Raw genomic sequence first — 57,671 nt, 5'->3', positions numbered from 1 at the left:
CGCGGCAAACAGAGCATCGGCCGGCTCCGCGGGCGCTGAGGGGGAATCCGACGTATCCGCTTTGGGAGGCGCCGAGCCACCCCGGTCGGCGCCTGAGCCACATCGCGCGCGCCGTCCGCTCAAGACCGTGATCCTCTACCGCTCCAAGCACCACGGCAATACCAAGCTCCTCGTCGACGCCATCGCCGCAGCCTACCCCGACGAGGTCGATACCATCGATGTCGCAGCCTTGGGCCGCAACGAGTACCCGGATCTCTCCGAGTACCGCCTCATAGGCGCCGCCTCCGGCATCTACTACGGGGGTTTCGACAAGGACCTGAAGCGCGTCCTCGACCACGCGCTCTCCGCGGGTGACAAGGTGTTCGGCCTCATGACCTACGGCGGTGCCGACAAATGGAACGGCCGTGACCTCGCCGCCGTCGCGCAGGTCAACATGGCCACGGTGCTCACCATGCACGGCTGCCGCGGTTGGGACACCTGGGGCCCGTACCGGCTCATCGGGGGCGTGGGTAAGGGGCATCCGGATGCCGATGACATCCAGGGTGCCGTCGACTTCTTCTCCCGTCTGCGCGACGAGTACGGGGAGATCCTTGAGGACGAATGGCAGAAACGCCGCCGGCGCCTTGAGTTCGAGGCCGCGCATCCCGCCGGAGGGCTCATGGCGAACATCAAGCGCTCGGTCGACAAGATCACAGGCCGTGGGATGAAGGGCTGACATGGGGGTCATCCGCATCTCCGACCTCTCCGACCCCCGCCTCGATGCCTATATGCGCCTGACCGAGCGCGAGCTGCGCTCGGTGCTCGAACCGGAACGCGGCATCTTCATCGCCGAGAGCACGAAGGTGATCGAGCGCGCCCTCGAGGCTGGGCTTATGCCCGAGAGCTTCCTGCTTGGCGAGCGCTGGCTCGAGCCCTTGTCCCCCTTGCTCGCCCGCGTCGCGCCCGAGGTGCCCGTCTTCGTCGCGCCGATGGACCTGATGGCCTCGCTCACCGGCTTCAACGTGACCCGCGGCGCCCTCGCGGCGCTGCGCCGCCCGCGCCTACCGGAGCCCGGCGCCTTCCTCAGCGCCCTCGTCGACCGCGCGCAAGGGGCCCCGGTGCGCGTCTGCGTGCTCGAGGGGATCGTGGACCACACGAACGTCGGCGCGATCTTCCGCTCAGCCGCAGCGCTCAACGTCGATGGGATCCTCGTGAGCCCCACTTGCTGCGACCCGCTTTACCGGCGCGCGGTGCGCGTGAGCATGGGGACGGTCTTCCAGGTGCCGTGGTGTCGTATCGGCGAGGCGGCGCGCACCTGGCCGGCCGATGGCCTCGCGACGCTGCACGGAGCGGGGTTCACCTGCGCGGCCATGGCGCTGACGGATTCATCCGTGGCACTCGACGACCCCGTCCTCGCCCGCACGGAGCGCCTCGCGCTCTTCATGGGGACCGAGGGCACGGGCCTTACGGCGAAAACGATCGAGGGAGCCGACGTCACGGTGCGTATCCCGATGGCAAACGGGGTAGACTCCCTGAACGTGGCGGCAGCGAGCGCCGTGGCATTCTGGCAGCTCTGCCCGCACGTCTCGAACGACTACCACTACCGGCCCGGCCTTTACTCATAGGGCCCGCCTGGAAAGGAGCCCCTATGGGTTTCAAGCTCTCCCACACCGAGGTCCACGTTCTTGACCTAGAGGCGTCGCTCGCGTTTTACGAGCGCGCGCTCGACCTCCATCCCGTGCGTGAGAAGGGGCCGGAGGACGGGTCCTGGAAGCTCGTCTTCCTGTCGAACGACGAGGCCGACCACGAGCTCGAGCTCACCTGGAATCGCGGCCGCGTCGAGCCGTACGACAACGGCGGTGGCGATATCCATCTCGCGGTCGAGGTCGATGACATGGATGCCGCCCATGCCCTGCATGAGGAGATGGGCGTGATCGTGAAGGAGAACCCGAACATGGGGATCTACTTCATCGCCGATCCCGACGGCTTCTGGATCGAGATCATCCCCAGGCGGAAATAGCGCGCCCGTTCAAGGTGAACGGAGGATCCGACCGGGCCGTTGGATGGACGCGTTCGGGTCTTCGACCCGCCTGCCTGGGTGTGGCTGTGAGATGGGAAAGGGAGATGAGGCCGTGCCCCGACGCCTCCGTCAGGGCCGTGCCCCATCTCCCTTTATGCATGGCATCGGATCAGAGCATTCTGGACGCATGGGCACCCGCCGGATTGGAGGGGTGTGAGCGCTCCAACCAGCTCTCAGTACTCGATCCCGCGACGGGCGAGCAGGCCCTCGTCGAAGTAGTGCTTGTGCGGGACCATCTCGGTCACCAGGTCCGCGAGGTCTGAGAGATCGAGCAGGCCCCGTCCGGTGAGCACGAGCTCGGTGGTGGCGGGTTTGATTGCGAGCAGCGCCTCAACGTCCGCGCGGGTGACGAAGCCCCGACGCATGGCCTCACCGAGTTCGTCCAGGATCAGCACGTCGACGGGGCGGCCTGGTTCTGCGGTGCCCGTAGCGCCGGCAAGCGCCTCGCGTGCCATTCCCATGATCTCGTCAGCCCGTGCGGCCGGGGTGGGCCCGGTCGCCTGGACGATGCGCAGCCCCAGCCGCTCCGCCGCCACATGCTCGGCGCAGATCAGCTTTTTGGCGAACTGCAGCATGAGGACGTCGAGGTCATATCCGAGCGCGCGGAGCGCCAGTCCGAGCGCCGCCGTGGTCTTCCCCTTGCCGTCGCCGGTGTAGATCTGCACGCGCCCGCATTCGAGCTGATTCATGTTAGGTGCTCCTTAAGAAAAACCCGGACTATGGCAAATCCCGGCTGGGTATCCTCTCCTTCACATGGTACACGTACAGACTTGGAGCCTTCGGAATGGAAATGGACGACAACAAACGCAGGCGGAGTATGATCATCTACGTGCTCATCGCCTTCGTCATCTACGTGCTGCTCAACACCTTCCTGTTCCCGCAGATGCGGAGTCAGACCCAGGTTGAGCAGGTCTTGTACTCGACCTTCACCACGGCGCTTGAGGACAAGACCGTCAACGCCGTCACGTACACGGCGGATTCGGCCCCTGAGGCGCGCTACACGCTGAAGGGGGAGAGTGACAAGGTCTACACAACCTCGGTGCCCAATAACGACACGGAGATCTGGTCGCTCATCCGCGCGTCCGGCGCCGACACCACGGTGGACATCCCGAACCAGTCCTCGAGCCTCTGGTCGTACTTCCTCGTGACGACCCTCGTGCCCATCCTCATCTTCATGGGCATCGGCTGGTGGCTGAACCGCCGCCTCAAGAAGGCGATGGGCGATGACGGCCCCTCGATGAACTTCGGTAACGGCGGCTTCGGCGGCATGGGCGGTGGCCTCGGCAGGTCGGGCGCCCGCATCGTCGCCAGCAAGGACGTCGGCGTCACCTTCAAGGATGTGGCCGGCCAGGAGGAGGCCAAGGAGTCCATGAAGGAGGTCGTGGACTTTCTCGAGAACCCCAAGCGCTATGAGGAGATCGGCGCCAAACTGCCGCGCGGCGCCCTGCTCGTGGGCCCTCCGGGCACCGGTAAGACCCTCATGGCCAAGGCCGTGGCCGGCGAGGCCGGCGTGCCCTTCTTCAGCATCTCCGGCTCCGAGTTCGTCGAGATGTTCGTCGGCCGCGGCGCCGCCAAGGTGCGCGACCTCTTCAAGCAGGCGAACGAGAAGGCCCCCTGCATCGTGTTCATCGACGAGATCGACACCATCGGCAAGAAGCGCGACGGCGGCGGATTCTCCGGCAACGACGAGCGCGAGCAGACCCTGAACCAGCTCCTCACCGAGATGGACGGCTTCGACAACCACAAGGGCATCGTGGTGCTCGCCGCCACAAACCGTCCCGACTCGCTCGACCCCGCCCTCACGCGCCCCGGCCGCTTCGACCGGCGCATCCCCGTTGAGCTGCCCGATCTGCGCGGCCGCCAGTCGATCCTCGAGCTCCACGCGCAGGACGTGAAGACCCAGCCCCCGCTCGACCTCACGGCTATCGCGCGCTCCACACCGGGCGCCTCCGGCGCTGACCTGGCGAACATCATCAACGAGGGCGCCCTGCGCGCTGTGCGCATGGGCCGCGCCCGCGCCACCCAGGAGGACTTCGAGGAGTCGGTGGAGGTCGTCATCGCCGGCCAGCAGCGTAAATCAACGGTGCTGTCCGACCATGAGAAGCAGGTCGTCGCCTACCACGAGATCGGCCATGCCCTTGTGGCCGCCTCTCAGACCGAGACGGCCCCGGTCACCAAGATCACCATCGTGCCCCGCACCTCGGGCGCGCTCGGTTACACCATGCAGGTGGAGCAGGATGAGAAGTTCCTGACCACGCGTCAAGAGGCCCTGAACAAGCTCGCCGTCTACTGCGGTGGCCGTGCGGCCGAGGAGCTCATCTTCAACGAGATGACCACCGGCGCCTCGAACGACATCGAGCAGGCCACGCGTCTGGCCCGCAACATGGTCACCCGCTTCGGCATGTCGGACGAGTTCGGTATGGTGGCGCTCGGCACCGTGCAGAACGCCTACCTTAACCAGGACACGACGCTCACCGTGGCCCCCGGCACCGCCGAGCGCGTGGACGAGGCCGTGCGCCAGATGATGGCGGAGGCCCATGCGCGCGCCCTGCAGATCCTGCGCGAGAACAAGTTCAAGCTGCACGAGCTCGCGCACTACCTCTACAAGAAGGAGACCATCACGGGCGATGAGTTCATGACCCTCCTCAAGCGCGAGAACCCTTTGATGGGCAAGGGAGCGGAGGCCGCCGAGTAATCCGCGTTTCCTCGTCGCGAGCCAATCAATCGGTTTAGAAAGGGCCCACGCTCCGTGGGCCCTTTCCATGTCCGTCGGCGCCTCGTTGATCCTTCCCACGCCGCCTTACAGGCGAAGGTTCGATGTTGGCGCGTTTGCCCGTTCTCCCGGAAGCGTCTCTGCCAGGACGAAGAGGTGCGGCAAGGGACTGATGCATCGACTGCGCGAACGCCCGTGAGGTGCTGCGCAGGGAGGGAGGGGTCGTCTCGGGCAGTCCCTCTCCTCATGGCTTTGCGTGTCGCTTCAGTTACCCTAGAGCGTCTTCGCGGAATACACATGCGACCTTGATGTTTTCCTGCGGGAATTCTGCCGTTCACCAGGGATCACCCCGGCTTCGCCACAACTATATTGCATGTCCGTTTCGAGTGCTCAGATTTGCTTTAAGGCGCTTGTCATGGGGCTACCATGCATCTGGAAGTCGCGCGCGGCACGCCCGCGCCGAGACCATAGTCGCAAAGGAGCGCATATATGGGTTACACACAGCGGGTCATCGATGACCTCAAGGAGCGCTACGCCGACCAGCCTGAGTTCATCCAGGCGGCCGACGAGGTCCTGACGAGCATCGCGCCGGCCGTCGACGCCAACCCCGCATATGAGCAGGCCGCCTTGCTCGAGCGTCTGGTCGAGCCGGAGCGCATCATCATGTTCCGTGTGCCGTGGATCGACGATGCCGGGAAGGTTCAGGTGAACCGCGGGTACCGCATTGAGTTCAACAGCGCGCTCGGCCCCTACAAGGGCGGCCTCCGCCTGCATCCGAGCGTGAACCTCTCGATCCTGAAGTTCCTCGGATTCGAGCAGATTTTCAAGAACTCGCTGACAACCCTGCCCATCGGCGGTGGCAAGGGCGGCTCCGACTTCAATCCCAAGGGCCGCTCGGACCGCGAGGTCATGGCGTTCTGCCAGAGCTTCATGACCGAGCTCTGCCGCCACATCGGCCCCGACACCGATGTGCCCGCAGGTGACATCGGCACAGGTGCCCGCGAGATCGGCTACCTCTTCGGTCAGTACAAGCGCATCCGCAACGAGTTCACCGGTGTGCTCACCGGGAAGGGCCTCACCTGGGGAGGCTCGCTCGCGCGCACCGAGGCGACCGGATTCGGCCTGGTGTACTTCGTTGAGGAGCTCCTCTCCGAGCGCGGTGAGAGCTTCGAGGGCAAGCGCGTGAACATCTCCGGTTCGGGCAACGTGGCGATCTACGCCGCCGAGAAGGCCGCGGCCCTCGGGGCGACGGTGCAGACGATGAGCGATTCCACGGGTTGGATCCTCGATCCCGCGGGCATCGACCTTGCTGCGATCCATGAGATCAAGGAAGTTCGTCGCGGGCGCCTTTCCGAGTACGCCGAGACCCATCCGAGCTGCGAGTACCACGAGGGCCGCGGCGTCTGGAGCGTCGCCTGCGATATCGCGCTTCCGTGCGCCACGCAAAACGAGCTCCAGATCGATGACGCCCGTGCGCTCGTCGCGGCGGGCTGCGCGGTCGTGGGGGAGGGCGCCAACATGCCCACCACGCGTGAGGCCACCGATTACCTGATCGATCAGGGCGTGGCCTTCTGCCCGGGCAAGGCGTCCAACGCCGGCGGCGTCGCGGTGTCGGCGCTCGAGATGTCCCAGAACTCCGAGCGCCTCTCCTGGACGTTCGAGGAGGTCGACGCCAAACTCAAGGGCATCATGGTGGGGATCTACCATGCGGCCGCCGACGCAGCCGCCGAGTTCGGCCACCCTGGCAACCTGGTGGTCGGTGCTAACATCGCGGGCTTCAAGAAGGTCGCCGACGCGATGATGGCCCAGGGCATCGTGTAGGAGGCAGGCTTTTGACATGGTTCTGCCGCAACAGGCCCTGCGATAGGGTGGCGTCTCTTCACATTTGACGCGGGGTCGCCGTTGTAAGGCAACCGAGCGAGCAGGGGTGACGAGCCATTCGGCCCGTCACCCCTGCTGTTTCTCTGGGTGCGCTTGATATAGGTAGAGGAACCTGAGAGGAATAGGGAAGGAGGGCGTGAGAACCTGGATAGACGTTGCATAGATGGTATGGTCCGCCGTTCGACGAATCCCTCGCGCGGAGTGCTCTGGCGCACGGAGCCTCGCGACAAAGCCCGGTGCAGATGGCGTGTGACCCCGCCCGCCTGCAAGGTCATCGGCTCGAGGTCCGCGCTATCTGCTATCATATGCAGGCTGTGGCTATGTTGCGGGCGTGGCGGAATTGGTAGACGCGCCAGATTTAGGTTCTGGTGGGATCCCCGTGAAGGTTCGAGTCCTTTCGCCCGCACCAGCAAGCCGCGCGATCCAGTCGTCAACCGGGGTCATCGGCTCCCCCAAAATGCCGAGAGTATGAGGAGGAACGTTGAACATCTCTGCTTCTGACGTCGTCGACGCCAAGCTCACCGCCACGGTCACCATCCCGGCGACCGAGGTCGAGGCTGCCATCAAGTCCGCGTACCGCGCTGCCGCCAAGCAGTACCGCTTTCCGGGCTTCCGCGCCGGCAAGGCCCCCCGCCCCGTCGTGGACAGCATGCTCGGCCGCGAGGCCGTCCTCGCGCAGGCCACCAATGAGCTCATCGGCGCCAACGAGCCCCGCGTCCTGAACGAGCTCGACATCGTTCCCGTCAAGGACGGCGACTACCAGGACATCGACCCGGTCGCCGATCACGAGGATTACACCTACACCGTCGAGTTCACCCTGCGCCCGGCGCCGGCCCTCTCCTCGTACGACCCCGTCGAGATCGAGATGCCGCCCGCCGAGGTTACCGAGGGTGAGATCCAGGCCCAGATCGACCTCCTCATGGGCTACCACGCCACCTTCGAGGACGTCGAGCGTGCCGTCGCGAGCGGGGACTACGTCACCGCCGACATCAAGAACATCCAGAACGCCGAGGCGCTCGCCGGCGAGGGCCGCATGCTCGCCGTCGGTTCGGGCAGCCTGCCCGCGGCCTTCGAGGAGGGCGTGCTCGGCATGAAGGCCGAGGAGACCAAGGAGATCTCCTGGACCCCCGAGGTCGAGGGCGCGCCCGAGGCCTCCGTCGAGGTCAGTGTCAAGACCGTCCGCGAGCGCAAGATCCCCGAGCTCACCGACGAGTTCGTGAAGGAGAACTTCGGCTTCGATGACATCGCCGCCATGCGCGATGCCGTGAAGCTCGAGCTTGAGGCCGATAAGACCTCCAAGCTCCCGCAGCTCAAGGAGAACCGCGCCGTCTCTAAGCTCGCCGAGCGCCTTGAGCTCGACGAGATGGACGAGAACTACGAGCAGTCCGTGTTCCAGGAGCTCGGCCAGAACTTCCTGCAGAGCCTCTCCGCCCAGGGCATGACCCTCGACACCTGGCTCGCCGCCAACCGCCTTTCCTCCGAGCAGTTCATCCACGACCTGCATCACCAGGCCGAGGACGTCGCTCGCGAGTCCCTGGCGCTCGATGCGCTCGCCCGCGAGCTCAAGGTCGAGGTCACCGACGAGGACGTCGATGCCGAGTTCGAGCGCGCCGGCGTGTCCGACGTCTCGGTCAGCCGTGCCCAGTTCGAGGCCGAGGGACGCATCCCGGCCGTGCGCGATTCCATCCGCCGCTCCAAAGCGGTTGACTGGCTCGTCGAGAATGCCAAGGTCACCGAGGTCGACGAGTACGCCGACCACGCCGACTCCACAGAGGACGCGGACGCGGAGTAACCGCCCTCGCTTTGGGTACATAAGTTCCGGACCAACCGGACGTATCGTTACGGCGCCCCTGCTCACGCTCATGCGCGGCAGGGCGCCGTTCGCCCATCGGGGCGAGACAAGAGAAAGGGAAACCCATGGTATCGAGGATCGACTCAGCGCTGGTGCCCTACGTGATCGAGCAGACCCCCCGGGGCGAGCGCAGCTTCGACATCTACTCCCGTCTGCTGAACGACCGCATCGTCTTCCTGGGCGAGGAGATCAACTCCGTGACGGCGAACCTCGTCATCGCGCAGCTGCTGCACCTTGAGAGCCAGGACGCCGAGAAGGACATCTCCATCTACATCAACTCCCCCGGCGGCGAGGTCACCTCGGGCCTGGCCATCCTGGACACGATGAATTACATCAAGCCGGCCGTCTCCACCATCTGCGTGGGCATGGCGGCCTCCATGGCGGCGGTGCTGCTCGCCGCTGGCGAGAAGGGCAAGCGCTTCTGCCTGCCCAACTCCTCGGTGATGATTCACCAGCCGAGCGGCGGCGCCCGGGGGCAGCAGACCGAGATCGAGATCGTGGCCGCCGAGATCAGGGAGACCCGTCGGCGCCTGAACAAGATCCTCGCCGACGCTACCGGGCAGTCGGTCGAGACCATCCAAGCCGACACCGAGCGCGATAACTTCATGACCGCCGAGCAGGCCCTGTCCTACGGCTTGGTCGACCGCATCGTGACGTCGCGCGACGAGGCCGCGAAGGGCGGCGAGTAATGGCAACTGACAAGACCAGCAACGGTGGAGGGGACGCGCGCGTCTCCGGACAGCCCACCGAGCCGGTGCACTGCTCGTTCTGCGGTAAGACGCAGGACCAGGTGCGCAAGCTCGTCAAAGGTCCGAGCAACACTTTCATCTGTGACGAGTGCGTGGCGGCTTGCTCTGAGATCCTCGAGGAGTCGCTTGCCCAGGACTTCATGGCGGCCGCGCAATACGGCATGCCGGTCCCGCACGACCATCCGATGATCGAGGCTGAGACGGATCCGGCTGAGCGCACGGTCGAGGAAGTCGCCGACGAGCTCATCCGCCGCGTTCCGACGCCGCACGAGATCTATGACGAGCTCTCGCAGTATGTGATGGGCCAGGAGGACGCCAAGCGCGCCATGTCCGTGGCCGTCTACAACCACTACCGCCGCGTGCTCGAGGGCGGTTCGGCCGACCTCGATGCGAGCGACGGCGAACCGGAGGAGCTCGCGGAGGGCGACGGCCTCGCGGACGTCGAGCTCGCGAAGTCGAACATCCTGCTCCTCGGTCCCACAGGTACGGGCAAGACCCTGCTCGCCCAGACCCTCGCGCGCATCCTCGAGGTCCCCTTCGCGATCGCCGACGCCACGGCGCTCACCGAGGCCGGCTACGTGGGCGAGGACGTGGAGAACATCCTTCTCAAGCTTATCAACGCCGCCGACGGCGACATCGAGCGCGCGCAGATCGGCATCGTGTACGTGGACGAGATCGATAAGATCGCCCGCAAGGCCGAGAACCTCTCGATCACGCGCGACGTCTCGGGCGAGGGCGTCCAGCAGGCCCTTCTGAAGATCCTCGAGGGAACCGTGGCCTCCGTGCCGCCCACCGGGGGGCGCAAGCACCCCCAGCAGGAGCTTCTGCAGATCGACACGACGAACATCCTGTTCATCTGCGGTGGCGCCTTCGTGGGCCTGGACAAGATCGTCGCCGACCGCGTGGGCAACAAGGGCGTGGGCTTCAACTCCGAGATCGCCGGCCCCACGAGCGCCGATGAGAACGTGCTGCTGCGCCAGGTTCTCCCGCAGGACCTGAACGCCTTCGGTATGATCCCCGAATTCGTGGGCCGCACGCCAGTCGTCACCCAGACGTCCGCCCTCGACGAGGACGACCTCGTGCGCATCCTGACGGAGCCCAAGAACGCGATCGTCAAGCAGTACCAGCGTATGTTCCAGCTTGAGGACTGCGAGCTCGAGTTCGAGGACGAGGCCTTGCATGAGATCGCCGCAAAGGCCCTCGAGCGCAAGACGGGTGCCCGCGGCCTGCGCTCCATCTGCGAGGAGCTGCTGCAGCAGACGATGTTCGACCTCCCTTCAGAGGAGGGCGTCGCCAAGGTCGTCGTGACGGCTGCAGCCGCCCGCGGCGAGGAGCAGCCGGTGCGTGTAGGCAGGGCCGCCTAGGTTCCGATGCGGCAGAGGCGGTCACGCATGCAGGCGGGGCCGGGTGGTTTCGGCCACCCGGCCCCGCCGCCGTCGATAGGGATTAAAACAGCCTCTGAACTGCAANCCCGCATGCAGGCGGGGCCGGGTGTTTTCGGCCACCCGGCCCCGCCGCCGTCGATAGGGATTAAAACAGCCTCTGAACTGCAAGGACGATAGCTGTAATCAGCTTGCCCCGGGCTGTGCCACGGGTGGGGAACCCTGGCATCTATGCTATTCTGTAGCAGATTTGTGTACAAAAACGAACGAGGTGCGATCAATGACTGAAAGCCCCAAGATCTACGATCCGGCGACTGCGGAGCCGGCCATCCTCAAGAAGTGGCTCGACGGCGGTTATTATCGGCGGCGTCCCGGTGTGGGCGACTGCACGGTGACCATCCCGCCGCCCAACGTCACCGGTAAGCTGCACATGGGGCACGCCACCGACGACTCCATCCAGGACGCCATCGTGCGCATGGCCCGCATGCGCGGCCGGAGCACGCGCTGGATCCTCGGCACCGACCACGCGGGCATCGCCACGCAGACCAAGGTCGACAAGAAGCTCAAGGACGAGGGCATCAGCCGGCTCGAGATCGGGCGCGAGAAGTTCATCGAGGCCTGCTGGGATTGGACGCACGAGTACGGCGGCGTCATCGTCGAGCAGATCAAGCGCATGGGCTGCTCCATCGATTTCGAGCACGAGCGCTTCACCATGGATGACGCCTACGCCGAGGCCGTGCGCCGCGTGTTCGTCGACTGGTACCACGACAACCGCATCTACCGTGGCGAGCGCATCGTCAACTGGTGCCCGAGCTGCAACACGGCCATCTCGGACGACGAGGCCGAGTACAAGACCGAGGCCGGCCACCTCTGGCACCTGCGCTACCCGCTGACCGAGCCCGTGGACGGCCAGGATTACATCGTCATCGCAACCACGCGCCCTGAGACCATGCTCGGCGACACCGGTGTGGCCGTCTCCCCGAAGGACCCCACGAAGGCGCCCTTCGTCGGTAAGACGGTCCGTCTGCCGATCGTCGATCGTGAGATCCCGATCTTCTCCGATTGGCACGTCGACGCCAACTTCGGCTCCGGCTTCGTGAAGGTCACCCCGGCGCACGACCCCAATGACTTCGCGATGGGGGAGGCCCACGACCTCGAGAAGATCAACATCTTCGACGAGCACGCCGTCGTCGTCCCCGGTTACGGCGAGTTCTCCGGCATGACGCGCGAGGAGTGCCGCGAGGCCATCGTCGCCTGGTTCGACGAGCACGGCCTGCTCGACCATGTGGAGGACCACGAGCACTCCGTCATGCATTGCTACCGCTGTGACAGCGTGCTCGAGCCCTGGCTCTCCGAGCAGTGGTTCGTCGCGGTGGAGCGTCTGAAGGAGCCCGCGCTCGAGGCCGTCCAAGACGGGCGCGTGACCTTCACGCCCGCGCGCTGGACCCAGACCTACACCACCTGGATGGAGAACCTGAAGGACTGGTGCATCTCGCGCCAGCTCTGGTGGGGACACCGGATCCCGGTCTTCTACTGCGATGACTGCGGTTGGGAAGACGCTGTGATGGAGGACGTCCACACCTGCCCGTCCTGCGGCGGCACGCACGTGCGCCAGGATGAGGACGTGCTCGACACCTGGTTCTCCTCGCAGCTGTGGACCTTCGCGACGCAGGGCTGGCCCCAGGACGCGCGTGAGCTCGCCGAGCACCATCCCACGACGACCTTGGTCACAGCGCGCGACATCATCGCGCTCTGGGTGGCCCGTATGGTCATGAGCTCGCTGTACTTCCTCGACGAGGTCCCGTTCCATGACGTGATGATCTACCCCACGATCCTCGCCAAGGACGGCAGCCGCATGTCCAAGTCGAAGGGCAACGGCGTTGACCCGATGGAGCTCATCGAGCGCTACGGCGCCGATGCCATGCGCTTCAACCTGCTCACCCTCTGCACCACGAACCAGGACGTCAAGTTCGACGCGGAGTTCGATCCCAAGACGAAGGCGTTCTTGGGCTCGCCGCGCACCGAGCAGGCCCGCGCCTTCGTGAACAAGATCTGGAACGCCAGCCGCTTCCTGCTCATGAACATGGAGGGCTACACGCCCGGTGAGCCGGTGGCCGAGACGGAGGCCGACGCCTGGATCTTCTCCCGCCTCGCCCGCGCGGCGCAGATGGTGACCGACGGCATCGAGCACTACACCTTCGGCGAGATGGCCCGCAACGTGCAGACCTTCTTCTGGAACGAGGTCTGCGACTGGTACATCGAGGTCTCCAAGGCCCGCCTCTCGGACCCGGCGGCCGCGACCCAGGCGCAGCGGAACCTCATCTTCGTGCTCGACGCGTCCCTGCGCCTCATGCACCCGCTCATGCCGTTCGTCACCGAGGCCATCTGGGACATGATGCCCGAGAGCTGGCTCGATGCGGATCCTGAGACCGGTGAGATCACCCGCGCCGCGTCCCTGATGATCGCCGCCTGGCCCGAGCCCGAGCGCCTCGCCCGCTTCATCGACGAGGAGGCCGAGCGCTCCTTCGACCTCATGTGCCGCGTGGTCTCGGCGGCCCGCTCCACGCGCGCCCGCTGCCATGTGAGCCCGCGGGAGACCCTCACGCTCGTGGCCCGCATGGACGCGGACGACGCCGCACGCTTCACCACGCTGACCGCACTCGCCGCCTCGCTTGCCAACATCGAGGTCACGGTGGGACCGGACGTCGAGAAGCCCGCTGGCAGCATCGCCGTGGTCGATGGCAGCGTCGAGGTGTATGTGTCGCTTGAGGGCAAGGTTGATTTCGAGGCGGAGCGCAGCCGTCTTGAGCGCGAGATCGCCAAGGCCGAGAAGGAGCTCACGGCGACGGAGCGCACCCTCGCGAATGAGGGCTTCATCGCCAAGGCGGCCCCCGAGATCATCGCGAAGAAGCGCGACCGGTCCGCCGAGCTGACGGCGACGCTCACGGCCCTGCGCGAGCAGCTCGCCGATTTCACCCTGTAAGCACCCAAGCGGCGCCGGCCCGAAAGCCCCGGACCGGCGCCGTTCTCTTGTCCGCGCACGCGTATCCGCAACCCCCGTACGAAAGAGGAGTCTATGATCCGGATCAACCATGTCAGCAAGAGCTACGACGGGGGCGCCACCCTCGCGGTCAAGGACATCAGCCTTGACGTGCGCTCCGGTGAGATCTTCGGCCTGCTCGGCCACAACGGGGCGGGCAAGTCGACCCTGCTCAACATGATCGTCGGCGTGCTCGTGCCCACCGAGGGCAGCGTTGAGATCGACGGCGAGGACATGGCGGCCGCCCCGCTCGCGGCGAAGCGGCGCCTGAGCTTCGTCGGCGATTCCCCCGATCATCTGCTTCGCCTGAAGGGCCATGAGTTCCTCCGCTTCATCGGCGACCTCTACGAGGTTCCCACCGAGGTGCGCGCCGAGCGCATCGAGCGGCTCGCGGCGACCTTCGGGATGGCGGGCGAGCTCGACAACCAGCTCCAGTCCTATTCGCACGGCATGCGGCAGAAGATGATGGTCATGGGCGCCCTACTGCCCAATCCCGACAACTGGATCCTCGACGAGCCCATGACGGGCCTCGACCCCACGGCGGCCTGGCAACTCAAGCAGAGCATGCGCGAACACGCCGACGCCGGTAAGACCGTGTTGTTCTCAACCCACGTGCTCGACGTGGCTGAGAAGGTCGTGGACCGCGTGGGCGTGATCTCCCACGGCGAGCTCCTGTTCGTCGGCACCATCGACGAGATGCGCGAGCACTTCCATTCCGACGGCTCGCTTGAGGAGATGTTCCTCGAGCTCACCGGCGACGCCTCGCCCCTCGCGGACCTCGATGGCGCCGAGGAGGTGCGCTAGGATGGCGCGTCCCGCAGCTGACGGGTTCAGCTGGACGCAGTTCCGCGTCCTCTTCCGCGCCATGTTCAAGGGTGAGAACATGGTGGACAGCCTCGGCATAAACTCGTTCGGGGGCGGGGCCACGGCAAAGCGCCGCCGCCGGTTGACCCTGACGCCGTGGCTCTCCAAGGCGTTCCAGGCCCTCCTGTTCGCCGGACTCGCGGTCCTCCTCTTCTTCCTCGGCGAGCAGCTTGCCGGGCAGGGTCCGGCACCCCTGTTGCGCGCCCTTTCGGTCATGCTCGTGCTGATCACCCTCATGACGGGCGTCTACTCCGCGGTGAACCTGCTCTACTATGCGAAGGACAACAGCTACTACCTCACGCTGCCCGTCTCACCTACGGCGCTGATGTGGGCGAAGCTCGTCAACTACCTGGTCCATGCGATGCTCGGCGGCCTCATCCTGCTGCCCATAGGGCTCGGTGCCCTCTGGTTCCAGGGTGCTCCCGCCGTTGACTGGGTCCGCATGGCTGCCGCTTTCCTGATCGGCTCGCTGACCGTCAACCTGGCGATCGCGGCCCTCTGCATCGTGTTGATGCGCTTCTCGCGCCTCGCACGCGACAAGGATCGCTTCTCCCAGGCGTTCGGGGTCATCATGATGGTCGTCGCGATCGGCCTCGGCATCGGGATCCAGTTCGTCGTGCAGGGAGACGATGCCGCAGCAGGCGCCCTCGACGCGCTCTCCCGCACCTTCGCCGAGGGCCCGGCGGCCTGGGCTCTGGCCGTCGTCTGCATGCCGGCGCTCGTCGCGGAGCAGATCTTCTCGACCAGCCCGCTGGGCGTGCTCGCGGGCTTCGCGGCCTCCGTGCTCTCCCTTCTCGTCTGGGTGCTCCTGCTTTCGGTGCTGGCCGGCAGGTGGTACCTCGATGGCATGCGTAGCTTCCAGGGCGCGGGTGGCCGGCGCAGCACGCGTCGATTCGAGGCCGATGAGCTGGCGTCGCTCGTGGGCGCTCGGGGTCCGATCGCCACGGCGTTCGACCGCGATTGGAAGACGATGCTCCGCACGCCGGTCTTCTTCAACCAGTTCGTCCTCTCGCCTCTGCTCATGCCCGTCTACTTCATCGCGATCTTCGCGGTGGTCGGCTTCATCACGGCAACGCGCGACGGTGCCGACCTCACGGGTATCTTCGAGATGATCGGCGCGATCTCAGCTGAGATAACCTTCGGCAGCTTCCCCTTGCTCGTGGCCGCCTTTGGGCTTCTGGCCTTCAGGGTGTTCATGGGGATGAGCGGATACGGAACCGCGCTTGCCGTGAGCCGCGATGGCGAGGACTTCTTCTTCCTTCGCGCCCTGCCCGTCAACTGGCGCGCTTACCTCGCCTCGAAGCTGCTCACGTCGATACACGGCGACGCGCTGGTCCTCCTGGTCATCGCCATCCTGCTCCTCGTGGTGCACGTCCCCCTCGCGTCCACGGGCTACCTGCTCCTGCTCCTCCTTGCGGCATCCCTGTCTCTCAGCCTCTTCGCCCTCGCCCAGGGCGCGTTCTTCCCCCGGCTCCACTGGGAGAACGAGGCGCAGGTCGTCAAGGGCGGTTCGGCGTTCATCCAGGTGTACCTCACGATGATCCTCGGTGCCGTCGCCTGCGCGCTGCCGGGCCTCATCCTCGCCTGCCCGCTGTTCTTCGAGATCGACATCCCCCTCGATGCCGCGCTCGTGGGCGCCCTTATCGCGCAGGTCCTGGTGGCGCTCGTGCTCGCCTGGGTGGTCTTCGTGCCCGCGGCGCGCTCGCTCTCCCGCCGGGAGCCGTGAGGCCCTGCTGCGGGGCGTGGCCGGCATCGGTCGCTTTGTAGTGAGCTCATCAATGACGGGGCTTGCACGAGGATGATGCCGTGCGGGCCCCGTGCATAGGGGAGAGGAGCTCCCGGGGCACCGCTGCGGCTCCCGATGACGGACCCGCGCCGTTCACCGAGGTGTGCTGCCGCCCTCCAGTTCGTGGGCCTCGTGCCCTGCGGGTGCCGCTACCATGAGGGCAACTGGTGGCGAGTGTCGCGTCGGGGAGGGAGCGGTATGCCAACGCGACACGGATGGGAGCGGCTCCACGCATTCCTGTCTCGCTGCGGGCAGGTCCATGTGCCTCACGACTTCGTCTGCACGGCGCTCTCGTCCATCGACGCGCTTGTTCCCTATGATCAGGCGCGGGCGTATTTTCTCGACGACGACTTCACGGTGTACGACGAGTTCCTCATGGGTGTGAGCAAGAAGATCACGCGGGACTACCATGAGACGTATGCCGATGTCGATGAGAGCGCGTACTCCACGACGCGCATCGCGCGCGAGTGGTCCTACCTCTTCGCCAAGGGGTCGCGCCCGCTCTATGAGCCGGTCATCATGGATTGGGAGCGCGAGCCCCATGGCACGCGCTTCTACCGCGAGCACCTCGCCAAGCAGCGCCTGCGCTTCTGCATGGGTTTCTGCCTCTTTGACCTTGAGGGCCGCATCCGCGTCCTGTGCACCCTCGACCGCCTCGAGCGCAGCGGCCGGTACACCGCGAGCGAGTGCGAGCTCATGGGGCTCGCGAACCGTGCGCTCGATGCCATGTACCGGAATTTCTATGTGCAGCCGCCCATCGACCATGTGAACGCCATCGCCCTTGGTACGAGCGGGCTTTCGCTCACGCCGCGCGAGGTGGAGGTCTCAAAGCTCATGCTGCGGGGGCTTTCGGCGAAAGGCATCGCGGGGGCCCTCGGCATCAGCACGCCCACGGTGCGCAAGCACATCGCCAACATGCACAAGAAACTCGGGGTGAGCGGCCAAGCCGGGCTCATCCGCAAGCTCAACAGCGCCCTGCTTTCCAAGGGTGTCTAACGTTCGCAGGGCTTTTTCGACCGTTCGCAGGATGCCGAACCGTCTGACGTGCGCATAGATGTGGCTCTCATCATCACAGGTCAAGGGCGGTAAATCTCAAAAAAACGTCCTCCAACGTCAAAAGATACTCATTTGTGTGTAGAGTCCTGCCGTTCCCCGCTGCGTAGATTGCAGGTACGGATTGACGTTTGCGCAGGCACCTGCCAGCGCAGGAGACGGGGGAAATCATGGACGAGAACAAGCAAGCCACCCCACAGATGCCGGATCCAGAAACACTCGCGCATCAGACGATCGCGCAGGTGCCGCCGCTCACTGAGGTGTTCGGCACCTGTCTTGAGGGGAAGGTCGCCCTCGTGACCGGCGGCGCCACGGGTCTTGGCTTCAACGTCGCGAACCGCCTCGCGGAGGCGGGGGCGCACGTCGTGATCGCATCGCGCAGCGCTGCGCGCGGGGAGGCCGCCGTCGAGGTGCTCACCGGCCGAGGCTACAGTGCGAGCTTCGTCGCCACCGACGTGTCGAAGGTGACGGATTGCTATGCCGCCGTCGAGGCCGCCGTTCGGCTGTACGGCGGCCTCGATGTGCTCGTCACGTGCGCGGCGGGATGGGACGAGTGCGCCTACCTCGATGTCGACGAGGCCACCTACGATCGCGTGCTCGACATCGATCTCAAGGGGTCGTACTTCATGGGTCAAGCGGCAGCGCGCCATATGGTCGCGAACAAGGTGCGGGGCCGCATCGTCTTCATCTCCTCGGCAGCCTATCTCGGAGAGGGCCCACGCGGGGTCGGCATGAACAGCTACTACCAGGTGGCGAAGGCGGGTGTCGTGGCCCTCACGACGGCGGCCGCCGGCGAGCTCAAGCAGTATGGCATCCACGTGAACTGCGTGGCGCCCGGTGGCATGCTGAGCCACGGCGTGTTCTTCGAGGGCCGTGAAAGCGCCTCGAAATACGGTCCGGAGTACGCGGCGCTCAAGAGCGAGAAGCAGAAGGCCGACCCCGTGTCACTCGCCATGAACCCCGACCAGGTGGCGCTCGTGGTCTTTGCGCTCTGCACGCCCATGAGCGACTTCATGGACGGCACGACCATCGACGTGAACGGCGGCGCCCTCCTGAACGCCCAAGAGAGGCCCTTCAGCTTCACCGTGCCCGGCTGCATCCCTGGGCCTAAGGCGTAGGGCCGCACCCGTCAAACTCTCCTCTCTTTCGCGGGGCGGCCCCGGGCACCCTGGTCCGCCCCGCCAGGAGCGTCCGGTTTTGAGGCGCAATGAATCCGTATCAGTCACTTCCAACATCAAAACGCATGATGACGCTCGTCGGCATCTACCTCGCCATCGTCGGCAACCTCATGGTTTCAAACACGAACGCGACTCTGCTGCCCACGGCGGCAGCAGAGATCGGAGGCCAGGACATCTACGGTCTCGCGCAGTCCATCTCTGGTGTTCTGTCCGTGTGCCTCATGCCCATCTTCGGGTTTGTCGCCGCGAAGAGCCCGCACATGAAACCCATGCTCACGGGCGGCGGTCTGCTCGTGGGCGCAGGCGTGCTCCTCGTGCGCGCCCTCGCACCCTCCATGGTCGTCATCATTTTCGCAAACGTCTTTTGGGGTTTTGTCTCCGCGGCGGTGTTCGTCGTCGGGTTTACCACGATTCGCGATATGTTCGAGCCCGAGCAGGCCGGTGTCTACCTCGGCCTCGTGAGCTCGATGATGTCGCTCGGCATGCTCGCGGGGCCCTTCCTCGGCGGTATGGTGATCGATCGCCTCGGCTGGCGCGTGCTCTGCTTCATGCTCGTTGCGATCCTGCTGCTCGCAGCTGCCCTCAATCTGCTCGGGGCGCGTATCTCCAAAGAGGAGGGGGCCGCGATCTCCGCGACGGGCGCCCCGTTCGACTGGACGGGCGGCATCTCCATCACGATCTTCCTCGCCTGCCTGATCGTCGTGCTCTCGCTGGGGACGAGCTATCTCCCGTTCGGCGGCATGGTGAGCAACGTGCTCATCGTCGTGGCGGTGATCGCTGTGGCGGTCGTGGCGTTTGATGTGCGTCGGAAGGGCGATGCCGCCATCGTGCCGGCGAGCGCCCTCAAAGACCGCAACGTCCTCGTGCTCGCTGCATGCAACCTGCTCCATAACTTCGGGTCCATGACGGTCACGTTCTTCATCCCGAGCTTCATCATGGTCGCACTCGCCGCCGACCCGCTCGTCGTCTCGCTGGGCGCGGCGACCTCCGCTGGAATCGCCACCAGCCTCGTGGCCGTGCTCGGCATCTTCCTGGGGCCGGTCTTCGGCAAGCTCATCGCCAAGCGCGGGGACTGCAAGCAGATCATGGTCGTCGGTAACGTCGTCCGTCTCATCGTGACCGCGGGCTTCGTGTTCCTCCTTGTGCCCACGACGCCCGTGTGGGTCATCTACCTCCTCATGTTCGCCGTGGGGTTCTACAACAGCCAGATCTCGACCACGATGTCCGTGGCCCCGCAGATACAGCTCGCCCCCCACCTGCGTGTCACCGGTAACTCCGTCGTGCAGCTCGGTCAGAACTTCGGTGCGAGCATCGGTGTGGCGCTCTTCACGCTCGTCATCGCGGCGAACCCCGCGGGCGGCATGATCACCTGCATGGTCATCGCGCTCGTGGCGTATGCGGTCATGTTCGTGCTCACGCTGCTCCTGAAGAGCCCGGAGCACGCGAGCGCCTAGCGCATCATGCGCGCGGCATCGGGCCGGGTGGGATGCGCGCGTCCCAGATCCCATCTGGACCATTCGGGACGCACCCTCAGTGATCCGTGCGGGCACAGGGCCCGCGCAAAGGAAAGGAGACCGTCATGGCCGAAGAGAAGACGCAGAAGGTCGAGACCTCGCTGATGCACAAGGGGCGTAAGACCGTCTGGCATCTCCAGAAGATGAAGGAGAAGGGCGAGAAGATTGTCATGGTGGGTCCGGGCAACCTCGACCCGCTGTTCACCGCATGGGCGGACGCCGCCGGATGCGACATGGCGCGCTTCGTCGCCCCTGGTGAGGCCGCCCGCGACCGCTCCGACAACCTGTTCAGCTGGGCACGTCAGATCCGCAAGATGGCGCCGAACATCCATCTGAACGCCGTGCTCGAGACGTTCCAGGTCGCCGATCCCGTCAAAGCGCTCGAGAACGCTTCCATGCTCCTTGCCGACCAGGTCGATTCCGTGCTCATCATGGGCATCACGAACGACAAGCTGCAGTTCCTGGCAGACAACAACATCCCCGTGTTCGGCCACGTGGGCGCGCTCTCAGGCTGGCAGACCACGAACATCGGCGGATACAAGCGCATCGGCAAGACAGCCGAGGAGGCTTTTGGCATCTACCGCCGCGCCTTCGAATATCAGGAGTGCGGGATGAAGGGGATGACCGTCGAGCTCGTGCCGCGCCAGGTCGCTCAGAAGATCGCCGAGAAGCTGACCATTCCCGTGGTCGGCATCGCCGCCGGGGCGCCCTGCGACGGTTCCGAGATGGTCGTCTGGGATCTTCTGGGCATCGTGCCTGCTGCGAGCGTTCATGCCGTGCAGTACGCGAACATCCCGCAGGTTGCCATCGAGGGGTACGGCAAGTTCTGCACGGAGGTCCGCGACGGCGCGTATCCGCAGCCGGTTCACGGCTTCGATATGGATGAGGCGGAGTACGAGAAGTTCTGCAACATGGTGGATTCGGACGTGCACTAGGGCGAGGCGGGATGTCGGCGGCGCACCGCATGCGGCTCACCGCCGACATCCATCTTGTCAGCTTGTGTAAGCTTGGTGCGTTCCCGTCGGTGGCGCGCAGATGCAATGGATGTGGGGGATCAGCGGTGGTCTCGATACCGTGGGACAAGGGGATCGCATGTATTGCCCAGCGACTGAGCGGCTTTCATGATCAGCCGTGTGAGCTTGATTCCCTCGTCAGGGAGGTGCTCAGGCTGGCGAACAGCCCGCGATCTGATAGTGAGCCGCGCGTCCTTGACCCCTTTCATGCACTTGCGGCGCTCATGGAGACTGTGCATCGAGATGAGGCGTTCATGCATGCGGCGAGCCTGCTTGGCATGAATGTGCGCCTTGCCGGCCTCGATGAGCTCGACCCGTGTGCGGCCTACGGCGCTCATTCCGTTCAAGATGGCGCTCCCTCACAGACGCTGTGGGACGTGTTCGATGCATGGTTCGAAGCGGGCGAGCGCAACGCATTCGCCGGTTTCCCCACCGGTCGTGAACGGACGACCCTGCTTCGCTTGCTTGAGCGGCTTGAGGACCGCGATGGGGGAGCGGCTTTTCTGAAACCCCTCTCCGTCATCATGTGGTGGTGTCATCCACGCGCATGGCTGCCGCTTGCGGGGCCTGTGATGCAGATGCTCCGCGCATCGGATGGGTTTGGCATGACGGAGAGAGACGTCCCGGCCACCGCCAGAGACTACCTCGCCCTTGTAGAATTCCTTCACGCTGAGATGGACGGGGCACGCATCCCATACCGTGATTTCCTCGAGTGGTGGCAGGCGGCGCATGCTGGTCTCACCCTTTCCGAGGGTCTTGCCGAGCCGGCGCGGTCGGAGCTCATCGAAGCAGAGCTCATCCCCGTGCTTCACCGTCTGTTTCCTGACGGCACGTCCCAAAAGGCTTGGAACGTGTTGGTTGGGAGAGCCCGGGAAGGGTGGGATGTGCAGATTCGAACGTGAGTGAGTGCGCGGAGGCAAAACATATCAGGAAGGTTGGGACTTGATCCATCTATCTGATAGGTTTGGTACGAAGTTGCGGCACTTTTATGTATTGCAGGCATACTGGAGTTAGCGCTAGGTGGCACCGTACGATAGATTCGCCACATAGACCAACGAGGGGAGCGCATATGGCAGCGTATAAGACGGACATCGAGATCGCCCAGGAAGCGGAGATGCTTCCGATCTCCGAGGTCGCCGCGAAGGTCGGTCTCGCAGAGGAGCAGCTTGAGCACTACGGCACCTACAAGGCCAAGGTCGACATCCACTCGCTGCGCGACACGCCCCGCAAGGCGAAGCTCGTGCTCGTGACGGCCATCAACCCCACGCCTGCGGGCGAGGGCAAGACCACCACGTCCGTCGGTCTCGCAGATGCGCTCAACCGCTTGGGCAAGAAGACCGTGCTCGCCCTTCGAGAGCCCTCGCTCGGCCCCGTCTTCGGCATCAAGGGAGGCGCGGCAGGGGGAGGCTACGCGCAGGTCGTCCCCATGGAGGATATCAACCTGCACTTCACCGGTGACTTCCATGCCATCGGAGCCGCGAACAACCTGCTCGCCGCCCTGCTCGACAACCATATCCAGCAGGGGAACGCCCTCGGCATCGATCCCAAGCAGATCGTGTGGAAGCGCGCCGTCGATATGAACGACCGCCAGCTCCGCCACATCGTGGACGGCCTGGGTGGCAAGGCTCAGGGTGTGCCGCGCGAGGACGGATTCGACATCACCGTCGCGTCCGAGGTCATGGCCGCGTTCTGCCTGGCGGCCGACCTCATGGACCTGAAGGAGCGCCTGGGCCGCATGGTCGTGGCCTACACCTACGGTGGCGAGCCCGTCACCGCATCTGACCTGCATGCGCAGGGTGCCATGGCGGCTCTGCTGAAAGACGCCATCAAGCCGAACCTCGTGCAGACGCTCGAGCACACGCCTGCCTTCGTGCACGGCGGCCCCTTCGCGAACATCGCCCACGGCTGCAACTCCGTGCAGGCGACCGACTGCGCGCTCAAGCTCGGCGAGTACGTCGTGACCGAGGCCGGCTTCGGCGCCGACCTGGGCGCGGAGAAGTTCCTCGACATCAAATGCCGCATGGCGGGATTCGAGCCGGACGCCGTGGTCATCGTCGCCACCGTCCGCGCGCTCAAGTACAACGGCGGCGTGCCCAAGGCGGAGCTCACGGCTGAGAACCTCGAGGCGCTCGAAGCCGGCCTGCCCAACCTGCTGCGCCACGTCTCCAACATCCGCGACGTCTACGGGCTGCCCTGCGTCGTCGCCATCAACGCGTTCCCGACGGACACCGAGGCCGAGCTCAAGCTCGTCGAGCGGAAGTGCCAGGAGCTTGGCGTGAACGTCGCCCTCTCCGAGGTGTGGGCGAAGGGCGGCGCGGGCGGTGAGGCACTCGCCTCCGAGGTCATGCGCCTTTGCGAGCAGCCGCATGAGTTCCACCTCGCCTATGAGAGCGGCGCATCCATCAGCGCGGCCCTCGAGGCTATCGCCACGAGGATCTACCACGCGGACGGCGTTGACTACACGCCCGCGGCGAAGCGCCAGATGAAGCAGCTGGAGGATAACGGGTTCGGCACCCTGCCCGTGTGCGTGGCGAAGACCCAGTACTCGTTCACGGACGATCAGCACAAGCTCGGCGCCCCCGAGCAGTTCCGCATCACGGTGCGCAACCTCAAGGTCTCGGCCGGCGCGGGCTTCGTGGTGGCGCTCACGGGCGACATCATGACGATGCCCGGCCTGCCGAAAGCGCCTGCGGCGGAGCGGATCGACGTTGACGAGAACGGCGTGATCACCGGGCTGTTCTAAGAGCATCCCGGACATGCCTCCGGTACCCGGGTGATGCCGCCGGCACTGCTCCAGGCTCGTATCTGCATGTTTTTGACCCGCCGACGCGCGGGGCGGGTCGGCCCGTATCAAAATTCACGGCCCCGATGCGCCCATGGGGCGGTAGGGGAGATGAGGTGGTTGCCATGACCGAGATGCAGGTGGAGACGAGATCGCTCGCCGATCTATCCTGCCGCGAGTTCGCAGCGGAGCTCGCGGCGAAGAGATCCGTGCCGGGAGGCGGCGGGGCTGCCGCGCTCGCGGGCGCGCTCGGCGTCGCGCTCTGCTCCATGGCAGGTGCGTTCACAACGGGCAAGGCGCGCTACGCGGACGTCGAGGATGACATCAAGCGCATGATGGGTGAGGCGGAGGAGCTGCGCCGCACGCTCGTCGGGCTCATTGAGGCGGATGCCGCCGCGTTCGAGCCGCTGTCGCGCGCCTACGGCATCCCGAAGAAGGACCCCGCCCGCGCCCGGGTGCTCGAAGCCGCAACCAAGACGGCGTGCTCCGCGCCGGTTGAGATGATGCGCGCCTGCGCCCGATCCGTGGAGCTGCTCGAGGAGATGGGCGAGAAGGGCAGCCGCATGCTCATCTCCGACATCGGGTGCGGGGCCGCACTCTGCTCGGCGGCGCTCAAGGCGGCGAGCTTGAATGTCTACGTGAACACGAGGACGCTCGCGGACCGCGCATACGCCGAGGACCTCGAGCATGAGGTCGATCAACTTCTTGACACGTACGTGCCGCGCTCCGAGGCGCTCGCCGCGCGTGTTTCCGACCATATCCGCGGTGGGGAGTAGCCATGGCGAGGATCTTGCGCGGCGCCCCCGTAGCGTCGGCCATCACCGAGGAGCTCGCGGAGCGCGTCGGGGTGCTTCGTGAGCGCGGTATCGTCCCCACCCTCGCCATCGTGCGCGTCGGGGAGCGGGCGGACGACCTGTCCTATGAGTGCGGCGCCATGAAGCGCGCGGAGAAGGTGGGCTTGGAGGTCAAGCGGTTCGTGCTCCCGAAAGACTGCACGCAGGAGGACCTGCTCGGTGTCATCGCGGAGGTGAATCGCTACCCCGCGATCCACGGATGCCTGATGTTCCGCCCGCTGCCGCAATCTCTTGATGAGGGCGCGGCATGCGAGGCGCTCGACCCCGCAAAGGATGTCGACGGCATCANGCCTGATGCTGCGGTCGACACGGCGGCGCTTGCCAAGCGGACGATGCGTGCGCATCTGAAATCGCTTCGCGCGGCCCTCCCGCGTGCCGAACGCGCCGCCGCGGATGCCGCCATCGCCGCGCGCCTGTTCGGGTCGCCCGAGTTCCGCGATGCCGATCTAATCGCGTCGTATCTGTCAATTGGCGAGGAGGTCGACACGCACGGCATCATCGGGCGGGCGTGGCAGGAGGGCAAGACCGTCGCGCTCCCGCGCTGCGCCAAAGGCTCGCGCATCATGCGCTGGTATTCAGTCACATCCCTCGAAGGCCTTGAGCGAAGCCCGTTCGGCGTCCTCGAGCCTGTTGCAGACCCTGATCGCGAGGTCGACCTGAAGCGATCCCCATCCTCGCTCGCGCTCGTCCCCGGTCTCGCCTTCGACATGCAGGGGTTCCGCCTGGGCTGCGGCGGCGGTTTCTACGACACATTCCTCGCCGACTTCCCCGGTGTGTCGTTGGGGCTTTGCCGCGAGGCGCAGCTCATCGAGAGCCTGGATGCGCGTGGGGTTGTGTCCGCCCATGATCTGCCCGTTGACGCGGTCGTGACCGACCGGCGCATGATCGCGCCGACGATCGCATAGCCGGCTGCGTTCCGCTGCGATGTAACGTCCCGATGAAGGAAAGCCCGATCGATATGAAGCAGTCCCCGATATACACCGTCCCCTTCGATGTGCCCGAGCTCCCGTTCGAGGAGGCGGTGTCGATCGCCGCAGACACGGGTGTGATCTCGGGGGATGCCGGGCCCCTGCTCGAGACCGTCGTTGAGATGCTCGACGAGCTCGAGCGGCCGGACGCCCACATGGACTGCATCCAGGTGGCCGGCACCAACGGGAAGAGCTCGACGACGCGCTTCGCCGCCGCCATCCTCGCCGGGGAGGGAAGGCGCTGTGCGCTCTACACCTCACCGCAGCTCGTGCGCTACCCCGAGCGCATGGAGGTCGGCGGGCACCCGGTCTCGGACGCCGCCTTCGCGCACGGGGTCTCGGCGGCGAGCGAGGCCGGTCGGCGCGTGAACGAGCGCCGGGCTGCGGCGGGGGAGACGGCGTATGCGATCACCCCCTTCGACCTCCTGACCGTCGCCGCCCTCGTGATCTTCGCCGAGGCGGCGGTCGACGTGGCCGTCCTCGAGGTGGGGCTCGGCGGGCGCTGGGACGCCACGAGCGCTACGAACCCGGTCGCCGTCGCCATCACGGGCATCGGCCTCGACCACATGCGCATCCTCGGGGACACGCTTGCCGAGATCGCCGGCGAGAAGGCGGCCGTCATCAAGCCGGGGCGCGCCGTCGTGCTCGGCGAGGGCACGCATGAGCCGAGCGTCGCCGCCGTCATGGAGGAGCGCTGCCGCGCCGCCGGGGTCACCCCGATCACGGCGGCCCATGAGGTTCTGCGGCTGCCGCACCATCTCGGCGACGAGCTCCGTGTGCGGGTGCGTGGCGTTCATGCGGATTACGAGGTCGGGATCGCGAAACCCGCCTACCAGGGGCAGAACCTCGCCTGCGCGATCCTGCTCGCCGAGGCGTATCTGGGACGCGCCCTTTCGGCGGACCGCCTGCAGGCGAGCCTCGCCGCCTGCCCCACACCCGGCCGCTTCGATGTGCTCCGCCGCGAGCCCCTGCTGCTTGTGGACGCCTGCCACAACCCGCAGAGCTGTGAGAACTTCGTGGCCTCGCTCGATGAGATCGCGCCCGATCGCGCTCGGCGCCCGACCCTCCTCATCGCGGCCCTCACCGACAAGGACGTGGCGGGCATCGTCCGCGTCCTCGCACCGGCTTTCCCGGCCTTCGCCGTCACCCAGACGGCTTCCGCCCGCGCGCTCCCGGCCGACGATCTGGCGCGCCTGTTGCGGGACGAGCTTGCTGCCGAAGGCCGGGCTGATGCCGAGGTCACGGTCTTCGACTCGGTTGCCGCCGCCCTTGACGCCTCCGCTGAATCGGGAAGCCCGCTCGTGGCCGCGGGCACCATCACGCTCGCCGGCGAGGTCGCGGGGCTTGTGCGCCGGAGCGAGGGCACCGACGCTAAGAAGTAGGGTCCGACGCCTTGGTGGACGGCGGACCGCATCCTGAGCGCTGCGACCTCTTACGAAGCCACAGGATCCTAGGTTCCCCAGCGCACGGCGGAACGGCAGGCTCCGCGCCTCGATCAGAAAAGAGCAGGGCCGACGGGACATCAAGCCCCGTCGGCCCTGCTTCGGTCTAAACGTCAATGCGTCGTCAGCGCTCGTCCGCATGGACATCGAAAGCGCTGAGCAGCATCTCGCGCACGCCGGGGCGGTCGGGGTTGTGTGAGCCCGCGCCGCGGTCGAGCCTGCGGATCGCGTCCATCTCCTCATCGGTCAGGGTGAAGTCGAAGATCTCCATGTTCGATTTGATGCGTTCGGGCTTCGTGGAGCGCGGGAAGACGATCACGCCCTACTCTTGGCCCCGTGCGGCCTCAGCCTCACGCTGCTCGCGGCGGATGTCTGCGCCGCGGCGGTTGTCACCCTCGAGCTCGTGGATCGTCGTGATGTCCTGCGTCGTCTCGAGTGCGCCGAGATAGTTCCCCTGCTCATCGCGGACGGCGAAGTAGCGGATGTAGAGGAAGGCCTCGCCCTTGTGGATCCAGAACTCGAAGGAGTCGCTCTCGCCGCTCTTGAAGCTCTCGAAGACGTGCCGGACCATCTCCTGGCTCTTGGGCGGGTGGCAGGCGTAGACATCGCGGCCGAGGCAGCTTTTCGGGCGCGGGAAGGCGCGGGTGTCCCCGTGGGAGAAGTAGCGGGTCTTGTCCTCGGCGTCAACAAAGGTGATGTCGAGGGGGATCGTGTTGAGCACGGCCTCGAGCTCGGACACGGTGAAGGAGCCGGTGGAGAGCTCGACCTTGCCCTCGGCGTTCAGCGCGGAGGGCTTCTCCTCGGTGCCGTCTTCCTTCTCGGAGGCGAGCTTCGCGCGGATGCGATCGTTCGCGAGTTCGAGGGCATCGGCGCGCCAGAGTGCCGGCGGCTCGATGAAGGCGAATCCGAACTCATCGCTCTCCGCCGCGATCTGGGTCCACTCGGTGGCGCTCAGGGTCTCCAGGGCGAGCGGGATGAGGACGTTCTCCTCCTTGTCGATCATCGAGGCCGCCTGCGCGACCGCCTCGGTGAGCTCGGCGATCGCAACGGCCAGGGCCTCATCGGCGAATGAACGCCCAAGCTGCTCACGGGCGCGTGAGACGGCCTCGCGCACCTCGTCGTCCTTGCCCCACATCACGTTCGAGGGGCCGGTGATGTCATGGTTCTCGAGATGGGAGAAGAGGAGCTCCTCCTTGCGCTTGTAGTGGGTGAAGACGGCGGAAAAGGCCTCGATGTCCCGGCCGAGGACCGCTGCCGCCTCATCGATCTCACGCTCGCCCGAGATGCCCCGTGCATCGGCGAGATGGCCTTTGACCTCCTCCAGGAAGGCGCCGATTCGCTCGTTCTCCTCGCGCATGACGCGAACCGGGTGGCCGGGTTGCGTCTCAGCGGCGCCCGCGGGGGTGGCGCAGGACACGCTGCCCTCAAACAGGGTCGCATGCACGTCGCAGAGGCGCTGGACCTCCTCGACGGGCACACCGCCGCGGATGAGGGCCTGCTCGGCCGCGGCGATCTCGCCACCGGAGACGGATTCGAAGTTACGGCGGAAGTCCTCGCGCACGTCGTCGACGCTCTCACCCGCGCCCAGGCGCTCAAGCAGGCTCTTGATCAAGGCCTGGCGCTCCTCGGGGGTCTTTGCGACTGGGGGCTCGGGCTCCGCCTGATCTGGCTCGGCGGGCGCGTCTTTGCCGGTGACGGTGAATCCCGCACCGCGCAGGGCGGCTACGACTTCGCCGAGGTCGATGCCCTTGTGCTCGCAGCCCTTGGGAATCGTCATGAACCGGCCCATGGTCTGCAGCCGGCCCGGTTTTGTGATCTCGTCGAAGCCGACGCGGGCCATGATGTCCTTGATCTCGGGATGGGTGGAGCAGATCTCATATACCGATGCGTCGAGGTCGATGGTCTTGTCAGGCATGGCACATCCTTTCTGCGGCGCCGGGAGGCGCGTTTGCGGTCTGCTGAGAGCATATCGAAGTATGATTCTGTTAACTGTTGTCACAACAACATATGACTGTTTTATTTGAGGACTCACGAAAACGAATTATCAGATGAGGAGGGGAGGTCTGCAGAGCCAAGCGCCATGTAGAGGAGCGGAGTCGTATCGATGATGGCTAGGTTCATGGGCTCCCCCTGTCGGTCGTGGAAGGTTGAGCGGCGCTCTGGGGATACATACCCTGTTCGTTGCGGCTCTCGCGGCGCGGGGTTTCGGGCGGCGAAGTTCGATGCTCGCCGGGCTGCAGGACATTTGAGGTGAGCCAGGGATGCGGTGTCCCGTCCCTCCTCAGCGTGAGGTCTCTTGAGGTCTCTTGGCGTGGCACGACGTCCATCGGTCTGCGAGATGCTCGGAACGGGCTTACACACCCTTCACACGCTGCGGCGTATACTGGGCGCCGGCAAGCGACGTCGGGGGCAGCTCGTGTCAATCTCTTTCGTACTCATGCTCATCGTGACCTTCCTCGCGACCCTTCTGGGTCCCATCTGCGGCATCGGCGGCGGCGTCATCATCAAGCCGGTTGTCGACGCGCTCGGGATCATGCCGGTGGCGGAGGTGTCCTTCCTGTCCGGGATCGCCGTGCTGGTCATGGCGGTCGTGACCCTGGTGCAGGATGCGCTGGCGGGGGAGCGTGGAGGGGAGAGCACCTGCCCATCGCCCTTGGCGCGGCTGCAGGCGGCGTAGCGGGGAAATTCGTGTTCGCCCAATTGATGCAGGTCTTTCCGCATGCCGATCGCATCGGCGGCGTCCAAGCCCTGCTCCTCACCGGATGCGCGCTTGTTGCCCTCGTGTACATGGCTCGACGGGGCCGTATCGGCTCGCTTGAGCTTTCCGGCCCGGCGCCGCAGCTGATCGTCGGCCTTCTCGCCGGATCCTGCTGGTCGTTTTTAGGCATCGGTGGCGGGCCGTTCAACGTCGCCCTGCTCGTGTTCTTCTTCGCGATGGAGAGCAAGCCCGCCGCCCGGGCCTCGCTCCTCATCATCGCCTGCTCCCAGACGGCGAGCATCATCTTCGCCTTCGTCGCGGGGGCGGTGCCGGCGACCTCGCCCGAGGACCTCATCGGCATGGCATCGATGGCGGTGGCCGGATCGTTCGTGGGCAGGCGCCTGCAGAGGCGTTTCGACTCCCGGGCCGTCGACCGGCTCTACATTGCCTCACTCGCACTGATCATCATGCTCTGCCTATACAACGCGGTGCGGTTCCTGCAGATGTAGGCCTCTTTTTCAGGCAGAGGGCCGTGCGTAAACGGAGCTCGAAAGTACGTTTCCCAAGGGCGCAGAAGGCGGATCTGCATGAGAACGGGCTCCAAAGTAGGTTTTACCAGGATCCCTGGAATCCCCTTGCGAAAACGGGCTCCAAAGTACGTTTCCCAAGGGCGCAGAAGGCGAATCTGCGCGAAAGCGGGCCCGAAAGTACGTCTTGCTGCCCCCGCCAGCAGGTAAACTAAAATCGAGTGACCCCACCCATAGAAAACCGGCATGGAGCTACCCCAGCGGGCCCTTATAGGAACCGGTACGAGACCGTCCCGACGCCGACGCTCAAAAAGCCGAGGGCGCGGGCCACGGCGGGCTGCATGTCGATCACGCGGCCCGCCGTGTACGGTCCGCGGTCGTTCACGTAGGCGATCACGCTGCGACCGCCGTAGGAGATCTCGACCTTCGTGCCGAAGGGCACGTTCAGCATGGCGATGCCCATGGAGGTCTCGGTGACGGTCTCGCCGCTGGCCGTGGTGCCGCCCATGAACCCGTCGCCGATGCCGTAATAGGAGGCGGTTCCCGTCAGCCAACCACTTGAGCTCGTGCTTCCCGAGGAGGAGCTGGTGCCGCTTGAGGAAGAGCCGCTGCTCGAGGACGAGGAGGAACTGCTCGTNCGCGCGCGCACCGTGGGGGCGGACGCCGTCAGGCCGGGGCAGACGGTTATCGATGTCGGGATCAACTGGGACGACGCGGCGGGAAAACTCGTCGGCGACGTCGACTTCGATGCTGTGGAACCGCTCGTGGATTCGATCACACCGGTTCCGGGCGGCGTCGGCTCCGTGACGACCGCGATCTTGGCCAAGCACGTTGTCGAGGCCGCCGAGCGCGCGGGGCGATGAGGCGGAGCCGCGTCCAGCCTGCATCGCCCTAGCGTTATCGCGGGGTCATGTCGATGCGGCGGCCCCCGCTTCCTGAGCGGGAGTGGACCGACGCCGCTCCCGGCCCATATATGCCAAATCAATAATCCAAGTCAGAGAGGCGAAGCGCATGGCTGTCGATGAAACCCGTGCCAAGGAGGCGGTTCGCGCGTTCCTCGTCGCGATAGGAGAGGACCCCGATCGTCCCGGTCTGGTGGAGACGCCGAATCGTGTTGCCCGCGCAGCCAGGGAGATCCTCGGCGGTTATGATGAGAACCCTGCGGAGCATCTGCGCAAGCAGTTTCAGGAATCGGATAACGAGGAGATGGTGATCGTCCGGGATCCCGTTCTCCTCGTTCTGCGAGCACCATATCCTGCCGTTCACCGGGCATGCGCACGTCGCCTATATCTCGCGGGGTGGTCGGATCACCGGTCTGTCGAAGATCGCACGATGCGTGAACGGCTATGCCCGCCGCCTGCAGCTGCAGGAGCGTCTGACCGCAGAGATCGCCGATGCCCTGATGGGCGAGCTCGACCCCCGGGGCGTGCTCGTTGTGTTGGAGGCGGAGCATATGTGCATGACGATGCGGGGCGTTCGAAGCGCCGGTGCGATTACAATGACGTCTGCTGTGCGGGGCACCTTCCGCACGGACATCAAGACGCGCGAGGAGGCGCTCCGCCTGCTCGGCTTGTAGAAGGCGGGCCGGCGGGGGATTGGAAACGATGGGAAACGCGAAGAGTGGGAGGATTCCCATGTGCGATCGCGAGCATGAGCTGAATGATGCCCTCAAGGCGTCGGTTCCCCGGCCGGTCGACGAAACCGGATCGCAGCCTGATGCTGCGGTCGACACGGCGGCGCTTGCCAAGCGGACGATGCGTGCGCATCTGAAATCGNGCTCGTGTTCTTCTTCGCGATGGAGAGCAAGCCCGCCGCCCGGGCCTCGCTCCTCATCATCGCCTGCTCCCAGACGGCGAGCATCATCTTCGCCTTCGTCGCGGGGGCGGTGCCGGCGACCTCGCCCGAGGACCTCATCGGCATGGCATCGATGGCGGTGGCCGGATCGTTCGTGGGCAGGCGCCTGCAGAGGCGTTTCGACTCCCGGGCCGTCGACCGGCTCTACATTGCCTCACTCGCACTGATCATCATGCTCTGCCTATACAACGCGGTGCGGTTCCTGCAGATGTAGGCCTCTTTTTCAGGCAGAGGGCCGTGCGTAAACGGAGCTCGAAAGTACGTTTCCCAAGGGCGCAGAAGGCGGATCTGCATGAGAACGGGCTCCAAAGTAGGTTTTACCAGGATCCCTGGAATCCCCTTGCGAAAACGGGCTCCAAAGTACGTTTCCCAAGGGCGCAGAAGGCGAATCTGCGCGAAAGCGGGCCCGAAAGTACGTCTTGCTGCCCCCGCCAGCAGGTAAACTAAAATCGAGTGACCCCACCCATAGAAAACCGGCATGGAGCTACCCCAGCGGGCCCTTATAGGAACCGGTACGAGACCGTCCCGACGCCGACGCTCAAAAAGCCGAGGGCGCGGGCCACGGCGGGCTGCATGTCGATCACGCGGCCCGCCGTGTACGGTCCGCGGTCGTTCACGTAGGCGATCACGCTGCGACCGCCGTAGGAGATCTCGACCTTCGTGCCGAAGGGCACGTTCAGCATGGCGATGCCCATGGAGGTCTCGGTGACGGTCTCGCCGCTGGCCGTGGTGCCGCCCATGAACCCGTCGCCGATGCCGTAATAGGAGGCGGTTCCCGTCAGCCAACCACTTGAGCTCGTGCTTCCCGAGGAGGAGCTGGTGCCGCTTGAGGAAGAGCCGCTGCTCGAGGACGAGGAGGAACTGCTCGTGGAGCCCGAGCCCGCAGAGCCTGACGTCGTGCTAGACCCGCTCGTCGCCGCACTCGAAGTGCCACTTATAGCGGTCGAGGTGCCCGCGCTCGCGTTCTGCGCGTGGGTGGCCTCGACGGCGGCAACCGTGGCCGCGGCCTCCTCAGCCGCCTTCTGCGCCGCAGCGGCCTCCGCGGCATCCTCGGAGGCAGCCTGCTCCCGCATTTTCTGCTGGGCCGCCTTGGCCTGCGCGAGTGAGGCGGCGGCGCTCGCCTCCGCGCTCTCCGCCTCGTCCTTCGCGGCCGAGACCGCGGCGAGCTTGTCGTTTAGCTGATCGCGCACCTCTTTCAGGGATTCCAGGTCGGAGAGGTAGGTGTCCTTGATGACGCCCAGATACTTCGCGAAGTCGAGGAGGTCGGCGAAGGAATCGGTTGTGAGCAGAGCGGCGAGGATGTTCGCCGATCCGTTGTTCATCTTGTACATGGTGGTGACGGCCGCGCTCGCTCGCTCACGTGTCGCGGGCAGGGTCTCCTGCTCGAGGGCGAGGATCTCATCAGCGAGGGCGTTGACCTGATCCTCAAGGTCCCGGACGCGCGACATGGAGTCCGCGTAGGCGCTCGTCGCCGAGGAGACCTCGCTCGTCAAGCTCGCCAGCTGCGCTGCGGTCTCAGCCGTCTCGCCGAGGGCCGCGGCGGGAGCCCCGCCGAGGACGAGGGCGCAGGCGAGGCCCGCGGTGCAGGCGAGGCGTGCGCCTCGGCCAAGCCGGTGTCGTCGTACGTGCTGGGATCGTTTTGTTGCGTCCATGGAAAACCTCGCAGGTCGGGTGCGTTTCAGTGTCGTGTTTCTCCGACCATGGTAGAGGTCTTGATTCTCAACCTCAAGTTGAACTTAAAGGTTTCATAAGGTCGCCATCGTGATGGCGGCGAGGGGGTCTATAGGGGGCGCCGCCCGTGGTCGTTCGGTCGATCCGCAGCTCAAGGCCGTGATCTTCTATGTGCATCGCGTGTCAGGGGACAGATCGGCCCTCCACAGGCTATACTTCACAAAGTTGCCACTATCGGAAAGGTGCGAAACCCTATGTCGAGACTCATCCAAGAGCTCATGTCGCCCCAGCTCATGTTCGCCATGGGCCTCTTCATCGCCTTCGTCATCGCGCTCTACGTGCTCTCCATCGTCTACGTGATCATCGATGCCCGCCGGCGCGGCGCCCAGATGTGGGGCCTCTGGGGCGTCATCGCTCTGATTCCGTTCGTGGGCCTCATTGCCTACCTTGTGCTTCGTCCCAACTCCTACCTCGCCGACCGCGAGGAGCAGGAGCTCGATATGGCGCTTCGCGAGCGCGAGCTCGCCCAGTACGGGTCCTGCCCCTCCTGCGGCACCGCGATCGAGAAGGACTTCGTCGTCTGCCCGGTCTGCAACACCCAGGTGCGCAACGTCTGCCCGAGCTGCCATAAGCCGCTCGACGCGCACTGGAAGGTCTGCCCGTACTGCCGAACGCACATTCAATAGGCATGCCGACCGGCCCCGCGCCGGCTCCCGCGCATGCCTCTTCCGTACCCGCCTGCCCCAGCCGGTAGGCGGGTACGTGTTTGCCGGGCCCACCCGGCACCGGCCCATCCCGTCCCCAATCTGAAAGGCTCACCATGAAGGCACTGTACAACGATGGAACCGTAGCCGAGGTCCCCGAGGACGAGGTCACCAACGTCATCCGCCATTCGGCGGCGCACATCCTCGCCCAGGCGGTCAAGCGCCTCTACCCTGAGGCGACCTTCGCCTACGGTCCCGCCAACGAGAACGGGTTCTACTACGACGTCGACCCCGGCGACGCCAAGATCTCCGATGACGACCTGCCGGTCATCGAGGCCGAGATGCGCAAGATCGCCAAGGAGAACCTCAAGTTCGAGACCTTTGAGCTTCCCCGCCCCGAGGCCATCAAGCTCATGGAGGAGCGCGGCGAAAAGTACAAGGTCGAGCATATCGACGACCTGCCCGAGGACGCGCGCATCACCTTCTTCAAGCAGGGCGACTACATCGATATGTGCGTGGGGCCGCACCTCACCTACACCAAGGGCCTCAAGGCCTTCAAGCTCACGGGCGTATCGGGCGCCTATTGGAAGGCGGACGCCGCGAACAAGATGCTCACGCGCATCTCAGGTACGGCCTTCGCGACCAAGGAGGAGCTCGCCGAGCACGAGCGCATGCTCGAGGAGGCCGAGAAGCGCGACCACCGCAAGATCGGCCGCGAGATGGAGCTCTTCATGATGTCCGAGGCCGGCCCCGGCTTCCCGTTCTGGCTGCCCAACGGCATGCGCGTGCGCAACGCGCTCATGCAGTACTGGCAGGAGATGCAGGAGGCTTACGGCTACGAGCAGGTGCAGACGCCCATCATCCTGTCGCGCTCGCTCTGGGAGACCTCCGGCCACTGGGACCACTACAAGGACAACATGTACACGACGGAGATCGATGAGGAGGATTACGCCGTCAAGCCGATGAACTGCCCGGGCGCCTGCCTCATCTACAAGAGCAAGCCGCGCTCTTACCGCGATCTGCCGCTCAAGCTCGCCGAGGCCGGTCTCGACCATCGCCATGAGCTCAAGGGCGCCCTGCACGGCCTGTTCCGCGTGCGCGAGTTCACCCAGGACGACGCCCATCTCTTCATCCGCCCCGATCAGATCACCGAGCAGGTCACGGACACCGCGCACCTGATCACGGCCTACTACGCGCAGTTCGGCTTCCCCTACCGCGTCGAGCTCTCCACGCGCCCTGACGACTCCATGGGCTCCGATGAGGATTGGGAGCGCGCCGAGCAGGGCCTCAAGGACGCGCTCGACTCCATGGGGCTCGAGTACACGGTGAACTTCGGCGACGGCGCCTTCTACGGCCCCAAGATCGACTTCCATCTGAAGGACACCCTGGGACGCACCTGGCAGTGCGGCACCATCCAGCTCGACTTCCAGCTGCCGCATAACTTCGAGCTCGAGTACGTGGACTCCGACGGCACCAAGAAGCAGCCGATCATGATCCACCGCGCGGGCTTCGGATCCTTCGAGCGCTTCATCGGCATGCTGACCGAGCAGTACGCTGGCAAGTTCCCCACCTGGCTCTCACCCTGCCAGGTCAAGGTCCTGCCGGTGTCTGAGAAGACCCGCGACTACGCGCGCTCCATCACCGACGAGCTCCGCGCCGCCGGGGTCCGCGTCAAGCTCGACGAGCGCGACGAGAAGATCGGCTACAAGATCCGCGAGGCCCGCGGTATCGACCGCGTACCCTATATGCTCATCATCGGCGAGAAGGAGGTCGAGGCGAACAACATCTCCGTGCGCGACCGCACGAACGAGACGCACCAGCGCGACCTCGGCGAGTTCATCGCCGACATCTCACGCGAGATCGCCGAGCGCCGGTAGGGGAGCGCCCAGAGAGAGCGGTCGACGGCGGATCCGGGGCACCGGGCCCGCCGTTTTTTCGGGCGGGTTGTGTGATTGCGAGCCTGCTCGGCAAGCTCAATTCGCCGGCCTACTGAAGCTCGTGCCGGTGGAAGCGGATCGTGCGGATCTCTCCGCTCTCCCGCAGGTTGTGGACGATCGAGTACTCGAACGTGGTGCCGTCGCTCAGATACGCCGTCTGCTCGACCTCGAGGAGCGGCTCCTCCTTGGTGATGTTGAGCCACGCGCATTCCGTCCCGGTGGGCTGGACGGCCCGGATGATGGAGTGCGCGCTGTCGATGGTGAGACCGAGGGGCCCCTCGATGTACTCATAGATCGAGTCGTTCAAGACCTCGAGGGTGACGCCGGGTATGACGTCGATCGGCATGTAGGTCTGCTCGACGTTGATGGGCTTCCCGTCGAGGATGCGCACACGGCGAATGTCGTAGACGAATCCGTCTGCGATGCCCAGTGCACGGGCGACCTGGGGGCTCGCCGGCTCGATGGAGAAATGCTTCACATCGGCCGAGACGATGCGCCCCTCGATGGCGAACTGGGATTTCGTCCCGCGCACGCGGGTCGCCTGCGACCACAGATGCCGTCTGGAGGGTGCCGGGCCGGGTCCTTTCACGAAGGTCCCGGAGCCCCGCCTCCGCACCACGACCCCGAGGCGCTCGAGCTCGTCCATCGCCCGTTTGATGGTGATCTTGCTGACTTGGTACTGGTCGCAGAGCTCGGATGAGATGGGGAGCCGCTCGTTCGGGGCGTATGCCCCCGACTCGATCTTCCCCAGCAGATCCTCGACGATGCCCTCGTATTTCAACATGTGTGTCCCTCCGTGCGTAGGATCCATTGTAGTGGAGCCCCGATGTCCCCCTTATCCGTTCAGGCGCGGATTTGCCCCGTTTGCGGAATACTGACCTGTTTTGAAAACGTCTACCTCTACTATAGCTCTGTCCTAATAAGACATGTCTTATTAGATTTTAAGACATGACTAGAGAGGAGACCTGATGACATCGAGGCTACCGGACGACTTCTTCTTCGGCGCGGCGCTCTCGGGCCCGCAGACCGAGGGGTGCTGGAAGAAGACGGGGAAACTCGAAAGCGTGTGGGATCACTGGTCGCAGCAGGATATCGACGCCTTCTACAACAAGGTCGGCTCATACGTGGGCAACGATATGGGAAACCAGTACCGTGGCGATTACAAGATCTTCCACGACCTGGGGCTCACCTCCGCGCGGACGTCGATGCAGTGGACCCGCCTGATCGATCAGACGGGCGCGCTCAACCGCGAGGGCGCCGATTTCTACCATGAGATGCTCGCCGCCGCCAAGGAGGAGGGCGTCGACCTGTTCATGAACCTCTACCACTTCGACATGCCGTATTACATGCTCGAACGCGGTGGGTGGGAGAAGCGCGAGACCGTGGAGGCCTTCGCAGGCTACGCACGCACAGCCTTCCGGGAGTTCGGCCAGGAGGTCCGGTGCTGGTTTACCTTCAACGAGCCCATCGTCGAGCCCGAGAACTCCTACACCGAGGGCAACTGGATCCCGTTCGTCCACGATTTCAAGCGTGCGGTCACCGTGCAGTACCACATCGCCCTCGCCCACGCGCTCGCCGTCCGCGAGTTCAGGCTCGCCCAAAAGGAGGGCTTGGTGCGGAGCGATGCGAAGATCGGCCTCATCAACTGTTTCGCGCCGCCCTACACCAAAGAAGACCCCAGCGCGGCGGACCTCGAGGCCGTCCGCATGACCGACGGGCTGCACAACCGCTGGTGGCTCGACCTCGCCGCGGACGGAACGCTGCCGCAGGACGTCATCGACACGCTCGCCGCGCGCGACGCGGCGGTGCCCGCGCGTCCGGGCGACGACGAGCTGCTCTCCTTCGGCAAGGTCGATTGGCTCGGTTTCAACTACTACCAGCCCGTGCGGGTGCAGGCGCCGGAGGCTGATGCGGACGAATGGGGCAACCCGGTGTTCGCGCGGCCGTACATCTGGCCGGAGCGCCGCATGAACGAGAGCCGCGGCTGGGAGATCTACCCGCAGGGGATCTACGACTTCGGCATGAAGATCAAGCGCGAGCACCCCGATCTCGAGTTCTTCATCTCGGAGAACGGCATGGGCGTCGAGGGCGAGGACGCGTTCCGCGATGAGAGCGGGGTCATCCAGGACGACTACCGGATCGATTTCGTCCGCGACCACCTCGCCTGGGTCGCGAAGGCGATCGAGGACGGGGCGAAGTGCGTTGGCTACCACTACTGGGCCGTGATCGACAACTGGTCCTGGAACAACGCCTTCAAGAACCGCTACGGCTTCGTGGGGGTCGACCTCATGCACGGCTACCAGCGGTATTACAAGAAATCCGCCGAGTGGCTGCGCCGTGTCGCGACGACACGCGTCGTCGAGTAGCGCCCTGATCCGAAAGGAGCAATCATGTCAGCTCAAGAAAAAGCCTCCTTCCTCGACAAGTTCACGATGGTGGCGGCCCGCATCGGAAACCAGGTTCATCTGCGGTCGCTGCGAGACGCGTTCGCCACGATGATGCCCCTCTACATCCTCGCGGGCATCGCCGTGCTGGTGAACAACGTGGTGTTCCCGCTCTTCCTCAGCGGCGACGCGCTCTCAAACGTCCAGGTTTGGGGCACGGCGCTCACGAACGGCACCTTGAACGTCGCCTCGATCGTGATCTGCGGCCTCATCGGGTACTGCCTCGCCGCCAACCGCCGCTTCGACAATCCGCTCGCGTGCGTGGTGGTATCCCTCTCGGCGCTGCTCGCGATGATGCCCTTCAACGTCTCGGCGTCCCTCGCCGACGCCTCGGGTGACGCGGTCGAGGTCGCCTCCGCCCTCATCTACGGCAACGTGGGCGTGAACGGCCTGTTCGCCGGTATCATCATCGGCCTTGTGGCCACCGAGGTCTTCGTGCGACTCTCGGGTGTCGAGCGGCTGAAGGTCAACCTCGGGGAGGGCGTCCCGCCAGCGGTCTCGAACTCGTTCAACGTCCTGATCCCCATGCTGTTCACGCTCTCGGTGTTCGGCATCGTGACCGCGGTGCTCAAGGTCGCCTTCGGAACCGATCTGATCGCCCTGATCAAGCTGTTCGTCCAGGAGCCCCTGAAGGCGCTCGGCACGAGCCTCCCCGCCGTCGTCCTGATCTACTCCATCGGGAACTTCCTGTTCACCCTCGGCATCCATCAGACCGTCGTCAACGGCGTCCTGCTCGAGCCGGTGCTCACGGTGGCGATCAGCGAGAACATGCAGGCGGCCGCAGCCGGCCAGGCGATCCCGAACAACATCACCATCAACACGCTCAACTGCTTCGGCATGATGGGAGGCACGGGCTGCACCATCGCGCTCATCATCGCGACCTTCCTCTTCTTCAGGAAGAACAAGGCGAACACCACGATCGCGTCCATGTCGCTGCTGCCCGGCCTGTTCAACATCAACGAGCCCATCATCTTCGGATTCCCCATCGTGTTCAACATCCCGATGATGATCCCGTTCGTGCTCTGCCCGGCGATCAACATCGTCATCACCTACTTCGCGACGGCGCTGAACCTCATCGGCCCGAGTATCGCCCTGGTGCCCTGGACCACGCCGCCCGTGCTCTCGGGCTTCCTCGCGACGGGAGGCGACATCCGCGCCTCGATCCTCCAGGTCGCGCTGCTCGTCCTCAACGTCATCATCTACCTGCCGTTCATGAAGATAGCTGAGCGCGTCACGGCCCAGGAGGCCGCGGCGGAGCTCGAGGGATAGGAGTCTGTTATGAAGACGATCATGCTGTGCTGCAACGCGGGCATGTCAACGAGCCTACTCGTGCAGAAGATGCAGAAGGAGGCCGCCGGCCGCGGGCTCGAGGTGACGATCGTGGCGCGCCCGATGAACGAGGCCATGGACCATATCGGGGACGCCGACGTCGTGCTGCTCGGACCGCAGATCGGATACGCCAAGGGCGATTACGAGAAGGCCACCGACAAACCCGTCGCCGTCATCCCCATGGCCGATTACGGCCGGATGAACGCGTCGAAGATCATCGACACGGCGCTGGAGCTGATGGGGAAGTGACGGCTCTCCGTTAGCCAGGAGTCGAATGGGTTCGTTCGGGGCGCGGAGACCGGATCGGTCTTCGCGCCCTCTTTCGACGCATGGCCCGGCGGAGATGCGCCTGAGGGGCGCGCCGCGCCTCCGGTGATTGTGGCGTGTATTGGGCAATTCGTGGCCCCGTTCCCCTGCCATCGATTTCAGGTACCATACCGGGGCAACCGAATTGAGGAGGAGCACGGGTTCATGACGATGCGCGATGTGGCGAGGCTGGCGGGCGTTTCGAGCGCCGCGGTCTCGCGGTACCTGAACGGCGGCTACATCTCGAAGGAGAAGGCAGAGCGCGTTCGGGCGGCGATCGAGGAGACGGGATACACCCCCTCAAGCCAGGCCCGGGCCCTGCGCACCGGCAGCAACCGCCTGATCGGCGTCATCGTGCCCAAGATCAACTCAGAGTCGGTGAGCCGCATCACGGCCGGTATCGGCCAGGTCCTGCGCGAGCGGGGCTACCAGATGCTTCTGGCCAACACGGAGAACCATGCGGAGCGTGAGCTCACCTACCTCGACCTCTTCCAGAGCTATCCGGTGGACGGCATCATCCTCGTCGCGACCGTGCTCACCGATGCGCATCGGGAGGCGTTGTCCCAGGTACGGGTTCCCGCGGTGCTGCTCGGTCAGGACCTACCGGGGGTGAGCTGCGTCTATTACGATGACTTCGATGCAGCCCGCGATCTCGCGCGTGCCGTGGCCGCCTCCCATGCGGGTGAGATCGCCTATATCGGCGTGTTCCGCGATGACGCCGCCGCCGGCGCCGCCCGTGAGGACGGGTTCGCCGCGGGGCTCGCCGACGCGGGGCGCGATCTGCCCGCCGACCTGCGCCGCGAGGGCACCTTCACGGTCGACTCGGGGCACGCCTGCGCGCGTGACCTGCTTGCCGCCCACCCCGATCTCTCCTTCATCGCCTGCGCGACGGACACCATGGCCGCCGGCGCCCTCCGCGCCCTCGCCGAGGCCCGGCCCGGCATCGAGGCGGCGCGCCATGTGAGCGGCTTCGGCGACAACGAGCTTCTGCGCGCGATCACCGGTGGGATCGCGACCGTGCACTTCAGCTACCTCACCAGCGGCATCGAGGCCACGGCGATGCTCCTCGACACCATAGAGACGGGGAGGGGGGAGGAGCGCCACCTGCAGCTCGGCTACGAGCTCATGGGGCCAATCGCCCCGGGAGATCTCCGGTAATTCCTGGGAATAATCTCACATATATTGATCGCTTCCCCTGTTGATCCTGCGAATGCCCGTGTATCCGAACCGACCGTTCACCGCCTTCTTCGATCCGTTCACCCTCGTCTGAAAACGTTTTCAGAATCCTAATACTGAAATCGATTACACTATGCTGTGGAGTTACGTACCCGCCGCCGGCGGGGCTCCGGGGAAAGGGGACGTCGTGGATTACCGCAAATCTGCCCAAGAGGTGCTCGACAACATCGGCGGGGCCGAGAACGTGGTTTCGGCGGCGCATTGCGCCACGCGCCTGCGCCTCGTGATCGCCGACAACGAGAAGGTCAACCAGGAGGCCCTCGAGGCTGTGGACGGCGCGAAGGGCGTCTTCCAGGCTCAGGGACAGCTGCAGATCATCTTCGGCACCGGCACCGTCAACAAGGTCTATGAGGAGTTCACCGACCTCGGCGGCTTCGAGACCGCTTCGAAGGACGAGGTCAAGGAGGCCGCCGCGGCCCAGCAGAACATCTTCATGCGCGCGATCAAGCTTCTGGGCGATATCTTTGTGCCGATCATCCCGGCCATCGTCGCCTCCGGTCTTCTGCTCGGGATCATGAGCGCCTTGAACTACATGAGCTCGAACGGCATCCTTGCGATCGACACCTCGAACTTCATCTACCGCATCGCCGATCTGACGGCGAGCACCTCGTTCACATTCCTGCAGATCCTGATCGGCTTCTCGGCCGCGCGCGCCTTCGGGGCGAATCCCTATCTCGGCGCCGTCGTCGGCATGGCGATGATCCACCCGTCGCTCCAGAACGCCTACACCATGGCCTCCGAGGGCGTTCAGACCGTGGTGCCGGTCATTCCCGGTCTCTACGGGTTTGACTGGGTCGGCTACCAGGGGCACGTGATCCCCATCGTGATCGCCGTCGGGATCATGGCCTTCATCGAGAAGCGCCTGCACAAGATCGTGCCCGAGATGTTCGACCTCTTCGTGACCCCGCTTGTCTCGGTGCTCGTGACCGTGCTCGTGACCTTCGTGGCCGTCGGCCCCGTCTTCGTCTGGGCTGAGAACGCCATCCTGAACGTCATCCAGGCTCTGCTCACCCTGCCCTTCGGCATCGGCTCCGCCATCGTCGGCCTCTTCTACGCCCCCACCGTCGTGACGGGCATCCATCAGATGTACACGGCCATCGACCTCGGTCAGCTCGCTCAGTACGGGGTGACCTATTGGCTGCCCATCGCGTCCGCCGCGAACATTGCCCAGGGCGGTGCGGCCCTCGCCGTCGCCCTCAAGACCCGCGACGCCAAGATCAAGGGCCTGGCCGTTCCTTCTGCGCTCTCGGCCTTCATGGGCATCACCGAGCCGGCCATCTTCGGCGTGAACCTGCGCTTCGTGAAGCCCTTCATTGCCGGCTGCATCGGCGGCGGCGCGGGCGCCCTTGTCTGCGCGCTCACGAACCTCGCGGCCTCGGGCACGGGTGTCACCGGCATCTTCGGCATCCTGCTCTGCCTTGCCCAGCCGGTCCAGTACGTCATCATGTTCGCCGTCGCCGCGGTGGTGGCCTTCGTGATCTCGTTCGCCCTCTACAAGGACAAGGACACGGAGCAGGCTGCGGCATAGGCCGCCATCTCCCGCCCGATGAGCCGCCGCGTCCCATCACGGGATCGGCGGCTCACCCATCCGCATCCGCAAAGGAGAGCTGATCTATGAGCAACGCGCTCGAGCGAGACCTCGCCCGCCTCGTGCGGGAGCGAGAGGAGGCCGTCACGGCCGCACCGGCGTCATTCCGTCAGCACATGCACCTCATGCCGCCCGTCGGCTGGCTGAACGATCCGAACGGGCTTTTCCAGGCCGACGACGGCGTCTTCCACGCGTATTTCCAGTACGCCCCCTTCGATGTCCACGGTGGCGTGAAGATGTGGGGCCATGCCACGAGCACCGACCTCCTCACCTGGTCGCACGACCGTTGCGTCCTCTTCCCCGATGCGCCCTTCGACGTGCACGGGGTCTATTCCGGGTCAGCCTTCGCGCACGACGGACGCGTGACGATGTTCTACACGGGCAACGTCAAGGAGATCGATACGGGCTCCGGCCTCGACTACGTGAACGCCGGCCGCGAGAGCAACACGGTCGCCGTTGACACGGTCGATGGGTCGACCTTCGGCCCGAAGCGTCTCCTCATGACGAATGCCGACTACCCGTCCGATCTCACCTGCCATGTGCGCGACCCCAAGGTCTGGCGCGCCGATGCCCCAGCCGGCCGCTGCCTCATGGTCCAGGGCGCCCGCCGACGGGTGGACGAGGCCCCGCGACCGAGCTCCTCCGCGGCGCAGCACGGGGTGGGGGCCGGGACCGACGAGGGCGAGGTCGTCGTCTTCGCCTCAGACGACCTCGCGCGGTGGCGGGTGGTCAACCGCGTGCGCACGTCGGAGCGCTTCGGCTTCATGTGGGAGTGCCCGGACTACTTCGAGCTCACCGCGGAGGGGGAGGCCCCGGTGAAGGTCCTCTCCGTCTGCCCGCAGGGGCTCGAAGGCGGCGACTGGGAGCGCCGGAACATCTACCAGGCCGGGTACTTCCCGCTCGCAGGCGATATCAGCGGCGCCTGCGAGCTCGGCGCCTTCCACCTATGGGATGCGGGCTTCGACTACTATGCGCCCCAGAGCTTCGAGGCGCGAGACGGCCGGCGCATCCTCGTGGGCTGGCTCGGCATGCCCGATGCCCCCTATGGAAACGATCAAACCGTTGCGGAGGGCTGGCAGCACTGCCTCGCCCTGCCGCGCGAGCTCACGGCCGTCTCAGATGGTACGGTGCGGCAGGCGCCGGTGCGCGAGCTCGCGGGGCTGCGGGGAACCCTCATCAGCGCTCGAGGGGAGCTCGCGGTCGCGGGTGACGATGCGGCTGCCTTCGACCTCGAAGTCGGGGCCTGTGCCGGGGGCTTCTCGATGACCGTGGGCGGTGTGCTCACGGTGGCGCTCCTGCCCGCCGAGGAGGGACTGCCCCAACGGCTCGAGATGCGCTTCACGGACGAGGGCCGCAGCGGCGCCGGCTGCGGGCGCGCCGTCAGATGGGAGGCGCTCGAGGAGATCAGGAACCTCAGGGCGGTGGGCGACCGCTCCTCGCTGGAGGTCTTCGTGAACGACGGGGAGCTCTGCATGAGCACGCGGGTCTACGCCCCATCCCCGTCCCTTGCGATCGAGGCCCCCGACGTGCGCATTTCGTATTGGCCCCTCTCGGCCCACCGCTAGGCGAGAGGCAAAGCTCGGGCGCCGTCAAGATTTGACGCGGCCGTGTGCGACCGGAGGGGGCTGGCACAAGCCCGCGGGGTTGTCGGCGCGGCGCCTGCGCACGGGGTATACTTGTCCAACGTGCGAACAGGCGCCGTGGAGGCGCTGTGTGAGGGGGTGCGAGGGATGCGAGCTGCCGTCGCTCGGCTGGCTGAGGATATCGCAGGGGCTTCTGCGGCGCGGGCCACGTGGCTCGTACCCGCCCGCCACGTCCCCGACCTGTTGTCGAAGCTCGGTCTGATCGGCCGCGCCGACCGCCTCGTCGTCTTCGCCGACGACTTCACCGACGTCTTCCTCGAGCGCTTTCCCCGCCAGATCCTCTCCTTCGCAAGCGCGCCAACGCCCGAGGCCTTCCGCCGCGCTCAGGAGGCGGCGGAGCGCCCGGTACCGGCGGTTTCCGGCACTCCCGCCTCATATGCGCACGCCCCCGGCCGCTCTGCGGAGCGGACCTTCTGGTTCGTGAACTCGATCGGCGGACGAGGTCTCCGCGTGCCCGATCTGCGCGTCCTCGCGCAGGAGGCCACGGCATCCGGAGTGGTCCTTGTGGTCGACAACACCGTCGCCTCGTTCTTCTGCTGTCGCCCGCTTATGCTTGGCGCCACCGTCTGCCTCGAGTCCCTCGATCGCGCGGCCGCTGGGGCGCTCGAGCGCACGCTCGTCGCCGTGAGCGTGGCGCCCGCGGTCTCAGGGCGCGGGCGCAGGCGTCGGGTGAACCCGCCCGCCGAGGACGCCTACCGCCTGCTCACCATGAGGTTGGGCGAGCCGGGCGCACAGCGCTGTCCGATTCCCGCTGCTGACCTCGCCGCCCTCGCCGACGGTCTCGCAACGCTTCCCGAGCGCATGCAGGCGCATGTCGACCACGCCCGCGCCATCGCCGCCTACCTCGCTTGCCATCACGCGGTGGCCGAGGTGGCGTACCCGGTCCTCGCGGGCCATCCCGATCGCGGGACGGCGGCGACCGTGCTCGAGCACGGCTTCGGCCCTGCTGTCGACTTCAGGCTTCCCGTGGAGGCCGGGGCCTTCATCGACGCCTGCTCCGCTGCGAACCGTACCGCTCTGGCGGGTGGAGCCGCAACGCGCATGAGCGCCCGCGATGGAGCGGAGGCCCAATTCATCCGTCTTTTCGCGGGCACCGACGACCCGCTCGACATCGTCGACAGCCTTGATCAGGCCCTGCGCCTCTTCTGCAACCCTCCCGAGCCTTGATTCCTGAGGCCGTCATCGCCCTGACCGCGGAACCGGCGGCTCCATAACAACCTGTCTCAACACATATCCATGCATCAGGGAGGGTGCTATGGGTTTTCTTGATATCGCCGCGCTCATCGAAGCGCTGGTCCTCGGTCCCGCGCTCTCGATGGACGCGATGGCCGTCACCTTGTCGAATGTGCTCTGCGAGCTCGACATGCCCCGGAGCCGAAAGCTCGCGATGCCGGTGTTCTTCGCCGTCTTCCAGGCAGGCATGCCGGTCATCGGCTTCTTCGCCGGCACGCTCGTGGCCGGCTTCATTGACGCCTACGCCGGCGTCGTGTCCCTCGTCATCCTCGGGGCCGTGGGTGGGAAGATGATCGTCGAGGCCGTGCGGGAGCTGCGTGAGCCCGAGGCTTGCTCGCCCACACGTCTCACCTGGACCCAGATTGCGCTTGAGGCGGTTGCGACCTCCATCGACGCCCTCATCGTGGGCGTCTCCCTGGCAGCTGCGGGCAAGGACATAGCGGTCTTTGGATCGGCGATCGGGCTGACCGCGCTCGTTTGCTACCTTGCTGTGCTCGCCCTCGGCCGACGGGTGGGGGAGCGGTTCGGCGCCCACGCCCAGGTGGTCGGCGGCACGGTTCTGATCCTCATCGGGCTCAGAGCGCTGCTGTCCTGACGGGTTGGGCCAGCACGGTGTTGCGGTTGCGGTGAATCGTTGCTCGGTGTGCCGCTACCCAGGCAGGCTACTGGCCGGTGCCCCGCATGTTCAGCGCGCTTCGTGCTCGGCATGCTGTCGGCCGGCGTCCCGCAGTTCGAGCGCGCTTAGCACGCCATCGCGATCAGTCCAGCGTTGCGATTTGATGGCCCTAAGAAGCAGCAAAGTACGTTTTCAAAGCATGTAAAGGGCGGATTTGCCCCATGGCGCCGTCCAAAGTACGTTTTACCGGCATTTATCGATGGGGTTCGTGGGTTGAGCGGCTTGTTCGGCATGGAGCCGTCATGCGGCACCGTGCACTCGGGCCGAAGTGGTGGGGAGCGGTGCCTCATCTATCGGTGTATCGCTGCAGCAGCAATGGGCAGCAAAGTACGTTTTCGACGTGTGTATAAGGGGAATTTGCCACAGGGTGCCGTCCAAAGTACATTTTACCGAGCATCTGGCAAAACGAACACCTCACGAACCACGCATCCCACGGTGTCTCGCGAACCGGGCGTCCCACGAAACGCCTATCCCACGAACAGAGTTCCCTCACTACGGGAAGTCGTCACGTGTCAGCCGCGCGCCAGAGCATGCCAACATCAAAGGGAACCGCCATGTGACTTCCAACCGGGCAGCTGCTCGACCCGTCAGCCTCAGCCGAGCAACTCAGGCAGGCGCCGGGCCACGAGGCCGTCGATCTCGCCCTGCAGGGTCCGGTAGCCATCGAGCGCGCGCCGCCCCGCGTCCGTGAGCGCCGACCCTCGGGCGCCGTTGCGGTCGATCAGCTTGACCCCGAGCTGGTCCTCGGCCTCGTTCAGCAGACGCCATGCCTTGGAGTAGGCCATGCCGAGGCGCTTGGCGGCGCGGTTGAGGGAGTGGTCCTCGTCGATTCCCTCCAGCAGCAGGGCGCAGCCGAGGCCGAAAGCCCCCGGCCCGTCGGCGTTCTCGCGGACGACCAGACGCGCCTTGCCGGTGAGCGGCATATCCGCCTCCTTCGAGACTCCGCGCCCGCGGAGCCATCGTGTACTTCTCATGACCCCATTCTAGCAGCGTCGCCTGCGTTACAATGGGCCGCACATGAACCCCGACCGCGAAAAGGAGCATTATGGCAACGTTCTTCCCCGGTGAATCCCATACCTTCTCGGAGTACCTGCTCGTCCCCGGATACTCATCGTCGGAGTGCGTGCCCAACAACGTCTCGCTCAAGACCCCGCTCACCCGCTTCAAGCGCGGTGAGGAGCCCGCGATCACGCTGAACATCCCCATGGTGTCCGCCATCATGCAGTCCGTCTCAGGCGTCGACATGGGCGTCGCGCTCGCAACCGAGGGGGGACTCTCCTTCATCTACGGTTCCCAGACCCCCGAGGACGAGGCCGCCATGGTCAAGGCCGTGAAGGATCACAAGGCCGGTTTCGTCGAGTCGGATTCCACCCTCACCCCCGACATGACCATGGAGCAGGTCATGGCCCTGAAGGAGCGCACCGGCCACTCCACCATGCCCGTCACCCAGGACGGCACCCCGCGCGGTCGGCTTCTCGGCATTGTTACGAGCCGCGACTACCGTCCCAGCCGCGACGATCCGCAGATGCTCGTCTCCACCTTCATGACCCCGCGCGAGGACCTCATCGTCGGCGACCGCGACATCACGCTCTCCGAGGCCAACGACATCATCTGGGAGAAGAAGCTGAACGCCCTTCCCGTCGTCGATGAGAACGACCACCTCATCGGGATCGTCTTCCGCAAGGACTATGACTCCCACAAGACGAACCCCAACGAGCTCCTCGACGTCAACAAGCGCTACATGGTGGGCGCGGGCATCAACACCCGCGATTACGCCGAGCGCGTGCCGCTGCTCGTCGAGGCCGGTGCCGACGTGCTCTGCATCGACTCCTCCGAGGGCTTCTCCGAGTGGCAGAAGCTCACCATCGAGTGGATCCGCGCGAACTACGGCGACTCGGTCAAGGTGGGCGCCGGCAACGTCGTCGACGCCGAGGGCTTCCGCTTCCTCGCGGACTGCGGGGCCGACTTCATCAAGGTCGGCATCGGCGGCGGTTCGATCTGCATCACGCGCGAGACCAAGGGCATCGGCCGCGGCCAGGCGACGGCCCTCATCGACGTCTGCCGCGCTCGCGACGAGTACTTCCAGGAGACGGGCGTCTACGTGCCGGTCTGCTCCGACGGCGGCATCGTGTACGACTACCACATGACGCTCGCCCTTGCCATGGGCGCCGACTTCATGATGCTCGGACGCTACTTCGCCCGCTTCGATGAGAGCCCCACGACCCGCGTCAACGTGAACGGCCAGTACATGAAGGAGTACTGGGGTGAGGGCTCGGCCCGTGCCCGCAACTGGCAGCGCTACGACCTCGGCGGGGCCGCCAAGCTCTCCTTCGTCGAGGGCGTAGACTCCTACGTGCCCTACGCCGGCTCGCTGAAGGACGGCGTGGGCGGCACCCTCTACAAGGTCAAGTCCACGATGTGCAACTGCGGCGCCCTCTCAATCAAGGAGCTTCAGGACAAGGCGCGACTAACGCTCGTGTCGGCCACCTCCATCGTCGAGGGCGGCGCCCACGACGTGGTGGTCAAGGACAGCCAGCAGAGCGTCAGCTACCGATAGGAACCGCAGTCAAGGAGAGCCCCTATGTGCGATCAGCACACCGATCACAACCACGCGGGAGCGGATCGCGTTCCCGCCTACGACGCCCAGGCCATCGAGGCCCGCTGGATCAAGGCGTGGGAGGATGAGAACCTCTTCGCCGCCGCAGACGAGGGTTCGGACCGTCCCAAGAAGTACGTCCTCGAGATGTTCCCGTACCCCTCGGGCGACCTGCACATGGGCCACGCCCGCAACTACACCATCGGCGATGCGATGGCGCGCCAGGCCCGGATGCGCGGCTTCGACGTCCTGCACCCCATCGGCTTCGACGCCTTCGGCCTGCCCGCTGAGAACGCGGCCATCAAGCACAGCACCCAGCCGGCCGTCTGGACTTACAAGAACATCGACCAGGCGCTCGCCACGATGCGCCGCATGGGCTTCTCCTACGACATGGACCGCCTCGTCAAGACCTGCGAGCCCGCGTACTACCGCTGGGGCCAGTGGATCTTCGAGAAGTTCTGGGAGCGTGGCCTCGTCTACCGCAAGAAGAGCCCGGTCAACTGGTGCCCTACCTGCAAGACGGTCCTCGCGAACGAGCAGGTGATCGACGGCCGCTGCTGGCGGAGCGGCGACCTCGTCGAGAAGCGCGACCTCGAGCAGTGGTACATCAAGATCACCGCCTACGCCCAGGAGCTCCTGGACGATCTCGAGAAGCTGCCCGGCTGGCCCGAGCGCGTGAAGCAGATGCAGGCCAACTGGATCGGCCGATCCGAAGGCGCCGAGGTCGATTTCACCCTCTGCGATCTCGAAGGCGAGCCCATCCCCGGGGATGAGGGGAAGATCACCGTCTTCACCACCCGCGCCGACACGCTCTTCGGCGTGAGCTTCTTCCTGCTCGCCCCCGAGTACGAGGGCCTCGCTGACCTCGTCGCCGGAACCGGCCAGGAGGACGCGGTCGCCGAGGTCGTCGAGCGGGCCAAACTCGTCTCTGCGGTCGAGCGGGCCCAGGGCACCCTCGAGAAGCACGGCGCCTTCACGGGTCGCTACGTCGTGAACCCCGTAAGCGGCGAGAAGGTCCCGGTGTGGGTCGCCGACTACGTCATCTCCGATTACGGCACCGGTGCCGTCATGGCCGTTCCCTGCGGCGACCAGCGCGACTTCGAGTTTGCGCGCGCCTACAACCTACCCATTGTCCCCATCATCCTGGGTGAGGACGACCCGCTCTTCGAGCGTCTCTCCGGCGACGCCGACCGCGAGGTCACCGAGGTCGATTGGGATCAGGCGTACAGCGCCGAAGGCGTGCTCGTGCAGTCCGGTCCCTACACCGGGATGGTCGGCGGCAAGCACTCGCCGGCGGAGGCCGCGATCGTCGAGGCCCTGGAGAAGGCCGGGACGGGCCGCCGCTCCGTGCAGTACCGCCTGCGCGACTGGCTCATCTCGCGCCAGCGCTACTGGGGCAACCCCATTCCCGCCATCTACTGCGACCACTGCGGCATCGTGCCGGTTCCCGAGGATGACCTGCCGGTCGTCCTGCCCGAGGACCTCGATCTCTCAGCCGGTGAGACGCTCGCCACGACACCGTCGTTCTACGAGACCACCTGCCCGGTCTGCGGCGGCCCCGCCCACCGCGAGACGGACACGATGGACACCTTCACGTGCTCGAGCTGGTATTTCCTGCGCTACACCGACCCGCACAACACGAGCCTGCCCTTCTCGCGCGAGGCGGCGGACCGCTGGATGCCGGTGGACAACTACATCGGCGGTATCGAGCACGCGATCCTGCACCTGCTCTACTCGCGCTTCTTCGCGAAGGCCCTGCGCGATATGGGCCTCCTCGCAGCCGACGAGCCGTTCACCAACCTGCTCACCCAGGGTATGGTGAAGGATGCGAACGGCGAGACGATGTCGAAGTCGAAGGGCAACGTGGTCCCGCCCTCGAGCGTGATCGAGCCCTACGGCGCCGACACCATGCGCCTGGCCATCCTCTTCATCGCCCCGCCCGAGCGCGATTTCGACTGGGACGAGGACGCCGTGGCCGGCGCGAACCGGTTCATCCGCCGGGCCTGGCGCGCGGTCTGGCAGCTCGCAGGCAGCGCCGCAGCTGGCGAGGTCGGCGCCTCCGCGCTCGACGAGCGCTCCCGCGCGCTCTACCGCGAGCGCCATCGGACCCTCGCCAAGTGCACGGAGGACTTCGACCGCCAGCAGTTCAACACCGCCATCTCCGCGATCATGGAGCTCGTGAACGCCGCCGTGTCCTATCTCGGCGACGTGGAGCCCACTGCGCGCGACGCCGCCCTCTGCCACCTGGTGGCAACCGACATCGTGAGCGTGCTCGCGCCTATCTGCCCGTTCATGGCCGACGAGCTCTGGCATGAGGCGCTCGGCCACGCGGAGAGCGTCTACCGCGCGCCGTGGCCCGCCTTCGACGTCGCAGAGGCCGCCACCGATGAGGTGGAGATCGCCGTGCAGGTGCTCGGACGTGTCCGCGCCCGCGTCTCCGTTGCCGCCGATGCGACCGAATCCGACCTGCGTGCCGCCGCTGAGGCCGCCGCAGCCAAGTGGATCGAGGGGAAGGCGGTCGTCAAGGCCATCGTCGTACCCGGCAAACTCGTGAATCTTGTGGTGAAGTAGGGACCGGATAGACCCCTTAAACGTTCTATTTCGGCCCCCGTGCTCCGGCGCGGGGGCCGAACGCGTTTCCGTGTGACAGCGTGTGCATCTACCGGAGCCATCGACCGTTCACCTACATTCTGCACAACTTCCCCTGTGAACTGCCCGTTCTCCCATGTTGAGCAACATATAACCCCCCCGATCTACCCTATGCTGGCCGCATGGGCCTCAACCAGGGCCCTTTGTTTCTGCTGTCATGGCAACAATTTAGGGGGAAGCATGAACAAGAGGATCGTCGCACTGTTGGGGGCGTTTGCGCTGGCGTTCGCACTTGCCACGCCGGCATTCGCCGCGGAGAGGTACTACAGCCCCGTCATCGCCTTCGTGGAGGATGGTGAGGTGTCCCTGCAGGTCTATTACGGGCAGGAGCACGACGGGGACGTCATCGCCGGCATATCCAGCAAGCAGGCATCGAACTACACCCCGGGAACCGGCACGGTCCTCGGGTCCTATGAGATCACGCTCAAAGAGGGCGCGGAGCAGCTCACCGAGTACTCGCTCACCTTCAACGTCAACAAGGAATACGCGGGCAAGACCGCGCTCCTGTACGTCCAGCACGAGGACGGCGACACGGAGGTGCTCGAGGGCGTTTTCGACGAGGATGGCATGGTGACGTTCGACCTTGATCGCCTGTCGATCTACACGCTCGTGGCCTCCGATGGTTCAAAGACGCCGACGCCCGAGCCCGGTTCCACCGACGCAGGCAAGAGCGAGGCCAAGAAGCCGAAAAAGGACAAGGGCTCCAAGTCGCCGCAGACCGGCGTGGTGATGCTCAGCGGCGCCGCAGCCGTCGCATCCTTTGCGGTCGCCGGCGCGAGCATCGCGGTCGTCCGTCGCAAGATGAACAAGCGCTAACTCAGCCGCCGAACGGATTGGGAGAAGGGAGCGGGCACGACCCGTTCCCTTCTTTTGCATTTGATATCGTATCGGGAGTACCGCAAGGCATCAGCTGGAGCACGGGAGGGCATGAGTATGCGCACAGCGGGAGTACAGGGGGACGGCGGGGAGTCTGACGACGGCAAAGTTTCGAAGAGCCGCCTCCGCAAGCCCATCATCGTCATCGGCCTCATCACCGCCGTCGCGGCCCTTGCCCTCGGCGTGTACTTCACCGTGCGCTTCATGCAAGACCAAGCAGACGTGCAGGCCGAGCTCGCCCGCATCGAGGCGGACCCCATGCCGCAGATCAGCGACACCCCGGCGGAGAAGCTCGAGAACCCCATCGACTTCGATGAGCTCATCGCTCAAAACCTCGATATCTACGCGTGGCTCTACGTGCCGGGCACCAATGTGAACCAGCCGGTGCTTCAGAGCGCAGTGGACGACCTGTACTATCTGGATCACGACCGCACGGGCGCCCCCTCGCCCGTGGGAGCCGTGTTCTCGCAGAGCATGAACGCGCTTGATTTCTCCGATCCGGTCACGGTCCTCTACGGGCACGATGTCGATGAGCCGAGTCTCATGTTCCGCTCGCTGCATAACTTCGAAGATGCGGATTTCTTTGAGAACAACCGGGAGATCTACATCTACCAGCCCGACCGGGTCCTCGTATACGAGGTGGTCGCAGCCTACGAATATGATGACCGCCATATCCTGAACTCGTTCGACTTCTCTGATCCCGCGGTGCTTCAGAGCTATTACGACAGCGTGCTCGCCCCCACATCGCTTACGAGCAATGTGCGCGCCGGCGCATCCCTGGACGCATCGAAGGACAAGATCTTGCAGCTCAGCACCTGCATGCTCGATGAGTTCCACGGTTCGCACCGCTATATCGTGACCGGTGTGCTCCGTGATGAGCAGTAGGGGGCCCCGCGCATCGCGCCTCCGTATCTGGGCGCGGCGCATCCTGATCGCGGCGGTGTCCTTGGTTGTCGTGGGCGCGGCTACCGCCGGTGCGCTCGTGGCCGTGGGCGGTGGCAACTTGCGAACGGCAGGCGGCTCCGTTGCCGTCGATGCAACCGACCGCATCACTTTTGAGGGCCAAGAGTATGAACGTGACCCCGATGTCGTGGGCATCGTGCTCATCGGATACGATCAACGGCCCGAGGATGCGAGTGCGGGCCGCGCGGGCCAAGCGGATGCCATCGTCGTCGCCGCCTTAAACCTGCGCAGCGGTGCCGTCCGGTTCCTCCAGGTGCCGCGCGACAGCATGGTGGCTGTGAACCGCTACATGGGGGATACCTTTCTCGGGCAGAGCACGGAGCAGATCTGCCTCTCGTTCGCCTATGGAGACGGGCGCGAGCAGAGCTGCGAGCGCACACTCGATGCCGTGTCACGCGTCGTGAACGGGGTCCCGCTCACCTACTACATCGCATTGAATATGGCGGGCATCGGCCCTATCGCCGACGCGGTGGGCGGTGTTGAATTGGAGCCATTGGTCACCATACCCGATACCGACATCGTGGCAGGGGAGAGGAGGGTGCTCAACGGCTTCGATGCTGAGTGGTACCTGCGGTGGCGCGACCTCACGCAGCTTGACTCGGCGGTCATGCGCCAAGAGCGACAGATCCAATTCCTGAAGGCGCTGGTGAGCAAGCTGGCCGGGAGCGCCCGCTCATTTGACGTCCCCACGTTGAGCAAGGTGTGGTCGGCTGCCGAGCCGCATGTGATCACGAACATCGGACCGGCGGAGCTGAGTGCCGTCGGCGCCGCTCTCGCGGGAGGCGGGTTCTCCGCTGACAACCTGAGTGTGGAGGTGCTGTCGGGGAGCCTGCAGGGCGAGGGGAGATATGCTGCCCTCTATCTCGACGTAGACGCCGTGCGGCGGATGACGTTGGACATGTTCTATCGGGCGCTGTGAAGCATGGCGCGCCCGGTGCGTGCAAACAGGCAGGATGTTTTCTTAGCGCATGGCTGGTCGAGGTGCGTGCTGCACGCTCACCTCCTAAGACGAGCGAACGCATTGATGAGTGCTCCCAGGCGCGTTGCGTCCGGGTATGCTGTAGCTCATCGGGTTGACGGAGCGGCTCGGAAACCTACTTTCGACCGCGCTTCCATGCAGAACGCCCTTGCAATCGTCTTGAGATGACGTTTTGCTTACGCTGCGGCACGTGGTCCGGTCGCGTGCGGGATGCCCCCTAGAGGACATCTTGCAGCCCCTCGGCAAGATCTCGTGCGCAGCACCTTGCGAGCAGAGGTCGCCCTGCAGTCTCTGGCGAGGTAGTGCGCGTAGGAGGCGACCGATCGATGCGGAAGCGGGGCGACTCGTGCAAGCGGGACGAGACCGTGCTGCCGGGGACAGCCCCCAAGCGAAACGATCCGGAGGCGCAGCCGCGCCCATTCGCAGTCAACATGGAGATTCCGTGGATGCAAACCAGTGTACGCCCGGTCGCGTGGATTGGGATTCACCGCGTCTGATCTGCGTGTGCTATGATCACTGCGTAATCAATGCAAGTTCTGACGGGAGTGGGGTTTCGACCCCGCTCCTTTTTCGTGAAAGGGAGGTGCCCGATGGTCAAGACACCGCTTGAGACTCGCATCATCGATGCCCTCGAAGCCGAGGCGCCCGCGCACGGCATCGACATCGTGGACGTGGAGGTCGTGGGTGCCACGAAGGCGCCCTGCGTCCGCGTCCGCATCGACCACCTCGATCGCGAGGGCATCACCCTCGACGAGGTCAGCGCCGCGAGCGGCTGGGTGTCAGACGTCGTCGAGAGGCTCGATCCGGTCCCGGGCAGCTACACCCTCGAGGTGTCGAGCCCCGGCATGGCCCGACCGCTCCGCCGGCCGGCCGATTTCGCCCGTCATGCGGGTGAGGCCGTCGAGCTCACCACCACGGCGACCGAGGGGCGCCGCCGCTACAAGGGTGTGATCGCCGCGGCCGATGAGACCTCCTTCACCCTCGCCCTTGAGGGAGACGAGCGCGTCATCATCCCCTTTGATGAGGTCAAGAAGTGCACTTTGAAGCCGGTCTACGACTTCAAAGGCGTGAAGGAAGGAAACTGACATGGCATCCGAGATGATTGAGGCCCTCCTCGAGCTCTGCCAGGAGAAGCACATCGACCAGCTGTACCTGATCGACCGCCTGGAGCAGTCGCTCGCGAAGAGCTACGCCGAGATCCTGCACCTCGACTGGGGCGCGAAAGTCACGATCGACCGCGCGACCGGCAAGATCTACGTCTACAAGCTCATCCCCATCGACGACTCCATGGATGAGGAGGGCAACTTCACCGAGTTCGAGGAGGTCGACGTCACCCCGAAGGACACCTCGCGTATCGCCGCCCAGCACGCCAAGGCCGAGATCAACGCCATCGTGCGCAACTCCGCCCGCGAGCAGATCTACGAGGAGTTCTCCGGCCGCATCGGCGACCTCATCAACGGCACGGTCCTGCAGTCCACCGCCGACTTCACGATCGTCAAGATCCGCGAGGGCGTCGAGGCCGAGCTGCCCCACTTCGACCAGCGCCGGTTCGAGAACGAGCGCAACGAGCGCCCGGTTGGCGAGCGCTACATGCACAACCAGCGCATCAAGGCCGTCATCATCGACGTCCGCGACCCCAACTCGACGCTCCCGCCGGTCCGCGGCGAGCACAGCCGTCCACCCATCGTCATCTCCCGCACGCATCCCGCGCTCATCAAGCGCCTCTTTGAGCAGGAGGTGCCTGAGATCTACGAGGGCACCGTCGAGGTGAAGTCCATCGCCCGCGAGGCCGGCCAGCGCTCCAAGGTCGCCGTCCACTCGCTCGACGACCGCCTCGATCCGGTTGGCGCCTGCGTCGGGCCGAAGGGCAGCCGCGTCCGCGCCGTCGTGGGCGAGCTCCGCGGCGAGCGCGTGGACGTCATCCTCTGGAACGAGGATCCGGCCGTCTACGTCGCGAACGCGCTCTCCCCGGCGAAGGTCTCCCGCGTCCTCATCGACGAGGAGAAGAACTACGCGGGCGTCATCGTCCCCGATGACCAGCTCTCGCTCGCGATCGGCAAGGAGGGCCAGAACGCCCGCCTGGCCGCTCGCCTGACCGGCTGGCACATCGACATCAAGAACGAGACCCTGGCCCAGGACATCCTGAAGAACGTCCAGGTCCAGGCTGAGACCCCCGAGGACCTGCTCGACAGCGGCGAGGGCGATCTCGAGCCCGAGCGCTGCGCCTATGTGAGCGAGTCCGGCGTCCGCTGCCGCAACCAGGCCCGCCCCGGTTCGCGCTTCTGCGGCGTCCATGAGCCTGCTGAGGGCGGTGAGGACGCCGTCGCCGGTGTCGAGGATCTCATCTAGCGCATCCCGCGCCCCGTTGGTTTGGAAATATGTGAGCACGAGATGTGCTTGAGAGGTAGGTGGACAGCGTATGGCGAAGGTTCGAATCTCCAGCCTTGCTAAGGACTTCGGGATGAGCTCGAAGGAGCTCATGGGCTACCTCGCCGAGATGAAGATCCCGGCGAAGACCCCGTCTTCGACCCTGGAGGACGCGTACGTCTCCATGGTGAAGAAGAAGCTCGCCCCGGTGCTCGCGGCCCGCGCCGCCGAGGTCGAGGCGCAGAAGGCCGCCGAGGCCGAGGCC

Annotated in this window: 48 protein-coding genes, 1 tRNA gene and 2 pseudogenes (1 of these 51 cut by a window edge); 44 read left to right on the top strand and 7 right to left on the bottom strand. The window is 65.5% G+C overall.

The window, feature by feature from the left end; translation table 11 throughout:
- The 3 genes in view from CAP13_RS10270 to CAP13_RS05170 are tightly spaced (at most 23 nt apart) and all read left to right on the top strand, a layout consistent with a single transcriptional unit that may run on beyond the window.
- Window positions 1-715 carry the 3' portion of a dihydrofolate reductase gene (locus tag CAP13_RS10270; protein ID WP_245798915.1) on the top strand. It extends 584 nt beyond the left edge of the window, so the window shows 715 of its 1,299 coding nt (coding positions 585-1,299); the start codon falls outside the window, past its left edge; its stop codon occupies window positions 713-715.
- Window position 716: 1 nt separating this feature from the next.
- Window positions 717-1,604: a TrmH family RNA methyltransferase gene (locus tag CAP13_RS05175; protein ID WP_085830517.1), complete on the top strand. Its 888-nt coding sequence runs from the start codon at window positions 717-719 to the stop codon at window positions 1,602-1,604.
- A gap of 23 nt (window positions 1,605-1,627) precedes the next feature.
- Entirely contained in the window at window positions 1,628-1,999 is a 372-nt protein-coding gene (locus CAP13_RS05170; protein WP_085830516.1) for a VOC family protein, read from the top strand.
- 233 nt (window positions 2,000-2,232) lie between these two features.
- Here the strand turns inward: CAP13_RS05170 and CAP13_RS05165 are convergent, their stop codons facing one another.
- The gene (locus CAP13_RS05165; protein WP_085830515.1) at window positions 2,233-2,748 is read right to left on the bottom strand and encodes a cob(I)yrinic acid a,c-diamide adenosyltransferase; all 516 of its coding nucleotides are present in this window, start codon (window positions 2,746-2,748) and stop codon (window positions 2,233-2,235) included.
- Window positions 2,749-2,843: 95 nt separating this feature from the next.
- Here CAP13_RS05165 and ftsH point away from each other — a divergent pair, with 95 nt between their 5' ends.
- The 18 genes from ftsH to CAP13_RS05075 all read left to right on the top strand — a co-directional run bounded on the left by ftsH (window position 2,844) and on the right by CAP13_RS05075 (window position 27,070).
- A complete protein-coding gene (ftsH, locus tag CAP13_RS05160; protein WP_179184945.1) occupies window positions 2,844-4,754 on the top strand; it encodes an ATP-dependent zinc metalloprotease FtsH in 1,911 nt (636 codons plus the stop codon).
- Between the two features lie 507 nt (window positions 4,755-5,261).
- Window positions 5,262-6,593, top strand: coding sequence for an NADP-specific glutamate dehydrogenase (gene gdhA, locus CAP13_RS05155; RefSeq protein ID WP_085830513.1), 1,332 nt, complete (start codon window positions 5,262-5,264; stop codon window positions 6,591-6,593).
- A 385-nt stretch (window positions 6,594-6,978) separates the two neighbouring features.
- Window positions 6,979-7,062 (top strand) — tRNA-Leu (locus CAP13_RS05150).
- A gap of 72 nt (window positions 7,063-7,134) precedes the next feature.
- Window positions 7,135-8,445, top strand: a complete 1,311-nt coding sequence (tig, locus tag CAP13_RS05145; RefSeq protein ID WP_085830512.1) for a trigger factor — start codon at window positions 7,135-7,137, stop codon at window positions 8,443-8,445.
- A gap of 125 nt (window positions 8,446-8,570) precedes the next feature.
- Window positions 8,571-9,194 (top strand): ATP-dependent Clp protease proteolytic subunit, encoded by a 624-nt coding sequence (locus CAP13_RS05140; protein WP_085830511.1) that lies wholly within the window; start codon window positions 8,571-8,573, stop codon window positions 9,192-9,194.
- Entirely contained in the window at window positions 9,194-10,618 is a 1,425-nt protein-coding gene (gene clpX / locus CAP13_RS05135; protein ID WP_085830510.1) for an ATP-dependent Clp protease ATP-binding subunit ClpX, read from the top strand. The genes CAP13_RS05140 and clpX overlap by 1 nt, the downstream gene beginning before the upstream one ends.
- A 298-nt stretch (window positions 10,619-10,916) precedes the next feature.
- On the top strand, window positions 10,917-13,619 hold the full coding sequence (locus CAP13_RS05130) for a valine--tRNA ligase (protein WP_085830509.1): 2,703 nt from the start codon (window positions 10,917-10,919) through the stop codon (window positions 13,617-13,619).
- 93 nt (window positions 13,620-13,712) lie between these two features.
- Complete coding sequence (locus tag CAP13_RS05125; RefSeq protein ID WP_085830508.1) at window positions 13,713-14,480, top strand: ABC transporter ATP-binding protein; 768 nt, start codon at window positions 13,713-13,715, stop codon at window positions 14,478-14,480.
- Between the two features lies 1 nt (window position 14,481).
- Window positions 14,482-16,266 (top strand): hypothetical protein, encoded by a 1,785-nt coding sequence (locus tag CAP13_RS05120; RefSeq protein ID WP_085830507.1) that lies wholly within the window; start codon window positions 14,482-14,484, stop codon window positions 16,264-16,266.
- Window positions 16,267-16,524: 258 nt separating this feature from the next.
- Window positions 16,525-17,322, top strand: a complete 798-nt coding sequence (locus CAP13_RS10265; protein WP_085830506.1) for a helix-turn-helix transcriptional regulator — start codon at window positions 16,525-16,527, stop codon at window positions 17,320-17,322.
- A 227-nt stretch (window positions 17,323-17,549) separates the two neighbouring features.
- The gene (locus CAP13_RS05110) at window positions 17,550-18,497 is read left to right on the top strand and encodes an SDR family NAD(P)-dependent oxidoreductase (RefSeq protein WP_085830505.1); all 948 of its coding nucleotides are present in this window, start codon (window positions 17,550-17,552) and stop codon (window positions 18,495-18,497) included.
- A 125-nt stretch (window positions 18,498-18,622) separates the two neighbouring features.
- Window positions 18,623-20,011 carry an MFS transporter gene (locus CAP13_RS05105; RefSeq protein ID WP_179184944.1) on the top strand — a complete coding sequence of 463 codons (1,389 nt, stop codon included), beginning with the start codon at window positions 18,623-18,625 and terminating at the stop codon, window positions 20,009-20,011.
- A gap of 125 nt (window positions 20,012-20,136) precedes the next feature.
- A complete protein-coding gene (locus CAP13_RS05100) occupies window positions 20,137-21,006 on the top strand; it encodes a 3-methyl-2-oxobutanoate hydroxymethyltransferase (RefSeq protein WP_085830503.1) in 870 nt (289 codons plus the stop codon).
- A gap of 125 nt (window positions 21,007-21,131) precedes the next feature.
- Window positions 21,132-21,986, top strand: a complete 855-nt coding sequence (locus tag CAP13_RS05095) for a hypothetical protein (protein WP_143764895.1) — start codon at window positions 21,132-21,134, stop codon at window positions 21,984-21,986.
- A 167-nt stretch (window positions 21,987-22,153) separates the two neighbouring features.
- On the top strand, window positions 22,154-23,827 hold the full coding sequence (locus tag CAP13_RS05090; protein ID WP_085830501.1) for a formate--tetrahydrofolate ligase: 1,674 nt from the start codon (window positions 22,154-22,156) through the stop codon (window positions 23,825-23,827).
- Window positions 23,828-23,991: 164 nt separating this feature from the next.
- The gene (locus CAP13_RS05085) at window positions 23,992-24,642 is read left to right on the top strand and encodes a cyclodeaminase/cyclohydrolase family protein (RefSeq protein ID WP_085830500.1); all 651 of its coding nucleotides are present in this window, start codon (window positions 23,992-23,994) and stop codon (window positions 24,640-24,642) included.
- A gap of 2 nt (window positions 24,643-24,644) precedes the next feature.
- On the top strand, window positions 24,645-25,625 hold the full coding sequence (locus CAP13_RS10260) for a 5-formyltetrahydrofolate cyclo-ligase (protein WP_085830499.1): 981 nt from the start codon (window positions 24,645-24,647) through the stop codon (window positions 25,623-25,625).
- Between the two features lie 53 nt (window positions 25,626-25,678).
- The gene (locus tag CAP13_RS05075) at window positions 25,679-27,070 is read left to right on the top strand and encodes a bifunctional folylpolyglutamate synthase/dihydrofolate synthase (RefSeq protein WP_085830498.1); all 1,392 of its coding nucleotides are present in this window, start codon (window positions 25,679-25,681) and stop codon (window positions 27,068-27,070) included.
- Between the two features lie 184 nt (window positions 27,071-27,254).
- Here the strand turns inward: CAP13_RS05075 and CAP13_RS05070 are convergent, their stop codons facing one another.
- Both CAP13_RS05070 and CAP13_RS05065 read right to left on the bottom strand, forming a co-directional pair.
- Window positions 27,255-27,449, bottom strand: coding sequence for a hypothetical protein (locus CAP13_RS05070; protein ID WP_218775306.1), 195 nt, complete (start codon window positions 27,447-27,449; stop codon window positions 27,255-27,257).
- A gap of 3 nt (window positions 27,450-27,452) precedes the next feature.
- Window positions 27,453-29,045 carry a DUF438 domain-containing protein gene (locus tag CAP13_RS05065; RefSeq protein WP_085830497.1) on the bottom strand — a complete coding sequence of 531 codons (1,593 nt, stop codon included), beginning with the start codon at window positions 29,043-29,045 and terminating at the stop codon, window positions 27,453-27,455.
- A 522-nt stretch (window positions 29,046-29,567) separates the two neighbouring features.
- Here CAP13_RS05065 and CAP13_RS10255 point away from each other — a divergent pair.
- Window positions 29,568-29,807, top strand: a complete 240-nt coding sequence (locus CAP13_RS10255; protein ID WP_245798914.1) for a hypothetical protein — start codon at window positions 29,568-29,570, stop codon at window positions 29,805-29,807.
- An 11-nt stretch (window positions 29,808-29,818) separates the two neighbouring features.
- Window positions 29,819-30,337 carry a sulfite exporter TauE/SafE family protein gene (locus CAP13_RS10250; protein WP_245798913.1) on the top strand — a complete coding sequence of 173 codons (519 nt, stop codon included), beginning with the start codon at window positions 29,819-29,821 and terminating at the stop codon, window positions 30,335-30,337.
- Between the two features lie 286 nt (window positions 30,338-30,623).
- On the opposite strand, the gene CAP13_RS10495 is transcribed toward CAP13_RS10250, so the two are convergent.
- Window positions 30,624-30,863: a septal ring lytic transglycosylase RlpA family protein gene (locus CAP13_RS10495; RefSeq protein WP_245798912.1), complete on the bottom strand. Its 240-nt coding sequence runs from the start codon at window positions 30,861-30,863 to the stop codon at window positions 30,624-30,626.
- Window positions 30,864-30,993: 130 nt separating this feature from the next.
- Here CAP13_RS10495 and CAP13_RS05050 point away from each other — a divergent pair.
- The 3 genes and pseudogenes from CAP13_RS05050 to CAP13_RS05040 form a co-directional block, all read left to right on the top strand.
- A pseudogene (locus CAP13_RS05050) lies at window positions 30,994-31,218 on the top strand (bifunctional 5,10-methylenetetrahydrofolate dehydrogenase/5,10-methenyltetrahydrofolate cyclohydrolase); the annotation flags it as partial.
- Window positions 31,219-31,366: 148 nt separating this feature from the next.
- Window positions 31,367-31,931, top strand: a pseudogene (gene folE / locus CAP13_RS05045) (GTP cyclohydrolase I FolE).
- Between the two features lie 219 nt (window positions 31,932-32,150).
- The gene (locus tag CAP13_RS05040; RefSeq protein WP_218775305.1) at window positions 32,151-32,423 is read left to right on the top strand and encodes a hypothetical protein; all 273 of its coding nucleotides are present in this window, start codon (window positions 32,151-32,153) and stop codon (window positions 32,421-32,423) included.
- 286 nt (window positions 32,424-32,709) lie between these two features.
- Here CAP13_RS05040 and CAP13_RS05035 read toward each other — a convergent pair whose 3' ends face one another.
- Window positions 32,710-33,861 carry an RlpA-like double-psi beta-barrel domain-containing protein gene (locus tag CAP13_RS05035; RefSeq protein ID WP_085830494.1) on the bottom strand — a complete coding sequence of 384 codons (1,152 nt, stop codon included), beginning with the start codon at window positions 33,859-33,861 and terminating at the stop codon, window positions 32,710-32,712.
- Between the two features lie 273 nt (window positions 33,862-34,134).
- On the opposite strand from CAP13_RS05035, the gene CAP13_RS05030 reads away from it, so the two are divergent.
- Window positions 34,135-34,566 carry a double zinc ribbon domain-containing protein gene (locus tag CAP13_RS05030; protein ID WP_085830493.1) on the top strand — a complete coding sequence of 144 codons (432 nt, stop codon included), beginning with the start codon at window positions 34,135-34,137 and terminating at the stop codon, window positions 34,564-34,566.
- Window positions 34,567-34,700: 134 nt separating this feature from the next.
- Window positions 34,701-36,461 (top strand): threonine--tRNA ligase, encoded by a 1,761-nt coding sequence (gene thrS / locus CAP13_RS05025; protein ID WP_085830492.1) that lies wholly within the window; start codon window positions 34,701-34,703, stop codon window positions 36,459-36,461.
- Window positions 36,462-36,570: 109 nt separating this feature from the next.
- Here the strand turns inward: thrS and CAP13_RS05020 are convergent, their stop codons facing one another.
- Window positions 36,571-37,305, bottom strand: a complete 735-nt coding sequence (locus tag CAP13_RS05020; protein WP_179184941.1) for a GntR family transcriptional regulator — start codon at window positions 37,303-37,305, stop codon at window positions 36,571-36,573.
- 184 nt (window positions 37,306-37,489) lie between these two features.
- On the opposite strand from CAP13_RS05020, the gene CAP13_RS05015 reads away from it, so the two are divergent.
- From CAP13_RS05015 to CAP13_RS04980, 8 genes are all read left to right on the top strand, one after another.
- Entirely contained in the window at window positions 37,490-38,887 is a 1,398-nt protein-coding gene (locus CAP13_RS05015; RefSeq protein ID WP_085830490.1) for a glycoside hydrolase family 1 protein, read from the top strand.
- A 24-nt stretch (window positions 38,888-38,911) separates the two neighbouring features.
- Complete coding sequence (locus CAP13_RS05010; protein ID WP_085830489.1) at window positions 38,912-40,234, top strand: PTS sugar transporter subunit IIC; 1,323 nt, start codon at window positions 38,912-38,914, stop codon at window positions 40,232-40,234.
- 9 nt (window positions 40,235-40,243) lie between these two features.
- Window positions 40,244-40,543: a PTS sugar transporter subunit IIB gene (locus tag CAP13_RS05005; RefSeq protein WP_085830488.1), complete on the top strand. Its 300-nt coding sequence runs from the start codon at window positions 40,244-40,246 to the stop codon at window positions 40,541-40,543.
- A 222-nt stretch (window positions 40,544-40,765) separates the two neighbouring features.
- Window positions 40,766-41,758 carry a LacI family DNA-binding transcriptional regulator gene (locus CAP13_RS05000; RefSeq protein WP_085830487.1) on the top strand — a complete coding sequence of 331 codons (993 nt, stop codon included), beginning with the start codon at window positions 40,766-40,768 and terminating at the stop codon, window positions 41,756-41,758.
- Window positions 41,759-41,963: 205 nt separating this feature from the next.
- Entirely contained in the window at window positions 41,964-43,364 is a 1,401-nt protein-coding gene (locus CAP13_RS04995) for a PTS transporter subunit EIIC (RefSeq protein WP_085830486.1), read from the top strand.
- Between the two features lie 86 nt (window positions 43,365-43,450).
- Window positions 43,451-44,989: a glycoside hydrolase family 32 protein gene (locus tag CAP13_RS04990; RefSeq protein WP_085830485.1), complete on the top strand. Its 1,539-nt coding sequence runs from the start codon at window positions 43,451-43,453 to the stop codon at window positions 44,987-44,989.
- Window positions 44,990-45,154: 165 nt separating this feature from the next.
- Window positions 45,155-46,234 (top strand): PLP-dependent transferase, encoded by a 1,080-nt coding sequence (locus CAP13_RS04985; protein WP_085830484.1) that lies wholly within the window; start codon window positions 45,155-45,157, stop codon window positions 46,232-46,234.
- Window positions 46,235-46,322: 88 nt separating this feature from the next.
- Window positions 46,323-46,895 carry a manganese efflux pump MntP gene (locus CAP13_RS04980; protein WP_085830483.1) on the top strand — a complete coding sequence of 191 codons (573 nt, stop codon included), beginning with the start codon at window positions 46,323-46,325 and terminating at the stop codon, window positions 46,893-46,895.
- Window positions 46,896-47,569: 674 nt separating this feature from the next.
- Here the strand turns inward: CAP13_RS04980 and CAP13_RS04975 are convergent.
- On the bottom strand, window positions 47,570-47,899 hold the full coding sequence (locus CAP13_RS04975; protein ID WP_085830482.1) for a winged helix-turn-helix domain-containing protein: 330 nt from the start codon (window positions 47,897-47,899) through the stop codon (window positions 47,570-47,572).
- Between the two features lie 122 nt (window positions 47,900-48,021).
- On the opposite strand from CAP13_RS04975, the gene CAP13_RS04970 reads away from it, so the two are divergent.
- The 8 genes from CAP13_RS04970 to CAP13_RS04935 form a co-directional block, all read left to right on the top strand.
- Complete coding sequence (locus CAP13_RS04970) at window positions 48,022-49,533, top strand: IMP dehydrogenase (RefSeq protein ID WP_085830481.1); 1,512 nt, start codon at window positions 48,022-48,024, stop codon at window positions 49,531-49,533.
- Between the two features lie 24 nt (window positions 49,534-49,557).
- On the top strand, window positions 49,558-52,143 hold the full coding sequence (gene leuS, locus CAP13_RS04965) for a leucine--tRNA ligase (protein WP_085830480.1): 2,586 nt from the start codon (window positions 49,558-49,560) through the stop codon (window positions 52,141-52,143).
- A gap of 258 nt (window positions 52,144-52,401) precedes the next feature.
- Window positions 52,402-53,037 (top strand): hypothetical protein, encoded by a 636-nt coding sequence (locus CAP13_RS04960; protein WP_085830479.1) that lies wholly within the window; start codon window positions 52,402-52,404, stop codon window positions 53,035-53,037.
- A 117-nt stretch (window positions 53,038-53,154) separates the two neighbouring features.
- On the top strand, window positions 53,155-53,982 hold the full coding sequence (locus CAP13_RS04955; RefSeq protein ID WP_218775303.1) for a class B sortase: 828 nt from the start codon (window positions 53,155-53,157) through the stop codon (window positions 53,980-53,982).
- A complete protein-coding gene (locus tag CAP13_RS04950; RefSeq protein WP_218775302.1) occupies window positions 53,972-54,979 on the top strand; it encodes an LCP family protein in 1,008 nt (335 codons plus the stop codon). The genes CAP13_RS04955 and CAP13_RS04950 overlap by 11 nt, the downstream gene beginning before the upstream one ends.
- A gap of 650 nt (window positions 54,980-55,629) precedes the next feature.
- On the top strand, window positions 55,630-56,124 hold the full coding sequence (locus tag CAP13_RS04945; RefSeq protein ID WP_085830477.1) for a ribosome maturation factor RimP: 495 nt from the start codon (window positions 55,630-55,632) through the stop codon (window positions 56,122-56,124).
- Between the two features lies 1 nt (window position 56,125).
- Window positions 56,126-57,388: a transcription termination factor NusA gene (gene nusA, locus CAP13_RS04940; RefSeq protein ID WP_085830476.1), complete on the top strand. Its 1,263-nt coding sequence runs from the start codon at window positions 56,126-56,128 to the stop codon at window positions 57,386-57,388.
- A gap of 70 nt (window positions 57,389-57,458) precedes the next feature.
- Window positions 57,459-57,671, top strand: a 213-nt coding sequence (locus CAP13_RS04935; protein WP_143764912.1) for a translation initiation factor IF-2 N-terminal domain-containing protein, incomplete at its 3' end; no start/stop codon positions are given.

This window comes from Collinsella vaginalis (genome assembly GCF_900176655.1).
GTDB classification, from domain to species: Bacteria; Actinomycetota; Coriobacteriia; order Coriobacteriales; family Coriobacteriaceae; genus Collinsella; species Collinsella vaginalis.
Note: the sequence above shows the minus strand (reverse complement) of the source record. Positions and strands in the feature narration are given on the sequence as shown.

Excerpts from the sequence above, each read along its gene's own strand:
- CAP13_RS05175 (WP_085830517.1), top strand. The coding sequence starts at position 717 with ATGGGGGTCATCCGCATCTCCGACCTCTCCGACCCCCGCCTCGATGCC.
- CAP13_RS05170 (WP_085830516.1), top strand. The coding sequence starts at position 1,628 with ATGGGTTTCAAGCTCTCCCACACCGAGGTCCACGTTCTTGACCTAGAG.
- CAP13_RS05165 (WP_085830515.1), bottom strand. The coding sequence starts at position 2,748 with ATGAATCAGCTCGAATGCGGGCGCGTGCAGATCTACACCGGCGACGGC.
- ftsH (WP_179184945.1), top strand. The coding sequence starts at position 2,844 with ATGGAAATGGACGACAACAAACGCAGGCGGAGTATGATCATCTACGTG.
- gdhA (WP_085830513.1), top strand. The coding sequence starts at position 5,262 with ATGGGTTACACACAGCGGGTCATCGATGACCTCAAGGAGCGCTACGCC.
- CAP13_RS05140 (WP_085830511.1), top strand. The coding sequence starts at position 8,571 with ATGGTATCGAGGATCGACTCAGCGCTGGTGCCCTACGTGATCGAGCAG.
- clpX (WP_085830510.1), top strand. The coding sequence starts at position 9,194 with ATGGCAACTGACAAGACCAGCAACGGTGGAGGGGACGCGCGCGTCTCC.
- CAP13_RS05130 (WP_085830509.1), top strand. The coding sequence starts at position 10,917 with ATGACTGAAAGCCCCAAGATCTACGATCCGGCGACTGCGGAGCCGGCC.
- CAP13_RS05125 (WP_085830508.1), top strand. The coding sequence starts at position 13,713 with ATGATCCGGATCAACCATGTCAGCAAGAGCTACGACGGGGGCGCCACC.
- CAP13_RS05120 (WP_085830507.1), top strand. The coding sequence starts at position 14,482 with ATGGCGCGTCCCGCAGCTGACGGGTTCAGCTGGACGCAGTTCCGCGTC.
- CAP13_RS10265 (WP_085830506.1), top strand. The coding sequence starts at position 16,525 with ATGCCAACGCGACACGGATGGGAGCGGCTCCACGCATTCCTGTCTCGC.
- CAP13_RS05110 (WP_085830505.1), top strand. The coding sequence starts at position 17,550 with ATGGACGAGAACAAGCAAGCCACCCCACAGATGCCGGATCCAGAAACA.
- CAP13_RS05105 (WP_179184944.1), top strand. The coding sequence starts at position 18,623 with ATGATGACGCTCGTCGGCATCTACCTCGCCATCGTCGGCAACCTCATG.
- CAP13_RS05100 (WP_085830503.1), top strand. The coding sequence starts at position 20,137 with ATGGCCGAAGAGAAGACGCAGAAGGTCGAGACCTCGCTGATGCACAAG.
- CAP13_RS05090 (WP_085830501.1), top strand. The coding sequence starts at position 22,154 with ATGGCAGCGTATAAGACGGACATCGAGATCGCCCAGGAAGCGGAGATG.
- CAP13_RS05085 (WP_085830500.1), top strand. The coding sequence starts at position 23,992 with ATGACCGAGATGCAGGTGGAGACGAGATCGCTCGCCGATCTATCCTGC.
- CAP13_RS05075 (WP_085830498.1), top strand. The coding sequence starts at position 25,679 with ATGAAGCAGTCCCCGATATACACCGTCCCCTTCGATGTGCCCGAGCTC.
- CAP13_RS05065 (WP_085830497.1), bottom strand. The coding sequence starts at position 29,045 with ATGCCTGACAAGACCATCGACCTCGACGCATCGGTATATGAGATCTGC.
- CAP13_RS10255 (WP_245798914.1), top strand. The coding sequence starts at position 29,568 with ATGCTCATCGTGACCTTCCTCGCGACCCTTCTGGGTCCCATCTGCGGC.
- CAP13_RS10495 (WP_245798912.1), bottom strand. The coding sequence starts at position 30,863 with ATGGGCGGCACCACGGCCAGCGGCGAGACCGTCACCGAGACCTCCATG.
- CAP13_RS05040 (WP_218775305.1), top strand. The coding sequence starts at position 32,151 with ATGGAGAGCAAGCCCGCCGCCCGGGCCTCGCTCCTCATCATCGCCTGC.
- CAP13_RS05035 (WP_085830494.1), bottom strand. The coding sequence starts at position 33,861 with ATGGACGCAACAAAACGATCCCAGCACGTACGACGACACCGGCTTGGC.
- CAP13_RS05030 (WP_085830493.1), top strand. The coding sequence starts at position 34,135 with ATGTCGAGACTCATCCAAGAGCTCATGTCGCCCCAGCTCATGTTCGCC.
- thrS (WP_085830492.1), top strand. The coding sequence starts at position 34,701 with ATGAAGGCACTGTACAACGATGGAACCGTAGCCGAGGTCCCCGAGGAC.
- CAP13_RS05020 (WP_179184941.1), bottom strand. The coding sequence starts at position 37,305 with ATGTTGAAATACGAGGGCATCGTCGAGGATCTGCTGGGGAAGATCGAG.
- CAP13_RS05015 (WP_085830490.1), top strand. The coding sequence starts at position 37,490 with ATGACATCGAGGCTACCGGACGACTTCTTCTTCGGCGCGGCGCTCTCG.
- CAP13_RS05010 (WP_085830489.1), top strand. The coding sequence starts at position 38,912 with ATGTCAGCTCAAGAAAAAGCCTCCTTCCTCGACAAGTTCACGATGGTG.
- CAP13_RS05005 (WP_085830488.1), top strand. The coding sequence starts at position 40,244 with ATGAAGACGATCATGCTGTGCTGCAACGCGGGCATGTCAACGAGCCTA.
- CAP13_RS05000 (WP_085830487.1), top strand. The coding sequence starts at position 40,766 with ATGACGATGCGCGATGTGGCGAGGCTGGCGGGCGTTTCGAGCGCCGCG.
- CAP13_RS04990 (WP_085830485.1), top strand. The coding sequence starts at position 43,451 with ATGAGCAACGCGCTCGAGCGAGACCTCGCCCGCCTCGTGCGGGAGCGA.
- CAP13_RS04985 (WP_085830484.1), top strand. The coding sequence starts at position 45,155 with ATGCGAGCTGCCGTCGCTCGGCTGGCTGAGGATATCGCAGGGGCTTCT.
- CAP13_RS04980 (WP_085830483.1), top strand. The coding sequence starts at position 46,323 with ATGGGTTTTCTTGATATCGCCGCGCTCATCGAAGCGCTGGTCCTCGGT.
- CAP13_RS04975 (WP_085830482.1), bottom strand. The coding sequence starts at position 47,899 with ATGCCGCTCACCGGCAAGGCGCGTCTGGTCGTCCGCGAGAACGCCGAC.
- CAP13_RS04970 (WP_085830481.1), top strand. The coding sequence starts at position 48,022 with ATGGCAACGTTCTTCCCCGGTGAATCCCATACCTTCTCGGAGTACCTG.
- leuS (WP_085830480.1), top strand. The coding sequence starts at position 49,558 with ATGTGCGATCAGCACACCGATCACAACCACGCGGGAGCGGATCGCGTT.
- CAP13_RS04960 (WP_085830479.1), top strand. The coding sequence starts at position 52,402 with ATGAACAAGAGGATCGTCGCACTGTTGGGGGCGTTTGCGCTGGCGTTC.
- CAP13_RS04955 (WP_218775303.1), top strand. The coding sequence starts at position 53,155 with ATGCGCACAGCGGGAGTACAGGGGGACGGCGGGGAGTCTGACGACGGC.
- CAP13_RS04950 (WP_218775302.1), top strand. The coding sequence starts at position 53,972 with ATGAGCAGTAGGGGGCCCCGCGCATCGCGCCTCCGTATCTGGGCGCGG.
- CAP13_RS04945 (WP_085830477.1), top strand. The coding sequence starts at position 55,630 with ATGGTCAAGACACCGCTTGAGACTCGCATCATCGATGCCCTCGAAGCC.
- nusA (WP_085830476.1), top strand. The coding sequence starts at position 56,126 with ATGGCATCCGAGATGATTGAGGCCCTCCTCGAGCTCTGCCAGGAGAAG.